This window comes from Bradyrhizobium sp. B117 (assembly GCF_038969555.1).
In the GTDB taxonomy this organism is placed as follows: Bacteria; Pseudomonadota; Alphaproteobacteria; order Rhizobiales; family Xanthobacteraceae; genus Bradyrhizobium.
Window position 1 is genome coordinate 9,229,783 of sequence record NZ_CP152414.1, and the last position, 57,671, is coordinate 9,287,453.

Here is a 57,671-nt window from a genome sequence, read left to right on the forward strand (position 1 = left end):
TATGTATCAAGGCGGGGTGGCTTTGGAAAGGGCCGCCGGGACGTTTTTTTCGACTTTATGACAACGCGGTGAGCCGGTTTTCGACCGGTTTGGCGCGCTCTTGCCAGAAGTTCCACAACGGGCGAGCTTGCGGCAACAAGATAACGGGGCGAATGCCGTAGACCACCCGCTGACCTGCCCCCGCCCGATGGGACCAGGATCGGGCGGCTGGAGAGGCTGCCGTCATTCCGGGGCGCGCGCAGCGCGAGCCCCGGAATGACGGCCAACAACAAAGACTCGCAAGGGGGAAGCACAATTGACCGACACATTCGATTTCGTCGTCGTGGGCGCGGGCTCCGGCGGCTGCACCGTGGCAGGACGGCTGTCGGAGGATGCGGCGACATCCGTGGCGCTGCTCGATGCCGGCGGGCGCAACGACACTTGGCGGATCACCACGCCGTTCGGGCTCGCTCTGCCCTACCGCGCGGCCAACTGGGCCTTCGATACCGTGCCGCAGAAGGGATTGAACGGCCGTATCGGCTATCAGCCGCGCGGCAAGGGCCTCGGCGGGTCCTCGGCAATCAATGCCATGGTCTACATCCGCGGCCACAAATGGGACTACGACCACTGGGCCTCGCTCGGCAATGCCGGCTGGTCGTACGCGGACGTGCTGCCCTACTTCAAGCGCGCGGAGAACAACCGCGATTTCGACGGCGAGTATCACGGCAAGGGCGGCCCGCTGCATGTCAACAGGCTGCGCTCGGACAATCCGATCCATCAGGTCTTCCATCAGGCCGCGCGCGAGGCGCAGTTCCGCATCCGCGACGACTTCAATGAAGCGGACCATGAAGGGCTCGGCAGCTATCAGGTGACGCAGCACAATGGCGAGCGCTGGAGCGCGGCCCGCGCCTATCTGCAGCCCCACATCGACAAGCGCACGAATTTGCGGGTCGAGACGGCGGCGCATGCCACGCGCATTTTGTTCGAGGGCAAGCGCGCGGTCGGCGTCGAATATGTGCAGGGCAAGCAAAAGAAGCAGCTGCGCGCCCGCCGCGAGGTGATCCTCGCCGCCGGCGCCTTCCAGTCGCCGCAGCTGTTGATGCTGTCGGGCATCGGCGATGGCGAGGCGCTCCGCGCGCACGGCATCGGCGTCACCCATCACCTGCCGGGTGTCGGGCGCAATCTGCAGGACCATCCGGATTTCGTATTCGTCTACGCCTCAGATTATCCGCACTTCGTTCACTCGTCGCTCGGCCGGCTGCCGTCCCTGCTCCGCGCCATCCAGCGCTATCGCCGCGAGCGGCGCGGCCTGATGACCACGAATTTCGCCGAATGCGGCGGCTTCCTGAAGACGCAGGGCCACCTCGACGTGCCAGACATCCAGTTGCACTTCGTCATCGCGATGCTCGACGATCACGGCCGCAAGAAGCACAAGGAGGCAGGGTTCTCATGCCATGTCTGCCTGCTCAGGCCGAAAAGCCGCGGCAGCGTATGGCTGAAGAACGCCGATCCGCTGGCTGCTCCAATGATCGATCCGAATTTCCTCGGCGAGGACTGGGATCTCGAAGCGATGGTCGCCGGCTTCAAGACCACGCGACGGCTGATGGAGACGCCGGCGCTGCGCGCCTTGCAGAAGAAGGACATGTTCACGTCCGACGTGCGAACCGACGACGACATCCGCGCCATCCTGCGCAATCGCGTCGACACCGTCTATCACCCGGTCGGCACCTGCAAGATGGGCGCGGACGCGATGGCCGTGGTCGATCCGACGCTGAAGGTGCACGGTGTGCAAGGCTTGCGCGTCGTCGATGCCTCGATCATGCCGACGCTGATCGGCGGCAACACCAATGCGCCGACCATCATGATCGGGGAGAAGGCGGCGGATATGATAGGTGCGGAGAGGCGGTAGCATCGCCTCCTCTTCGTCATTGCGAGCGCAGCGAAGCAATCCAGAATCCCGACTCTGGATTGCTTCGCTGCGCTCGCAATGACGATGTGGATAGAGCGGTGCTTGTCTCAACCAGCTGCACTCGCGGAGACTCCCCCTCACCCGGAATTTGCTCTCGCAAATTCCGGCCTCTCCCCGCACGCGGGGAGAGGCGAAGACAAGCTCAATTCAACAAGAACCCGCCATCCACCGTCACCACACTCCCCGTCATGTACCGCGACGCCTGCGAGGCCAGCAGCAGGATGGCGCCGTCGAGATCGGACTCGGCGCCGACGCGGCGCTGGGGGATGCGTTTGGCGAGGCGCTCGCCCGCCGGCGTCGACCAGAAGGCGTGGTTCATCTCGGTGTCGATGTAGCCGGGCGCGAGCGCGTTGATGCGGATGTTCTGGCCGGCGAGTTCCAGCGCCATCGCTTTCGTCGCCTGGATGATGCCGGCCTTGGAGATCGCGTAGGGCGAGACCGCCTTGAGCACGCCGGTGCCGAGCACGGAGGCGATGTTGACGATGTTACCTGACTGCTTGCGCGCGATCATGCGGCGCGCGATCTCGGTCGCGAGAAAATAGGCGCCCTTGAGATTGGCGCCGATCACCGCGTCCCAATCGGATTCGGTCTGCTCGGTCGCGAGCTTCTCGATGGCGATGCCGGCATTGTTGATCAGCACCGTGACCGGGCCGAGCGCCGCTTCTGCGGCATCCACCGCTTTCGCGATCGATGCGGTGTCGGTGACGTCGAGCGCGACCGCGGCGGCGCGGCCGCCCTTGCCGCGGATCTCGTCCTCCAGGCTCTTCAGCTTGTCGGCCTGTCGCGCCGCGAGCGCGACCGCGGCGCCATGCGCCGCCAGCACCCGGGCAAACTGCCGCCCCAGCCCCTGGCTCGCGCCTGTTACGAGGATGATTTCCTTACTGACGTCGAATAGGTCTGACATGCTGTCCTCGAGCGATTTCCCTGAGCTTTGGAGCCATCAATACCGACGATTTTAACGATCTGAAACCGGAATGATCGGCTCGGCGTTCATTCGTTCCACCTGAGACAGGGGCTCGCAGTGATGAACAGTTTCGATCTCGCGGTCTATGCGGCGCTTGCCATCGCCGTCGGCCTCGGCTTTCGGACCGGCCTGCTGCGCAGCGCCATGACCATCCTCGCCTATCTCCTCGCCGCGCCCATGGCGGTGGCGCTGATGCCGATGATCGCGCCGCAAATCGCCGGCAATCCCAACGCGCCGCTGCTCCAGAACTGGATCTGGTTTTTCGCCATCTTCGTGGTGATTGGCATGCTGCTCGGCCATATCGGCCGCGTCGCGCTGAACGACACACTCGGCGAGACCGGCATCGGCGACCGCGTCGGCGGCGCCGCGCTCGGCGCGGTCCGGGTCGGCCTCGTCGCCACCACGCTGGTTCTCGTGTTCGACCAGATCGTGCCGGCCAACCGCCAGCCGCCCTTCCTCGCCGGCTCGCATCTGCGGCCGCTGTTCTCGGCGGCCGGACAGATGGGATTCAAATCACTGCCGCCCGAGGCCGCCGCGGCGATCGACCGCCTCAAGCAGGAGCGTCGCATCTAGTGCATCGCCGCAGCCCGCGCCATGCATTTTGACGCGGGCCTCTCCCTTATCAGGGGCGCCGCAGTTGGCTAGAGTGCGCCGTCCAAAACCTGCCTGCTATTTTCGGGAGTGAAACAGTGGATCTTGGGATCAAAGGTCGCCGCGCCATCGTCTGCGCATCCAGCAAGGGCCTCGGCCGCGCTTGCGCCATCTCGCTGGCGGACGCCGGCGTTCACGTCACGCTGACCGCGCGCGGCGCCGAAGCGCTGAAGAAGACGGCCGACGAGATCCGCAAGGCCTATCCCGACGTGACCGTCACCGAGATCGTCGGCGACATCACGACGCCGGCGGGCCGCGAGGCCGTGCTGAAGGCCTGCCCCGAGCCCGATATCCTCATCAACAATGCCGGCGGCCCGCCGCCCGGCGATTTCCGCAACTGGACCCGCGACGACTGGATCAAGGCGATCGACGCCAACATGCTGACGCCGATCGAGCTGATCAAGGCGACCGTCGACGGCATGATGGCGCGCAAGTTCGGCCGCATCGTCAACATCACCTCGGCCGCGGTGAAGGCGCCGATCGACATTCTCGGCCTTTCCAACGGCGCGCGCGCCGGCCTCACCGGCTTCATCGCCGGCCTGTCGCGCAAGACGGTGATCAACAACGTCACCATCAACGGCCTGTTGCCAGGCCCGTTCGAAACCGATCGCCTGACCGGCACCGCCAAGGCCGAAGCCGACAAGCGCGGCACGACGCCGGAGCAGATCCTGGCCGAGCGCGCCAAGCTCAATCCCGCGGGCCGCTTCGGCCAGCCCGACGAGTTCGGCTATGCCTGCGCCTTCCTGTGCGGCGCCAAGGCGGGCTTCATCACGGGGCAGAACATTCTGCTCGACGGTGGCGCATTCCCGGGAACGCTGTAGGCCTTCGTGCCTTAACCGCGCAATCCGCGAAAAACCGTCATGCCCGGGCCTTGTCCCGGGCATCCACGTTCTTGGTGCGGCCAAGTGAGACGTGGATGGCCGGGGCAAGCCCGGCCATGACGATGCGGCGGCGTCGGATCTCAATCATTCCCCTCACCGCGAGGCCGGACTAGCCACCGCTGCTTGGTCGGCTCGTCCTCGTCCCGCTCGCTGGGATCGGAGGAATCGGCGGTGAGGCGCTCATCGGTCCAGTCGATGCCGAAGGCATCGAGGCCGTCCGCGAGCAGATCGCCCAGCATCGGCTCGCCGAGCAGATATTGCACGGTCTCGTGCCGGGGCTTGCGATACTCGCCCCGCGCTTCGACGGCGCGCGCGCGTAAATCGTCCCAATCATCGATCGTGCCGTCGCCGCGGCCGAGCCAAGTCAGCGCGACGAGATCGACCTGCTCGTCCTCGTTCAGGGCAACGATGAAGCCGCCGAGCTCGCTGCCGACGGGATCGGAGCCGTCGTCCTCGAGCACATCGACCGCATCGTCATCGCTCGGATTCGAACCCGAATCCGGATCGGTATCCTCTTCCTTGACGTCGAATTCGCGCGCCTTCTCGATGATGAAGGCGACCTTGTCGGCGGAAATGGCAAGCTCTGGCATGGGCTACCTCGGGCGCATCGTCTGTGGTTCCAAGTTCCCTCGATAACGCAACATCACGACAGATGATCCATTGCGCTCGGAGAGGGAAAATGTGCATCTTTCGGCAGCAAACCAAGAACATGGGGCCAACGCATGCACTGGACGATCGGCAGGGTCAAAATCACTGAGGTCGTGGAAATGGAGACGGTCGGCTCGACGCGCTTCATCCTGCCGGCCGCGACCAATGACGAGATCCGGAAGCTGCCCTGGCTGATCCCGCATTTCGCCACTGACGAGGGCCGGCTGAAGATGTCGATCCATTCGCTGGTGGTGGAAACGCCGACGCGCCGCATCGTGGTCGACACCGGGCTTGGCAACGACAAGCAGGGCCGTGGCTTTCCGACCTGGAACAACCGCAGCACGCCGTTCCTTCAGACGATGACGGCGGCGGGCTTTGCGCCCGAGACCATCGACACCGTGCTGTGCACGCATCTTCATGTCGATCATGTCGGCTGGAATACGAAGCTGGTCGACGGCAAATGGGTGCCGACATTCCCAAAGGCGCGCTACCTGTTCGGCAAGACCGAATACGAGTACTGGCGCGATCATTCCACCGAGCCGGACAAGGCGGTGGTGTTTGGCGATTCCGTGCAGCCGATCGTCGATGCGGATCGGGCCGAGCTGATCCCGGGCGACCATCGCCTGTCCGACGAGATCAGCGTGATCCCGACCCCCGGTCACAGCCCCGGGCACATGAGCGTCCTGATCGAGTCCGGCGGCGAACAGGCGTTGCTCGGCGGCGACGTCGCCCATCATCCCTGCCAGATGGCGCATCTCGACTGGTGTTCGGTCGTCGACAGCGACCCCGCCCAATCGGCGGCGACGCGCCGCAACCTGTTCAGCCGGTTCGCCGACACCCCAACGCTGGTGATCGGCGGGCATTTTTCGGCCGGGCACATCAAGCGCGACGGCGACGCGTTCAGATTTGTGGCGCTGCAATCGTAGGGTGGGCAAAGCCACCGGGGCGCGCGAACGATGACAGGCTCCGCGCGCCCACCATTCCGCGCTCCTGGAAACAGCTCGTGGGCACGGCGCTTTGCGGCTTGCCCACCCTACGATCGCCCGAATTGAGAAGGCTGCAATGCACCGCTGTTTGAGCGGTTGAATTTCCCGCCGCCCTGTTCCATGAAGCTATTTAACCGATCAGTCCATCCCAAGGGAGAAACGAGAATGAAGCTTGTTCGTTATGGCGAAAAGGGTGCGGAAAAGCCCGGCCTGATCGACAAATCCGGCCAGTTGCGCGACCTGTCGGCGCATCTGAAGGACCTCACGGGCGACGCCTATTCGCCGGAGAGCCTGAAGAAACTGGCAGGCCTCGACCCCGCCTCGCTGCCCGCCGTTTCCGGCAAGCCGCGCTTCGGCTCGCCCGTCACCGGCATCTCGAAATTCGTCGCCATCGGCCTCAACTACAGCGACCACGCCAAGGAAACCGGCGCTGCGATCCCGACCGAGCCGATCATCTTCATGAAGGCCAACACCTCGCTGTCCGGCCCGAACGACGCGGTCGAAAAGCCGCGCGGTTCGACCAAGCTCGACTGGGAGGTCGAGATCGCCGCCATCATCGGCACTCGCGCCAAATACGTCTCGGAAGCCGATGCGCTGAACTACGTCGCCGGCTATTGCGTCTGCAACGACGTCTCCGAGCGCAACTTCCAGACCGAGCGCCTGGGACAGTGGACCAAGGGCAAGTCGCACGACACGTTCGGCCCGCTCGGGCCGTGGCTCGCCACCAAGGACGAGATCAAGGACGTGCAGAACCTGTCGATGTGGCTCGACGTCAACGGCCAGCGCCGCCAGACCGGCTCGACCGCGACCATGATCTTCTCGATGGCCAAGTGCGTGTCCTATGTCTCGCAGTTCATGACGCTGCTGCCGGGCGACATCATCACCACGGGCACCCCGCCCGGCGTCGGCCTCGGCATGAAGCCGCCGACCTTCCTCAATGTCGGCGACGTCGTCACGCTCGGCATCGAAGGCCTCGGCGAGCAACGCCAGGAGATCATCGCGGCGTAAGGTCGCGATCCACACCGTCGCCACACCGTCATTGCGAGCAAAGCGAAGCAATCCAGAGATCGTCCTTCAGAGACAGCCTGGATTGCTTCGTCGCTTCGCTCCTCGCGATGACAAGCCAAACCGGTTCATTTGACGGATATCTGAAATGAAACTCTCCTTCTCCGCCGCCTCGCCCTTCGCCCGCAAGGTGCGCATCGCCGCGATCGAGCTTGGCCTGATCGACAAGATCGAGCTGATGCCCGCAACCGTGGCGCCGGGCACGGCCAATGAGGACTATTCGCGCATCACGCCGTTGAAGAAGCTGCCGGTGCTGATCACCAATGACGGCGACGTCATCCTGGATTCCTACGTCATCGTCGAATATCTCAACGAGATGGCCGGCGGCAGCCTGATCCCGGATTACGGCCCGCGGCGCTGGAAGGCCAAGACCAATCACTCGCTGATCAACGGCATGCTCGATTCCATGCTGCTGTGCCGCTACGAGAAGATGGTGCGGCCGCAGGGCCTGCAATGGCAGGCCTGGTCGGATGACCACTGGAACCGGGCCTGGACCGGCATGGCGCGCTTCGAGAACATGCCCGAGGTTTTGAACGGCCCGTTCGACATCTCGCAGATCGGCCTCGTCTGCGTGCTTGGCTATGCCGATTTCCGCTTCGCCGATTGCGGCTGGCGCAAGGCCTATCCGAAACTCGACGCTTTCCACCAGAAGATGCTGGAGCGGCCCTCCGTGAAGATCTCGGTGCCGCCGGCGGCATAGCGGGATAGACGGGAGAATGACGATGCGCGATCATCTCTCCCGTCTCACAAGTCTCGGTGCGAGCCTCGTGCTCGCGCTGTCAGTCTCAGCCACCCATCTGCGGGCCGAGAGCATGTCGCCTGGACAAACCCATCAGGCCTGCGGATCGCCATTATCGATCGACGATGGCTGGGAGATTGCATCGCTTGACAGCGTCGGCATGGACGGCGCTCAGCTTTGTGCCATCGCCGCACGGCTCGAGCAGCGAGCAACCGCCGTCCATTCGGTCGTCGTCGTCAGGCACGGCAAGCTCGTCTTCGAGCAGTATTTTCCCGGCTACGACGAGCCTTGGGGACAGTCCCACAGCCAGTACGAATTCACTGCAACGACGAAGCACGATATGCGTTCGGCATCCAAGAGCGTGACTTCGCTGCTGGTTGGAATCGCGATCGACCGCAAGCTCATCGCAGGCGTCGACGAGCCCGTTCTGAAATTCTTCCCCGACTCCGCAGCGGTAAAGCAGGCGGGATGGGACGCCATCACGCTGCGCCATCTGCTGACGATGTCATCCGGCATCAAATGGGACGAGGCGCGGGCCTGGACCGATCCGAAAAACGACGAACCGCATCTCACCTTCGAAGCCGATCCGATCGGCTATGTGCTCGCAAAACCAGTCGCTGAGCCGCCGGATGCGCTATGGACCTATAATGGCGGCGGGACTGAACTGCTCGGCAACATCCTCGAACGCGTCTCGGGCAAGCCGTTGGAGGCATTTGCTCGCGAGATGCTGTTCCAGCCGCTCGGGATCAGCGATTTCGAGTGGAAGGCCTATAAGAACGGCAAGATCGCGGCGGCCGCGGGCCTGCGCTTGCGACCGCGCGATGCCGCGAAGATCGGCCAGCTCGTGCTCAATCATGGCCGGTGGAACGGCCAGCAAATCGTCTCGGCCGACTGGATCGCACAATCGATCACGCCGCGCTTCCAGGCGGTCGGCTATTTCGGCGGCACGCTGTTCTACGGCTATCAATGGTGGATGGGCCGCTCGCTTGCCAATGGCAAGGAAATCAAATGGGTTGGAGCTTTTGGCTGGGGCGGGCAACGCATTTTCATCGTGCCCGAGCTTGATCTCGTCATGATGACTTCAGCCGCGCAATACGGCCAGCCGAAGGAAGGCTTGGCCGCGATCGACATCCTCACCAATATCGTCATTCCATCCGCGCACTGATCACGAGGGAAACGAGCATGAGCCTCAAATATGCGGTCGGCGATCTCACCATTCATCGCATCATCGAGCAGGAGTCTCCGTTCTTTCCGGCGCTGGAGTTCATCCCCGGGCTGACGGCGGAGATACTCGCCGAGAACCGGGCGTGGATGCGGCAGGCCAAGGCGCTGGACGATGCGGACACCCTGATCCTGTGCTTCCAGTCCTACGTGGTGAAGACGCCGCACCACACCATCCTGATCGACAGCTGCATCGGCAACGACAAGTCGCGGCCGCAGCGGCCGAAATGGCACATGAAGACCGACGACACCTATATGCGCGGCCTCAGCGCCGCCGGCATCGCGGTCGAGGACATCGACTTCGTGATGTGCACGCATCTGCATGTCGATCACGTCGGCTGGAACACGCGGATGGAGAACGGCCGCTGGGTGCCTACCTTCCCCAAAGCGCGCTACGTCTTCGCCAAACAGGAGTTCGATTACTGGACCGAGCAGAACGCGAAGGCCGAGGTGCCGCCCTTCGCCGACAGCGTGCTGCCGGTGGTCGAGGCGGGCCGCCACGAGCTCGTCGGCAGCGACCATCAGATCGGCGATCATGTCCGCATCGTGCCGACGCCCGGCCACACACCGGGCCATGTCGCATTCGCGATGGGGCGCGGCAAGGACGATGCGGTTTTCACCGGTGACCTCATCCACTCGCCGCTGCAGACGCTCTATCCGGAGCTGTCGATGAAGTTCGACGTCGATCAGGCCAAGGCGGCAACGACGCGCCGCAGCGTCCTGGAGCGCTATTGCGACACCGACACGCTGTGCTGCACCGCGCATTTCCCCTCGCCGTCGGTGGGGAAGATCAAGCGCAAGGGCAGCGCGTTCGTCTGCGCGGCGGTTTAACGCGCCGCGATCGCCTTTCGCTGATCGTCATGCCCGGGCTTGTCCCGGGCATCCACGCTCTTACAATCGACCGCAACAAGAACGTGGATGGCCGGGACAAGCCCGGCCATGACGAGGAAACACCATGCCTGATCTCCCCGACATCGCTCTCCCCGCCGGAATCCGCTCGCGCTACGTCGATGGCATCAACGGCCTGCGGATGCATGTGCTGGAAGCCGGGTTCGAGACCAAGGGGCGGCCCTGCATCCTCTTGCTGCACGGCTTTCCGGAGCTTGCCTTCTCCTGGCGCAAGGTGATGTCGGCACTCGCGGCCAACGGCTATCACGTGCTCGCGCCGGATCAGCGCGGCTACGGGCGCACGACCGGGTGGACCGCGGATTACGACGGCGATCTCACCCCGTTCTCGCTGCTCAACCTCGTGCGCGATGTGCTCGCCCTGGTGTCGGCGTTCGGCTACAGGCAGGTCGATCTCGCCGGACATGATTTCGGCAGCCCGGTCGCGGCGTGGTGCGCGCTGATCCGGCCCGACGTGTTTCGATCGGTGACGCTGATGAGCGCGCCGTTCGGCGGCGCGCCGACATTGCCGTTCGATACGGTCGATGGTCCGGGAAAGCCTGCCGTGGAAGATCCCGTGCATCGCGAGCTCGCCGCATTGCCCCGCCCGCGCAAGCATTATCAATGGTACTATTCGACACGGCCCGCGAACGACGACATGCTGCACGCGCCGCAAGGTGTGCACGATTTCCTGCGCGCCTACTATCATCACAAGAGCGCGGACTGGACCGACAACAAGCCCTACCCGCTGCAATCGTGGTCGGCGAATGAACTGGCGAAACTGCCGACCTACTATGTGATGGACCTGAACGAGACCATGGCCGAGACGGTCGCGAAAGAGATGCCCTCGCCGGCCGTGATCGCCGCCAATCGATGGCTGCCGGACAGCGACCTTGCTTATTACAGCGCCGAGTACGGCCGCACCGGATTCCAGGGCGGGCTGCAATGGTACCGCTATGGCACGTCGGGCATACTCAACAAGGAGATGCAGCTGTTCTCCGGCCGCAGCATCGACGTGCCCTCGTGCTTCATCTCCGGCAAGCAGGACTGGGGCACCTATCAGCGCCCCGGCGTGTTCGAGGCGATGCAGGGTCGCGGCTGCACCAGGATGCTCGGCTGCCATCTCATCGACGGCGCCGGCCATTGGGTGCAGCAGGAGCAGCCGACCGAGGTCAGCCGGTTGCTGCTCGACTTCCTCGCAAAGGCCCGCACGGCCTGATTTGACCGGCGAACCGCGGCGCCCTATATAGTTTAGAATTATTCTAAACTAGTGAAATGGGCCCCCGTGAAGAATTTTTCCGACCTGACCGAGCGCGAGGTACTTGCGGTCGCGATCTCCTCCGAGGAGGAGGATAGCCGCATCTACATGACCTTCGCCGAGGATTTGCGCGAGCGTTATCCGGACACGGCAAAAATCTTCGAGGAGATGGCCGAGGAGGAGCGCGGTCACCGGCACCGGCTGCTCAAGCTCTACGAGGAGCGGTTCGGCCCGCATCTGCCGCCGATCCGCCGGGAAGACGTCAAAGGATTCCTGCGCCGCCGCCCGATCTGGCTGACTAAAAACCTGCCGCTCGACACGATCCGCAAGGAGGTCGAGACCATGGAGCTCGAGGCCGAGCGCTTCTACGCGCGCGCCGCCGAGCAGGCCGAGGATGTGGGCGTGCGCCGCCTGCTCGGCGATCTCGCCGAGGAGGAGAAGCACCACGAGAACCGCGCGGTGGCGCTGACCGACGAGATCCTGAAGCCCGACGTGCGCGCCGAGGAAGACCGCACCCGGCGGCGGATGTTCGTGCTGCAATATGTGCAGCCCGGCCTCGCCGGCCTGATGGACGGCTCGGTCTCGACCCTGGCGCCGCTGTTTGCGGCCGCCTTCGCCACGCACCAGAACTGGCAGACTTTCCTGGTCGGCCTTGCCGCCTCGATCGGCGCCGGCATCAGCATGGGCTTTGCCGAGGCGCTGTCGGACGACGGCTCGCTGACGGGGCGTGGCTCGCCCTGGCTGCGCGGCGTCACCTGCGGCGCGATGACGACGCTCGGCGGGCTCGGCCACACCGCGCCCTATCTCGTACCCGACAGCTGGCCCAATGCATTCTGGATCGCGACCGCGATCGCCTGCGTCGTCGTGTTCTTCGAGCTATGGGCGATCGCCTTCATCCGCTCGCGCTACATGGACACGCCGTTCCTCCAGGCCGTATTCCAGATCGTGCTCGGCGGCGCCATCGTGCTCGCGGTGGGGATCCTGATCGGGGCGGCGTAGGTCGCCAGCCTCACACTCGCTGTCATCGCCCGCGAAGGCGGGCGATCCAGTACGCCGCGGCGGATATGGTGAAAGCGAGATCTTAAACGCGGGTCTCTGGAATACTGGATCGCCCGGTCGAGCCGGGCGATGACAGCTGCTGACATATCAATCGCCATCAAACGGCGGTTGCAGCCTTCCGCCAAACTGCGCATCATCCCGTCAGTGAAATGCAGGAGCATGCCGTGGCCAAATCGGAATGGAGCTACAAGAGTGCGGTCGAGCTGTCGGCCGCGTTGACCGCAAAGAAGGTCTCAGCGGTCGAGCTCACGCAGGATGCGATCGATCGCATCGAACGGCATGACGGCAAGATCAATGCGATCTGCGTGCGAGATTTCGACCGTGCGCTGAGCGCCGCGCGCGAGGCAGACGCCGCATTGGCCCGCGGCGAGCGCAAGCCGTTGCTGGGCCTACCCATGACGGTGAAGGAATCCTACAATATCGCCGGCCTGCCGACGACCTGGGGCATTCCCGCGCACGAGGATTTCATCGCCAAGGAAGACGCGCTGCCGGTCACGCGCGTAAAGGACGCCGGCACCATCGTCCTCGGCAAGACCAACGTGCCGGTCGTGCTCAGCGACTGGCAGAGCTACAACGACATCTACGGCACCACCAACAACCCCTACGATCTCGGCCGCACACCCGGCGGCTCCTCCGGCGGTTCGTCGGCCGCGCTCGCCGCGGGCTATGGCCCGCTGTCGATCGGCTCCGACATCGGCGGCTCGCTGCGCGTGCCGGCGTTCCATTGCGGCATCTATGCGCACAAACCGACCTTCAACCTTCTTGCAGTGCGCGGGCATGTCGCGCCGCCGGCGCCGCCACTGCCGTTCGAGCGCGATCTCTCGGTGATTGGCCCGATGGCACGCAGTGCCGCCGATCTGTCACTTGTGCTCGACGTCATGGCCGGCCCCGACCCGATCGAAGCCGGCATCGCCTACAAGCTCGATCTTCCCGCAGCGCGCCACGCCGCATTCAGGGATTTTCGCGTGCTGGTGATCGACAGCGATCCGGTGCTGCCGACCGACACGGCGGTGCGCGGCATGATCAACACGCTTGCCGACAAGCTCGCCAAGGCGGGTGTGAAGGTCGAGCGCAGCAGTCCGCTGCTGCCGGACTTCGCGGCGTCATCGCGACTCTATATGCGGATGCTGATGTCGTTCCTTGCCGCGAGTTTTGCGCCCGATGTCTATGCCGGCGCCAAGGCGGCCGCGGCGGCGCTGCCCGAGGGCGACAACAGCCTCGCCGCCGAACGGCTGCGCGGCATCGCGCTCAGCCATCGCGACTGGGTGGCGGCAAATGCCGGCCGCACCCGGCTGCGCGCGCAATGGCGCGAGCTTTTCAAGACCTTCGACGCGGTGATCTGCCCGGTGATGCCGACGGCCGCCTATCCGCACGACCATTCGCCGGACCAGGAACAGCGCCGGATCAAGATCGACGGCAAGGAGCACGTCTATACCGACCAGCTCGCCTGGCCCGGCATCGCGACGCTGCCCGGCCTGCCCTCGACCGCAATCCCCACGGGCTTTGCGCCGGATGGGCTGCCGATCGGCGTCCAGATCGTCGGCCCGTGGCTGGAGGATCGCACGCCCCTGAAGCTGGCCGAGCTGATCGAGCGCGAGTTCGGCGGGTTCGTGCCGCCGAAGATGTTTGATGATTGATGCCTCCTCGTCATTGCGAGCGCAGCGAAGCAATCAAGAGTCTTTCGACGGCAACAGCCTGGATTGCTTCGTCGCTTCGCTCCTCGCAATGGCGGAGTAAAACAATATCGAGATTCCGGGTTCGCGCTTCGCGCGCCCCGGAATGACGGGGAGAGAAATGCAATGAGCCAGGACCTCGAGCAGCTCACAGCGCTCAACCGCGACTACGTCGCCTCCGTGCAAAACTGCGACGTCGAACGTTTCGACGAGATCCTGGCGCCGGAATTCTACTGCTCCAATCCCGACAAGACGCTGGTCGACCGCGCCGCCTTCCTGGAGCAGACCGCGCGGCCGATCGCGATCCGCAATCTGCACGCGTACGACGTCGTCATCCGCATCATGGGCGACTTCGCCATCATCCACGCGGCGACGAGCTACACCACCGCGGACGGCCAGCAGGCGACCGGGCGATACACCGATTGCTGGGCAAAGCAGAACGGCAAGTGGCTGGCGCTGTCCGCGCACGTGTCGCGGTGAGCGAGGACATATCGGCCGCGCACTCTCCACTGTCATGCCCCGGCTTGACCGGGCATCCAGTACTCCGTGGCGGTAGTTCATTCACACCACTGGCGCCGCGGAGTACTGGATCGCCCGGTCGAGCCGGGCGATGACACCTGTGTTGCGGCTCAGCTATCAAACACAATCACGCTGCGCAGCGTTTTGCCGGCTTTCATGTTGGCAAAGCCCTCGTTGATCTCGGAGAGCTTCAGCTTGGCCGAGATCCAGTCCTCCAGGTGCAGCCGGCCGCGCAGGTAGAAATCGACCAGGCGCGGCATGTCGACGCGAAAATGGTTGGAGCCCATCGAGGAGCCCTGGATCCTGCGCTCGCGCAAGAAGTCGAAACCATGCAGCTCGATCTTCTGGCCGAACGGGATCATGCCGACGATGGTGGCGGTGCCGCCCGCGGCGAGCATGGCGAAGGCCTGCTCGGCGGTTTCCTTGCGGCCGAGCACCTCGAAGGCGTGCTGCACGCCGCCATTGGTGAGGTCGCGCACCTGTTTCACGACGTCGCCGTCGGCGGGATTGATGATGTCGGTCGCGCCCAGCTTGGTCGCGAGCTGGAGCTTTGCCGGATTGGTATCGATGGCGATGATGCGACCGGCACCGGCGATCTGTGCGCCGTTGATCGCGGCCATGCCGACGCCGCCGCAGCCGATCACGGCCACGGTCTCGCCGGCCGTCACCTTCGCCGTGTTCACCACCGCGCCGTAGCCGGTGATGACGCCGCAGCCGATCAGCGCGGCGAGGTCGAGCGGCATCTCTTTCCTGATTTTGACGATCGCGTTCTCGTGCACCAGCATCTGCTCGGCAAAGGACGAGAGGTTGAGAAACTGGTTCAGCTTCTCGGCCCTGTTCCACTGCATCCGGTTCGACGCGCCCGGCAGCATCTTCACCGTGGTGTCGGTGCAGAGCACGGTGCGGCCCGTGGTGCAATTGTCGCAGGTGCCGCAGAACACGGACAGGCACGTGACGACGTGGTCGCCCGGCTTCACATAGGTGACGTCGGAGCCGACCTGATCGACGATGCCGGCGGATTCGTGACCGAGCACCGCGGGCAGCGGATGCGGATAGAGGCCTTCCATGAAGTGCAGGTCGGAATGGCAGAGGCCGGCGACCGCGGTGCGGATCAGCACCTCGCGCGGGCCGGGCTTCGGCAGGCTGACATCCTCGATGACCAGGGGCGTGTTGACTTCATAGAGGACGGCGGCCTTCATCGGTGTTTCCTCGTTGTTGTGATTCTCGTTGAGCGGTCGTTTCCACCTCTCCCATAGGGAGAGGTCGGAAGCGCATCGACAGATGCGATTCCGGGTGAGGGGTTCAGGTCTCTCGTTGGAGCGCAACCCCTCACCCGGATCGCACTGGACGATGCTTCGCATCGCCAGGAGCGATCCGACCTCTCCCTTCGGGAGAGGTGAGAAGAGAGTCTACGCTGCCAGAACCAGTTCGCCAACCTCGCTCATGCCGGCATCGCGATCACCCAGCAGCAGTGCTGCGATCTTCGCCTGCACGGCATTTTCCGTCAGCCGGAACGGATCGCTCGGCGTCACGCGATGGTCGATGACGAGGCGCGACAGCAGCAGCCGGCGCGCATCGCCGCGCATTGCGTGGATGCGATGCGCTTCCCAGGCGAGCGCGACGGCGCTGGCGACATGATAGAGCAGGCTGGTGGCGCGGCGCGCGTCGGCCTCATTCTCGGGTTTGCCCGCGACCTCGCGCGCGAAGCCGACGGCACGACCGGTGAGCCCGCGCAAATTGTCGCGCCAGGCCTGCGGCACGGAGGCACTGTCATCGAGCCGCGCGTGCAGGTCGGCGGCGAGTGCGGATTCGGCGCCGTGACGGCCGACGGCGCGACGGAGCGCATCAATGGCGACGATATTGCCGGTGCCTTCCCAGACCGAGCCGAGATGGGCATCGCGCAGCAGGCGCGGCGTGGCGAATTCCTCGATATAGCCGATGCCGCCGCGCATCTCGAGCGCATCGCCGCAGACCTTTCGCGCATCGCGCGTCGCGCGGAACTTCAGTGTCGGCGTCAGGATGCGCAGCAGCGCCGCCGCATCCTGGCTGCCGGCCTCGGCACGATCCAGCGCGTCAGCGGTGAGAAAGCTCATCGACAGCGCTTGCTCGACCGGCAGCATGATCTTCAGCATCTGGCGGCGGCCGAGCGGCAGGTCGATGATGCGGCTGCCGAACACGACGCGGTTCTTCGCCACTGTCATCGCATCGTGATAGGCGCGGCGCATCAGCGCGGTGGACTTGACGCCGTTGGAGAGCCGCGACGAGTTCACCATCTCGGCCATCTGCACGAAGCCGCGGTCGAGCTTGCCGACTGCGTACGCGATCGCGCCTTCCAGCTTGATCTCCCCTGAGGCCATCGAGCGGGTGCCGAGCTTGTCCTTCAGACGCACGATCCGGTAGTGGTTCTGCGCGCCGTCGTCGAGGAAGCGCGGCATCAGGAACAGGCCGACGCCGCGCGTGCCGGGGCCAGCGCCCTCAGGGCGCGCGAGCAGCATCACCACCTTGGCGTCGGCATTCGAGCAGAACCATTTCTCGCCATAGAGCCGCCAATGGTCACCCTCCTGCACGGCGCGCGTCGTCAGCGTGCCGACATCGGAGCCGCCCTCCTTCTCGGTCATGAACTGGCCGCCTTGCGTCAGCTTGCTCATGTCGGTCGAGGTCAGGCCGTCCAGATATTTCGCTTTCAGCGCCTCGTCCCCGAAAGTTGCGAGCAGCTTGGCGCAGCCGTCGGTGACGTTGATCGGGCAGCCCATGCCGAATTCGGTCTGGTTGAACAGGAAGGTGAAGGCGTGTTTTGCAACGACCGGATATTTGTCCGGCCAGCCCATGATGCCCTTGCGGATCGAGAGCGCGTGGATGCCGAACTCGCCGAACGCGGCGTTCTCCAGCTCGCGATAGGCCGGGTGATATTCGATCGACTGCACGTCGCGGCCGAACTTGTCGCGCTGGTGCAGCACCGGCGTGTGCCGGTCGGCCAGCCGTGCGCATTCGTCGAGGTGGCCACCGGCGAGCTCGCCGAGACGATCGAGATGCGGCTCGATGTGGCGGAACAGATTGTCCGGCAGATGGATGCGCAAGAGATCCATCAACGCGGGATCGGCGCGGTAGAAATTCATGCCCGTGGTATCGGGCGCCAGCAGGCCCGATGGCTCGGCCGCGACATGTTTCGGCTGCGCTGTGACCGGCTTGTGCATGATCGTCCTCTTCGTTTCCGCCCGGCGGCAATTCTTATCGCTTGCCGCTTTGGATGATGTCGATCATGCTCCCATCGCAAAGGCGGATAAAGCCGCAAATTGTCGGGGAGGCATGATCGCCGCGAAGGAGCAATTCGCTCTGCGGAATTGTGATCGACCCGTCTGGTCGTCCGCGCAGGCCATGCATAGATCAGCGGCGTCTCGTCCCCGAGAGATCACGCCAGAGATCACATCATGGAACACCCGAAATACAAGATCGCCCTCATCGTCGGTGCCGGCGAAGGCCTAAGCGCCTCGCTGGCGCGGCTGCTGTCTAAGCAAGGCATCCGCGTCGCGCTGGCCGCGCGCAAGGTCGAGAAGCTGGGCGCGCTCTGCACCGAGACCGGCGCGAAAGCCTATGCCTGCAACGCGACCGAACCTGACGAGGTCGAGCGTCTGTTTGGCCTCGTCGAACGCGAGATCGGCACGCCCGACCTCGTCGTCTACAATGCCTCTGGCCGCTCGCGCGGCCCATTCGTCGACCTCGTTCCGGCCGAGGTCGCGAACGCGATCGCGGTCAGCGCCTATGGCGGTTTCCTGGTGGCGCAGCAGGCGGCAAAACGGATGCTGCCGAACAAGCACGGCGCGATCCTGTTCACCGGCGCGTCCGCCAGCGTCAAAGGCTATGCGCAATCGGCATCCTTCGCGATGGGCAAGTTCGCGCTGCGCGGTCTCGCGCAGAGCCTGGCGCGCGAATTGTCGCCGCAAGGCATCCACATCGCGCATTTCGTCATCGACGGCGGCATCCGCAGCACGGCGTACACCGAACCGGCCGACAAACCGGATTCGATGCTCGATCCCGATGCGATCGCGGAAAGCTATTGGAACGTGCTGCAGCAGCCGCGCAGCGCCTGGAGCTGGGAGATCGAGCTGCGGCCCTGGGTGGAGAAGTTTTGAAGAAGCTGCCGTAGGGTGGGCAAAGGCGCAACGCGCCGTGCCCACGATCTCGAACTTAAGAACCAATGGTGGGCACGCTCCGCTTTGCCCACCCTACGAGAGCAGGGAGGAACAATGAGCAGCGAAACCACCATCGACACCGGCACCAACGAACTCCTCTGCACCATCCGCGACCGCGTCGCCGTGATCACGCTGAACCGGCCGGAGGCGCGCAATTCGCTGTCGGACACGCTGACGCCGGCACTGCGGACGATGATCCGCACCTGCGGCGAAAGCCCTGATGTCGGCGCGCTGCTGCTCACCGGGGCGGACGAGGCGTTCTGCGCCGGCGGTAACGTCAAGGGCATGGGCGCGCATCGCGATCCGAAGAAGCTCGAAATGTCGTTCGACGACAAGGTCGCCGATCTCCAGGAGCGGCAGCGGCTGCTCACCGGCGCGCTGGTGTCGGTGCGCAAGCCGACCATCGCCGCCCTGCCCGGCCCCGCGGTTGGCGCGGGGCTCGCCATCGCGATGGCTTGCGACATCCGCATCGCCGCGCAATCGGCGTTTGTCACCACCGGCTATGCCCGGGTCGCGCTGTCCGGTGACTACGGCATCGCCTGGCTGCTGACACGGCTGGTCGGTACCTCGCGTGCGCGCGAATTGATGTTCACCGGCGACCGCGTCGATGCCGCGCGGGCCGAGGCGATCGGCCTCGTCAACCGCGTCGTGCCCGACGACCAGCTGCAGGCCGAGGCCTTCGCGCTGGCAAAGTCGCTCGCCGAAGGCCCGCGCCTCGCGCTGCGCTACATGAAGGACAATCTCGACGAGGCCCTGCTGTTCGACTTCGAGACCGCCAGGGATCATGAGGCCGAACGGCTGATCCGCCTCACCACGACCGCCGATCACAAGGAGGCGGTGCAGGCGTTCATCGAGAAGCGCAAGGCGGTGTTCACGGGAAAGTAGCGCGTTATCCGTAGCCCGGATGAAGCGCAGCGTAATCCGGGACGGTCCGCGATGGCGGCACGAATCCCGGATTGCGCTTCGCTCCATCCGGGCTACCCCGCAGGCGCCCGCGCGAAATCCACGAACGCGCGCAGCGCGGCCGGCAATTGGCGGCGGCTGGGGTAGTACAGGAAGAAGCCCGGATAGGCCGGGCACCAGTCGGCGAGCACGCGCACCAGCTTGCGTTTCGCCAGCAACGCTTCGACCTGCTGCTCGAAGACGTAAGCGAGGCCGACGCCGTCGAGCGCGGCATCGACCATCAGGTCCTGGTCGTTCATCGTCAGCGGGCCGGTGACGTCGATGGCGAGCTCGATGCCGCCGCGCTCGAACTCCCAGTGATAGAGCGCGCCTGACGTGAAGCGGTAGCGGATGCAGGGCAGGTTTTTCAGGTCGTGCGGCGTGCTTGGCGCCTTGTGCGATTTGAAGAAGGCGGGCGAGCCGACCACGGCGAAGCGGTGCCGCGGGCCGATCGGCGCCGCGATCATGTCGGCGGCGATCGTCTCGCCGAAGCGCACGCCGGCATCGAAGCCGGCCGCGACCATGTCGATCAGGGCATCGTTGATGACGAGCTCGACGCTGACGTCAGGGAACTCCTTCAGGAAGCGCGTCACGATCGGCAGCAGCACGAGCTGCGCCGACTGGCGCGCAGCGGTGAAGCGCAGCGTCCCGGCGGGCTTGCCGCGGAAATTGTTGAGGTCCTCCAGCGCGTCGTCGATGTCGCGGAAGGCCGGCGTGATGCGGGCGAACAGACGCTCGCCGGCCTCGGTCAGCGCGACGCTGCGGGTGGTGCGGTTGACCAGCCCCAGGCCGAGCCGCCCCTCGATATTGCGCAAGCCGTGCGACAGCGCCGATGGCGTGACGCCGAGCTCGGTCGCCGCCGCGCGAAAACTGCGGTGGCGGGCAATGGCGAGGAAGGTCGCGAGGTCGGACGGGTCGATCCGCATTGATGAATTTCACTCAACAACTCGCAAAATATATAGCGGATTATCTCAGCTATGGCGAGCCGCTACACCTTGCCCATCGGCTTCGGCAATCGCCGGGCCCAAATGGAAAGAGCAACACCATGCGTGTCTGGTTCATCACAGGAGCATCCCGCGGATTTGGCGCACTGATCGCCGAGGCAGCCTTGAAGGCCGGCGATGCCGTGGTCGCGACCGCGCGCGATCCGTCGACCGTCACCGCACGGCTCGGCAGCCACGAGCGGCTGCTCGCCACCCGGCTCGACGTCACCAGCGAGGCCGAAGCGCATGAGGCCGCCGGCCAGGCCGTGGAGAAGTTCGGCCGCATCGACATCCTCGTCAACAATGCCGGCTACGGCCTGCTCGGCGCGATCGAGGAGGCCAGCAACGCGGAAACGCAAAAGGTGTTCAGCACGAACGTGTTCGGCCTGCTCGGTGTCACCCGCGCGGTGCTGCCGCATATGCGCCGCCAGCGCGCGGGCCACGTCATCAACATCTCGTCGGTCGGCGGCTACGCCGGCTATCCCGGCTGGGGCGTTTATGGCGCGACCAAGTTCGCGGTCGAAGGCATCAGCGAAGCGCTGGCCGGCGAAGTCGCGCCGCTCGGCATCAAGGTCACCGTGGTCGAGCCCGGCTTTTTCCGCACCGACTTCCTCGACGAGACCTCGCTGTCGCGCACCGCGCAGGTGATCGACGATTATCATGAGAGCGTCGGCAAGACCCGCACGCACGCGGCCGACGTCAATGGCGGCCAGCGCGGCGACCCGCGCAAGCTGGCGCAGGCCTTCCTGAAGCTGGTCGATGCGAAGAATCCGCCGCTGCGGCTGCCGCTCGGCAGCGACACCGTGGAGCGGATCGAAGCCAAGAACACGTTCGTGGCGCGGGAGCTGGCAGGATGGCGATCGGTCGCGACCTCGACCGATTTCACCGACGACGCTGCAAAGTAAAGGCAAAAAAACGCCCGGCGCTGGCTTGGCCAGGCCGGGCTCGGAGTGGTGTCAGGCCGAGGCTGAGGGGTTATCGGCCTGACGGGAAAGAGCAGCGAGGCGCCAGCTCGCGCAGGGAATGTCCTTCGGCGCGACGTTGATCTCCTTGTCGAAGCGCACCAGCTTCCAGTCGTCGGGATGGTTGACGAAGGCAAAGCCGGATTTGCGCGCGAGCGCGATCATACTCTCGTTGGAGCGCAGCGTGTCGCCGAACATGTGCTCGGCGCCGAGCGCGGCGGCACGGCATTCGAGATTCTTCATCAGCGCAGTGGCGATGCCATGGCCCTGCCAGCGATCGTCGACCGACAGGCCGAACTCGAGCGTCGAGGTCTCGGCATGAAAGGCGTAGCGCGCCTCGGCGACGATGGTCTCGAAACCGTCGACCATCTTGGTCGCGACCACAGTGAATCGTTCGCGCGCTCCGACGTCGAGGAATTCGTTCAGCAGGCCCTTCGGCAATTCGCTGATCGCGCCGAAGAAGCGGTTGTAGCGCGAGCGGGTCGTGAGCGAGCGGAAATAGTGCTGGAGCTCCTCGGTGTCGCCCGGCTCGACGAAGCGTACATTGACCATCTCGCCGTTACGCGTGCGCAGCGTGTCCGAATATTGGTTCAGGTCTTCCAGGCGAAGGGTGCTCATGACAGACGCCCCCAAAGGGACCAGAGGAAGAAGGGACCGCCGGCGCCCCCACAGTCAGGCGGCGCCGGCCTGGCGGCCTCTCAGGCCCGCCAGAAGGGTTTGTCAGCCTCGTAGGCAATGTCGGACCACGACAGCCCGACATCGTGGAGGTCGCGGGCGGTCCAGTTGGTGAGCTCGCGCCGGGTCCGATAGCGCTCGTGCCAGACGTGAAGCGTCTCGCCGATCTGCTGGATCAGGCCGGGTGCATGATGATTTGTCATCGAATTGTCGGTCAGCGTAGACATTTTCAGCTCCTCGAGCTAACTTGACCGCTAATATCTGCCTCCCGACGCGCTGCGACAAACGACAATTTGTACCTTTTCGCATGAAATAAGCTCATGTATCCTGCTGCCAAATGACTGCCAGATTGCCTTCCCTGAACGGATTGCGGGCGTTTGAGGCCGCTGCGCGCCATCTCAGCTTCACGCTGGCGGCGTCGGAGCTGAACGTGACCCAGACCGCGATCAGCCATCAGATCCGGCGGCTCGAGGAGGAGCTCGGCATCCGCCTGTTCATCCGGCAGAACCGCGCGCTGGCGCTGACGCCGGAGGCGCGCGACTACCTCCCGGGCGTCCGCGCCGCCTTCAACGACCTGCGTCTTGCCACCGACCGCCTGCTGCGCAAGGACGACGACAAGGTGCTGACGGTCTCGACCCTGGCATCGCTCGCCGCCAAATGGCTGCTGCCGCGGCTGACCGATTTCCAGGAGCAGCATCCCGGCATCGACGTCCGAATCACGACATCGACGAGCCTCGTCGACTTCCAGCGCGACAATGTCGATGCCGCGATCCGCTACGGCCGCGGGCAATGGCCGGGCCTACGCGCCGACTGGCTGATGGCCGACGAGTTGTTTCCGGTGTGTAGCCCATCACTGCTGCGCGGCGACAAGCCGCTGCGCCAGCCCGAGGATCTGCGCGGCTATCCGCTGCTGCACACCTCCAACGCCAACAGCGACGATTGGCGGCTGTGGCTGACCGCGGCGGGTCTGCCGTCCGACATCGCGCGGCAGCCCGGCATCACCTTCGACATGATCTTCATGACCATCCAGGCCGCGATCGACGGCATCGGCGTCGCGATGGGGCGGACCTCCTACGTCCAGGACGACATCGCCAAGGGCCGGCTGGTCGTCCCCTTCAAGATCGCGCTGCCAGCCGATGCCGGCTTCTACCTGGTTGCGCCGGAGGGCCGCCGCGAGGCGCCGAAGCTTGCCGCCTTCCGCCAATGGCTGGTCGCTGCAACGCAAAATAAAGCCTGAAAAATCATCGGCTTCCGCGGCAAATTCAATTGACTTGCAGCGCCCCGCGCGGGAAGGGGTAAGACAGATTGTCGCAGCATCAATCTGTCGCCTTGCCGTGAAATGAGTTCCGGTCCGGCCACGTCTTCAAGGGGAGCAACGCCATGGCTGGACCAGCAACCAATCCGCCCGCAATCAAGTCGCGCATCGGCGCGATCCTGCGCGCCACGTCGGGTAATTTCCTCGAGCAGTTCGACTTCTTCCTGTTCGGCTTCTATGCCGCCGCGATCGGCAAGGCGTTCTTCCCCTCGACCAACGAGACCGCGTCCTTGCTCAATACGTTCGGCGTGTTCTGGCTCGGCGCGTTGATGCGCCCTGTCGGTGCGATCGTGCTGGGGGCCTATATCGACCGCATCGGCCGCCGCCAGGGGCTGATCGTCACGCTGGGAATCATGGCGTTCGGCACCGTCGTGATTGCGTTCTGCCCGAGCTATGCGACGATCGGCATCGCGGCGCCGGTCATCGTGCTGATCGGCCGCTTGTTGCAGGGCTTTTCGGCCGGCGTCGAGCTCGGCGGCGTGTCGGTCTATCTCGCGGAGATCTCGACACCGGGCAATCGCGGCTTCTACACCTCATTCCAGTCGTCGAGCCAGCAGGTCGCGATCTTCGTCGCCTCGATCCTCGGCTACATCCTCTCCGAACTGATGCCGGCCGACACCGTCGCGTCCTGGGGCTGGCGCATTCCCTTCTTCGTCGGCTGCCTGATCATTCCCCTGATCTTCTTCCTGCGGCGGACGCTGGAGGAAACGCCCGCATTCCTCGCGATGAAGAAGCATCCGACCGCGAGCGAGGTGTTCGCCTCTGCGCTCGCCAACTGGCGCATCGTCATCCTCGGCATGATGATCGCGATCCTGACCACGACGACGTTCTACTTCGTCACCGTGTACACCCCGACCTTCGGCAAGACCGTGCTGAAACTGTCGACGCAGGACGCGCTGCTGGTGACGCTGCTGGTCGCCGTCACCAATTTCATCTGGAATCCGGTCGGTGGCGCGCTGTCCGATCGCATCGGCCGCAAGCCGGTGCTGATCGCCATCGCGACCCTGGCACTGCTCACGGCCTATCCGGCGCTGTCCTGGCTGGTGGCGGCGCCGACCTTCGGCAAGCTGCTTGCGGTCGAGATGATGTTCTCGTTCTATTTCGGCATGTACAGCGGCACCATGCTCGGCGCCCTCGTCGAGATCGTGCCGGCGCATGTGCGCACCACCTGCTTTTCGCTGGCCTTCGCGCTCGCCGCCGCGCTGTTCGGCACCTTCACGCCGTTCGCCTCGACCTGGTTGATCGAGCAGACCGGCAACAAGGCCGCACCCGGCGCCTGGCTGATGTTCGCGGCCGTGCTCGGCATCATCGCAGCGCTGATCGTCTATCGCGGCGGCGGCAAGACGGTGCCGACGTATGATCCGGTGGCGGAGCCGGTTGCTGGGCATTGATGGTCTGCCTTCACCTCTCCCCGCTTGCGGGGAGAGGTCGAATTCGATCGCAGATCGAATTCGGGTGAGGGGGTACAGGTCCTTCAGCGATCTCACGTGTGGAGAGAAGCCCCTCACCCCAACCCTCTCCCCGTAAGAACGGGGCGAGGGGGCGCACCGTCGGTGCCGCCTACAGCTCCACCACCACGTAGTCGCTCTCGACCTTCACCGGGATCGTCTCCGCAACATACGGCCCCTTCACCACGCTCGCGCCCGGCTCGACATGGGCCGGATAGGCCTTCACGCGGAAGCGGCGGGGGTCGCAATAGGACTGGCCGGTGCGGATGTCGAACTCCCAGCCGTGCCACGGGCAGCGAATGATCTCACCCAGCTTGGTATATTCGATCTCGCCGGGATTGCTCGACTGCGCGAGGCCGATCAGCGGACCCTCGCACAGCGCCGCGCCCTGATGCGGGCAGCGGTTCATCAGGCCGAAATATTCGCCCTTGATGTTGAAGACTGCGATCGGCCGGCCGTCGATCTCCAGAAATTTTCGCGTGCCCGGCGGAAGCTCATCGACCGCGGCAATCACATGCCGCGCCATTATCTCCTCCGCATGATCTCCGCGCAAACGCGTTCCGCGTTTGTCGCGGGGAAAAATCGCTTCACACTTTTTCGGATCATGCGGCGATCCCGTACAGCTTCTTCGCATTACCGAGATAGAACGCCTCGCGATTGGCTTCGCTGACGCCCGCCGGCAGCACGCGCGACGGCTCGTCATAATCCCAATGCGGATAATCGGTCGCGAACAAGAGCCGATCCCAGCCGATCCATTTGATGACGTCGAACAGATCTTCGCGCCGTTCAGGATCTTCCATCGGCTGCGTCGTCCACCACACCTGCTCGCGGATATATTCGGACGGCGGCCGCTTCACATGCGGCACCTCGCTGCGCAGCCGCTGCCAGGCCTTGTCGAGCCGCCACGCCAGTGACGGTGCCCAGCCGAAGCCGGCTTCGATCATCACCATCTTCAATTTTGGGAAGCGCTCGAACACGCCCTCGAGTACGAGGCTCGCCAACGCCGATTGCTGGCACTGCGAGTGGCCGACCATTTCCTCGATGTAGTAGGACGGCCAGCCCGACGGCGTGATCGGGTTGCCGCCGAAGCCAAACGCGTGCACGCCGACAGGAAGGCCGGCCTCTTCCGCGGCCTGATAGATCGGCCAGTAGCGACGCTGACCGAGCGGCTCGACATTGCGACTGAGTAAGAGAACCTGCACAAAATTCTTGTCGCCGGCCCGTTCGCGGATCTCGGCTGCGGCCGACAGGCCGTCCTCATTGCCGACGACGATCGACGCCTTCAGCCGCTTGTCCTTGCTGGTCCATTTGTCAATCTGCCAGTCGTTGATCGCCGAGCACAGCGCAGCCGAAAGCTCGTGATTGCGGATGCCCTGCCCGGTGTTGAGCGGATTGAGCACGCCAAGCTGGACATTGTTGGGATCAAGCAGCTGCTCCTGCATGAAGGAAAGCGAGGAGCCCTGCGGCCCACCCTCCGGCGGATAGGCGTCGCGACGCGAGGCGTTGGGCTGGGCTTTCGGATAGGGCGGGCCTTCCATCATGCCCTGATAGGCATGGACGCCGTAGATTTCGAGATGATGCTGCCAGCGCTTGGCGAGATACGGATAGAGCTCGGTGCGGGTGGCGCGCGCCGGATGGATGTCGCAGTCCGCAATCGCGGTTTTCGTCGTCAGGGGGGAAGCGGCTTCTTGGCTCTCGCGGAACTGGATATTCATCGCCTTGCCTCCTTTGGCAGCGGGCTCACGTCAGGCGGGGATAGGTTGCATGCGGATTGTCGATCATGATCTTGCGCACGAGATCGGGGGACAGACCTTCGGGCAGCGCGTCCTGGGCGTCGAACTGCCAGTGCGGATAGTCCGTGGAGAATAGGACCAATTCGTCTGACTGCATATGATCAAACAGGCGAATTAATGTCTCAGGTTCCGGCGGCACATCAAAAGGCTGTAACGACAAGCGGATGTTGCTGCGCACAATCTCCAGCGGCGCGCGATCGACCCACGGCGTTTCCATCCGCACCCCACGCCAGAACTTGTGCAGACGCCAGAGATAGGGCGCAATCCAGGAGACGCCGGATTCCAGCATCACCATTTTCAGCCGCGGATATTTTGCGAACACCCCCTCGACGATGAGACTGGTGAGCTGGGTCTGGAACGCCTGGGCCTGACCGACATAATCCTCGATGTGGTAGGAACCCCACCCCACAGCGGTCGGCGGATTGTGGTAGGCGGAACCTGCGTGGATGCCGACAGCAAGTTCCAGCCGTTCCGCGGCCTCGTAGATCGGCCACAGCGTGCGTTTGCCGAGCGGGGTGTCGCCCATCACGAGCATCAGCACCTGCACGAAGCGCTTGTCCGCCGCGCAGCGCTCGATCTCGGCGACTGATTTCTCGACGCTCTGCGTCGGGATCACGATCGAGCCCCGCAGCCGCGAATCACGATCGAGCCATTCCTTGACGAGCCAATCGTTCAGCGCGCGGCAGAAGGCTGCCTGCATGTCCTCGGAAAATACCATCTGCACGCCGTAGAGCGGATTGCAGATGGCAAGCTCGAGCTGGAAGGGATCGAGCACATGGCGCTGCATGTCCTCAAGGCTTTCGCCCGGCTTGCCAGTCTCGGGACGCCAGTCAGGGCGCGCCACGATTGGCGAGTTCTTCGGGTAGGATTGCGAGACGAGATCGACCATGCCGCGCGTCGTCACCTGATCGCGCCAATAGTCGCTCAGGTACGGCAGCAAGCTGGTCAGATGCGGCACGGCCGGATGCACATCGCAATCCACCCCGCCGGCGATCAGGGACGCCATGACGTCTCCTTCACGTTTCCTCGTCTTGTCTTGTTCTCTCCGCCATTGAAGCAGGCCTGCCCCTCGCCCGCAACTCGGCCAAGGCTTCTGTCATATGCTAGGAAGGCTGAGCTCAGTTGCGAAGGCATAAGGGGTCAAAGGGATGAAAGAGCTCGTCGGCATTGCGGAACAGGTCGCGGCCAAACTGATCGCGCGCAAACAGACCATTGCTGTCGCCGAATCCTCCGCCGGCGGCCTGATCGCGGCGAGCCTGCTCGCGGTGCCCGGCGCCTCCGCCTATTTCCTCGGTGGCGCTGTGGTCTACACCCGCGATGCCAGGCGCGTGCTGATGGATATTTCGGATGAAGGAATGAAGGGCTTTCGTTCCTCATCCGAGCCCTACGCGAAACTCCTCGCCGAACGGATGCGCAGCCGCTTCAGCTCCGACTGGGGCCTCTCGGAGACCGGCGCCGCCGGCCCCACCGGCAACCGCTACGGCGACGCCGCTGGCCACAGCTGCATGGCGGTCGCAGGGTCCGCGGCGGAGGTGATGACGCTGGAAACCGATAGCAACGACCGGTTTGCGAACATGCAGGTGTTTGCGGCAACCGCGCTGAGGTTGTTGCTGAGGAAGCTTGAGCAGTGAGGCTGCCGCGCCGGTGAGCGAGTCGGGACCGTCTCGCCACCAACACTTCTGTCATCGCCCGCCTTCGCGCGATCCAGTACTCCGCGGTGGCTGTGATTGAATCGATAGGCCTCGGAGTGCTGGATGCCCCGGTCAAGCCGGGGCATGACAGCGGTGGGCGGGCAGACATCACCTTCCCAGATGCCGCATGAAAATCCGCACCACATAGCCCTGCACCCTCGGCGCCTCGTCGTAAATGTCCGACGCGATGCGCTCGATGGTTTCGCGCAGCGACAGGAACTGCGCCTGGCGCGCGCTGCCTTCGGTGCCTTGCATGCCCGCGAGCTCGTCCATCGCGGCATCAGAGATCTGGCACTGCACGACCTCGTCGTCACGCATCATCGTGAAGCGAAAGGCCAGCCGTTCGAGATCATGGCCGATGATTCTGTCGCGCAAGAGTGGCATCAAGTCGTCCCTGTCGCGCCCCGCGCCGGACAATGCTGAAATTTTGACGACTTGTCACCATGTCTGGAGTGGCTTGGCTGCGCGGCCAACCCACCCCGCGCGTTCAGTACACGAGCGCCGTGCCGGTCGGCTTCTCCAGCGCCGCAGCCAGGGATTTGTACTCATCGCAAGCGGTCCCGCAAATGGCGGCAATCCGGTTCAGATGATACATCGCCTGCTCGCGATTGCCCTGCTCGAGCTGCCAGAGCCCATAATACTGCCAGGTCAGCACGTGGTTCGGATCAGCCTTGAGCGCACGCTGGTACCAGACCTGCGACTGCTCGTAATCGCCGAGCTTGCGATAGGAATAGCCGATGAGGTTGGCGACGTTCGGATGGTCGTCATGGCCGAGCGACTTCAGTTGCGCGATCGCGGCCGCATAGTCGTTGCGCTCGTAGATCGTGTCATAGGCGACGCGATAGCCGGCCGCGAATGCGGGATCGCCGATGCTGGACTGGTTGTTCGGCTTCTTGCCCTTCTGCGTTGCCCTGCTTCCCGGGCGCTTCGGATAGGCCGGTTGCGGTTTCTGATCCGAATAGGCGCCGGCATAGGGATCAGTGCCACCGCCGCCTCCGCCACCCCCGCCTCCGCCGGCGGCCAACGCCGGCGCGTTCAACAAGGCTGCCGCAAACGTACCCAGCGCGACGAGCCTGATCATCGTCGTGAGCATCTCGGTCTCCTGTCCTGTTTCAAGCGGCCCCGGACGAGGTGATAACCCTGTCGTGGCAAAGATATTCCAGGACGCTGTGTTCACGGAGACGTCAGCGTTCATGCGGCAGGTCTGTTGTCCCTTACTGGAATGCGACTTCGGCAAAGCTTCGGAGTTTTCGCGAGTGCAGCCGCTCCGATTCCTGCTGCTTGAGCCGCTCCAGCGCCTTCAGGCCGATCTCGAGATGCTGGCCGACGCGGCGGCGGTAGAATTCGCTGGCCATGCCCGCGAGCTTGATCTCGCCATGCAACGGCTTGTCGGAGACGCAGAGCAGTGTGCCGTAGGGGACGCGGAAGCGATAACCGTTGGCGGCGATCGCGGCCGATTCCATGTCGAGCGCGACCGCGCGCGATTGCGACATGCGGCGGATCACGTCGGGGCCGGAGATCTCCCAATTGCGGTTGTCGACGCTCGCCACCGTGCCGGTGCGCATCAGGCGTTTGAGCTCGAACCCCTCAAGCCCGGTGACATCCTCGACCGCTTGTTCGAGCGCGACCTGCATCTCGGCCAGCGCCGGGATCGGCACCCAGAGCGGCAGCTCGCGGTCGAGCACATGGTCCTCGCGCACATAGCCATGCGCGAGCACGTAATCACCGAGCCGCTGCGTGTTGCGTAAGCCCGCGCAATGGCCGAGCATCAGCCAGGCGTGCGGCCGAAGCACGGCGACGTGGTCGGTGACGTTGCGGGCGTTGGACGGGCCGGTGCCGATGTTGATCAGGCTGATACCGCGATAGCCCGGCGTGACAAGATGGAAGGCTGGCATCTGCGGCGCACGCACGGGCGCCGTCCCGCTGGTCGCACCGCCATTCTGCATGATCACATTGCCGGGCGCGACGAAGGAGTCGAGACCGGCCTCGCCCGACTGAAGCCGCTGCTGGCAGAGCTGCGCGAAAGCATCGACATAGAACTGGTAGTTGGTGAAGATGACAAAGTTCTGGAAATGCTCGGGATCGGTGCCGGTGTAGTGATAGAGTCGGCGCAGCGAATAATCGACGCGCGCCGCGCGGAACAGCGACAGCGGCTCGGGCGCGCCGGGCTGGAGCTCGAAGGTGCCGTCGGCGATGGAATCGTCCATGGTGGCGAGATCGGGCACGTCGAACGCATCGCGCAGCGATCGCGCCACGGGCGAGTTCTCGCTGGTGGTGATGGCGGCCTCGATATTGATGTCGCGGCGATAGGCGAAGTGGATCGGGATCGGCTCGGCGGACTCGCCGATCTCGACGGGCACGCCGTGGTTCTGGATCAGGAGACCGATCTGCTCGGTCAGGTAGGCGCGAAACAGATCCGGCCGCGTCACGCTGGTCTCGTGCACGCCGGGTCCGGCGACGAAGCCATAGGCGAGCCGCGAATCCAGCCGGGCATGCGTCGCGGTGGTGACGCGGACGAAGGGATAATAGGCCCGCACCCGCGTCGTGACGGCTTCGCCGCCAACGTAAGCCTCAAACCGCTCGCGCAGGAATTTCGTGTTGCGCTCGTAGATCTCCTCGAGCCGGGCGACGGCGAGGTCAGCATCGGTGAAGGATTTGGTGGCGATGGAGGGGGGAGATTGCATGGTTCGACCGCCGGGTTGTGGGCTTGAGTCGAACTATAGCAAAGAAGGCGGTGCCATAGGGTGGGCAAAGCGAAAGCGTGCCCACCACATGCGCGACGTGTGAAAGATGGTGGGCACGGCGCGTTGCGCCTTTGCCCGCCCTACGAGATCACACCGCTGTCATGCCCCGGCTTGAGCCGGGCGATGACAGCGAGCACGGAGCTCCGGGATGACGCGCTGTCGCGCGTCACTTCTCGCGGAAGGCCCGCATCAGCTGGTCGTGCAGCGGCTTCATCAGATAGGACAGCATGGTGCGGTCGCCGGTCTGGACGAAGGCTTCGACGGGCATGCCGGGGATCAGCTTGACGTCGCCGAGGCGGGCGACCTCTTCGGCCGGCATCGAGACGCGAATGGTGTAGTAGCTCTGGCCGGTGCGCTGGTCGGTGGTGACGTCGGGCGAAACGCGGCTGACGACGCCGTTGAGCTCGGGCGTGGTGCGCTGGTTGAAGGCGGACAGGCGCAGCAGCGTCTTCTGGCCGATCTGGAGCTTGTCGATGTCGACCGGATTGACCTTGGCCTCGACCTGGAGATCGTCGGCCTGCGGCACGATCAGCATCAGCGTGTCGCCGGCGGTGACGACGCCGCCGACGGTATGCACGGTCGATTGCAGCACCATGCCGTCCTGCGGCGCGCGGATGTCGACGCGGCGGAGCTGGTCCTCGGCGGCGACCTTGCGCTCGATCAATTCGCCGATCTTGTCGTTGGTCTCGCGCAGATCCTTGGAGACCTCGCTGACCATGTCCTTGTCGACCTGGATGATCTGGAGCTCGGTCTCGGTGATCTTGCCCTTGGCCTGAGCGCGCGAGGCGATGTATTGCGCGCGCTCGCCATTGAGGCGGGCCGCGTCGCGCTCGAGCTGGGTCAGACGCGAAATCTGCACCAGACGCTTGTCGTAGAGGTCGCGGACGCCGGTGAGCTCGTTCTGGACCAGCGCGATCTCCTTGTCCTTGGCCGTCTCCTGCGCGGACAGACCCTCGATCTCCTCGTTGAGCTGCAGGACGCGCTCGCGCAGCTGCGCCTTCTGGCCTGCGCGACCGTTGACGCGGACGTCAAACAGCTTGGTCTCAGCGGAGAGCAGCGCCTTGACATCGGGGTCATCCGCGCGATCAAGCAGGGACTTCGGAAACTCGATTCTGTCGATGCCGCGCTGCTCGGCCTGCAGTCGCGCCGTGCGTGCCTGCGCGGCGTCGAGATTCTTGACGACGATGGCGAGGTTCGCCTTGGTGACAGTGTCGTCGAGCCGCACCACGATGTCGCCGGCCTTGACCACGTCGCCGTCGTGGGCGCGCAGCTCGCCGACCACGCCGCCGGTCGGGTGCTGCACCTTCTTGACGTTGGATTCGACCACGATCTGACCGGGCGCGATCAGCGCGCCCGAGATCAGCACGGTGGATGCCCAGCCGCCGAGGCCGACGGCCAGCACCAGCACGATGCCAAGCCCGAGCATCAGGTGGAACCTGATCGACTGCCGCACCGTCTTCGTCGCCGCGGGTTTTGGCCCGCCAATGGCCACCGTGCTCATGCCTTGGCTCCGCCTTCGCTGACGACCTTGATCGGTGCCGCCGGCACCGCGCGCGGCTGGAGCACCTGGGCGAGCACCTGCTCCTTCGGACCGAAGGCCTGCATGCGGCCGTCGCGCAGCACCAGGATCTGGTCGACCGCCTCGACGCCGATCGGGCGGTGCGCCACCACGACGACGATCGCGCCGCGCTCACGCGCGGAGCGGATGGCGCGGGTCAGCGCCTCGTCGCCTTCGGTGTCGAGATTGGAATTGGGCTCGTCGAGCACGACCAGGAACGGATTGCCGTAGAGCGCGCGCGCCAGCGCCACGCGCTGCGCCTGGCCGGCGGACAGCGCAGCGCCCTGCTCGCCGACTTGCGTGTTGTAGCCCTCGCGCATCTTGATGATCATCTCGTGCACGCCGGCCTCTTTCGCCGCGGCGATGATGGCGTCGGACGTCGCCTCGGGATCGAACCGGCAGATGTTCTGCGCGATGGTGCCGCCGAACAGCTCGACGTCCTGCGGCAGATAGCCGATGTGGCGGCCGAGCGCGTCGGACGACCATTGGTCGAGCGCCGCGCCGTCGAGCCGCACCTTGCCGCGCACCGGCTGCCAGACGCCGACCAGGGCGCGGATCAGCGAGGACTTGCCGGAGCCGCTCGGCCCGATCACGCCGAGGCCGTTACCGGCCTGGAGTGCGAAGGTGACGTCCTGCACGATCAGGCGCTGGTCGCCCGGCGGCACCATGGCGACGCCTTCGACCGACAGGCGGCTGGTGGGCGCCTGCAACTGGGTCGGCATCGCTTGCGCCGGCATCTGTTCCAGGAGGCGCGTGAGGCGCTGCCAGCTCTGGCGCGCCGCCACGAAGGATTTCCAGTGCGCAATGGCGAGATCGACCGGCGCCAGCGCGCGGGCCGACAGGATCGAGCCGGCGATGATGATGCCGGCGGTCGCCTCCTGGTGGATGACGAGATAGGCGCCGACCGCGAGCACGGCCGATTGCAGCATCATGCGCAGCACCTTCGCGACCGCGCCGAGGCCGCCGGCGACGTCGCTCGCGCGCTGATTGCCGGCGAGATATTTTTCGTTGGCCTCGCTCCAGCGCTGGTTCATGCGACCAGCCATGCCCATCGACACCATGACCTCGGCGTTGCGGCGGCTTGCGGCGGCGAGATCGTTGCGCTGGGCGGCAAGGCCCATCGCCTCCTTCGCCGGCTGGCGGGACAGGAATTCGGTGACCAGCGTCAACCCGACCAGGATGATGGCACCGACCAGGGCGGTGACGCCGATCATGACGTGGAAGGCGAAGCAGATGGCGAGGTAGAGCGGCAGCCAAGGCAGGTCGAAGAACGCGCTCGGGCCCATGCTGCCGAGGAAGGAGCGGACATTGTCGAGGTCGCGCAGCGGCTGCAGGCCCTCGTTGCGGCCGCCGACCAGCAACGGCAGGCGGACGATGGTGTCGAACACGCGCTTGTTGAGGGCGTCGTCCAGCGCGGTGCCGACCCGCCCGAGGATGCGGTTGCGGATCATGTCGAGCACGCCCTGCGCCATATAGAGGAAGCTGGCGAGGATGATCAGGCCGACCAGGGTCGGGATGCTGCGGCTCGGCAGCACCCGGTCATAGACCTCCAGCATGAAGATCGACCCGGTCAGATAGAGCAGGTTGATCATGCAGCTCATCAAGCCGACGCCGAGGAACGCCGTGCGACACGCGCGCAAGGCGTCACCGAGCTCTGAACGGCGGACGCCAGGTACGGCTGCCATCAGTCTGATCTCTTTCGGGTAAGGGGCAAAGCCCCTGATTTCACAGCTTCAGGGGGTACTCGACCGGGATTAACATCGTGTTCTCTCCTGCGATGAAACGCAGCCGAATTAAACCAGGACCCCGATAAGCCACATCTACCCCTGGTGGCGCCGCGCGCAAGTCCGGTGTTTCACAGGCTTTGCGGCTTTTTATAGCAGAGGTTTCCGCCTCGCCCCAGCGCGGAGAGAGGCGGAAGGTTCCGAACGGGGGGCGGCTAGAACCTGCCGCCGCCGCGCACCAGCCGAACCACCAGCAGCAGGATCACCGCGCCGATGGCGGAATAGACAATCTCGGACACGAGGCCCGTCCCGAGACGAATGCCGAGCTTGGGAAACAGGAAGCTCGCCACCAGCGCGCCGGCGATGCCGACCACGATGTCGCCGATGATGCCGAACCCGGTTCCGCGCACCACCTTGCCGGCGAGCCAGCCGGCCACCAGGCCGACGAACAGGATGACAAGCAGGCCTTCGTTGGAAATGTACATCAGTTAAGTCCCTCTAAGTGAACGGCCCGCATGGAACGGGAACCGGGATGAATGGGGTCTGAATGCAGTTCCCCACGCCCCGGTTGCGACTGCGAAAACAAAAAACGTCGAAAACAACCCCATGCACAGTAGGAGCTGCGCCGGCGGTCGGTGCGAGGTGGAGTGTGACAACTGCGTGTTGTCGTGGAGGAATTTCGAGGAAGCGCGCGGTTCGACGTCAGGGGCGCGGTGCGCGCTGATTTCGTCCGGAGTGAGGGGCGCACTTCTCTCTCATTCCCTCCCCCCTTGCGGGGGAGGGGCAGGGAGAGGGGTACCACACGGGGACTCTCTCCGTGGCGCCGCTCCGCTCACCCCGACAACGAATGCCTTTTGCTGGGCTACCCCTCTCCCCGCCCTCCCCCGCAAGGGGGGAGGGAGCGCAGTTGTGCGCTTGGTTGAAGCTCGGCTCACATTGACAAAACACGCTCGCCACGGAGCGCACCGCCTACGTCGCGACCATCGCCTCCGCCAGCACGCACCGCGCCGTCCGGCCCGGGCCCACCTCCACATCCGCGGGCAGCCGCTCCAGGCAGCGCGGCTCGGCGAGCTTGCAGCGGGGGGCGAAGGAGCAGTTGTGGGGCTTTTCGGCCAGCGACGGCGGGGTGCCGGGGATGGTTTCAAGGCGTGCGCCTCGCTTGGCGCCGTGGATGGTGGAGGCGAGCAGGCCCTTCGCATAGGGGTGCACGGGGCTGCGGACGATATCGCGCAGCGTCCCCTGCTCCACGATCTGGCCGGCATACATCACCGCCACGCGGTCGCAGATTTCGATGGCGACGCCGATATCGTGGGTCACGAAGATCACGGACATGCCGAACTCGCGCTGCAACTCGCGCAGCAGCAGCAGGATCTGGATCTGCACGGTGGCATCGAGCGCGGTGGTCGGCTCGTCCGCGAGCAAGATCTTGGGCCGGCAGGCCAGCGCAAGCGCGATCATCGCGCGCTGGCGCATGCCGCCCGACATCTCGTGCGGATAGGCATCCAGCCGGCGTTTTGCCGAGGGAATGCGGACGACATCGAGCATTTCGAGCGCACGCGCGCGCCCTTCTGCATAAGACTTGCCTTCATGGCGCACCACGCTTTCGGCGATCTGCGCGCCGATGGTGTAGACCGGATCGAGCGCCAGTGCCGGCTCCTGGAAGATCATCGAGACGGTCTGCCCGCGGAACGACGACAGCTCCTCGTCGTTCATGGCGAGCACGTCGCGGCCCATGACGTTCACGGTGCCAGTGATCTGCGTGCGCTTCTTCGGCAATAGCCGCATTAGGGCACGCAGGGTCACGCTCTTGCCCGAACCGGACTCGCCGAGCAGGCCCAGCACCTCACTATTGCCAAGCGAGAGATTGAGATCGTTCACGGCATAGACCGTGCGCTCGCCGGTGAAGCGGATGTTGAGGCCTGAGATCTCGACGAGCTTTGTCATGACGGCAGTTTCGGCAATCGATCGTGATAGTCGGTGACGCGCTGGAAGGCGGCGCCGATGGTGAGTAGGGTCGCCTCGTCGAAGGAGCGGCCGATCAGCTGCATGCCGACAGGAAGGCCGCTCTTGGTGAAGCCGGACGGGATGGTAAGCGACGGTAGGCCCAAAAAATTCACCGGGCGCGTGAACAGCGTCAGGCGCTGCACCATGGCCGGCGCGCTCGGCCCGCCGCCGACATCGCTCTCCTCGATCGTCGGCGCCGGGATCGGGGAAGCCGGTGCGATGATCGCATCGACGCCCGATGTCGCCGCGTTGTGCGCGGCAAGCGCCGGCCCACGCCAGCGCATCGCTTCGAGATAGGTGATGGCGGGAACGGCGAGACCATTCTGAAGCCGCATCAACACTTGCGCGCCGTAATCCTGCGGACGCTCGATCATCCAGCGCTTGTGGAAGGCGGCCGCTTCCGCCGCGAGCACGAGCTGGCTCGCCGAGGACAATTGCCGCTGATCCGGCAGCTCGACCGTGACGATGTCGGCGCCTTCGCGCTTGAGCATCGCGATGGTCTCGTCCAGCACGCGCGCGACCTCGCTGTCGAGATCATCGACATAGAACGACGCGGGGACGCCGATCTTGAGGCCCTTCAGCGAGCCCTTGGTCGCGCCGACATAGTCGGACAGCGGCTCGTGGCTGCAGGTGGAATCCGCGGGGTCCGCGCCGGCCATCAGCGCCAGCAGCAGCGCGCAATCTTCCGCGGTGCGGGCGAGCGGCCCGACGGTGTCGAGCGATTGCGACAGCGGCATCGCGCCGGCGCGGCTGATGCGGCCGACCGTCGTCTTCAGCCCGGTGACGCCGCAGAAATGCGCGGGCATGCGGATCGAGCCGCCGGTGTCCGAGCCGAGTGCGGCATAGGTCAGGCGCGCTGCGACGGCCGAGCCCGAGCCCGAGGACGAGCCGCCGGTGATATGGGCGACATTCCAGGGATTGCGCACCGGGCCGTAATGGGCGTTGTGGCCGGTCGGGCCATAGGCGAACTCGGCAAGATGCAGCGTGCCGAGGCGGACCTGCCCCGCATCCTTCAGCCGCTGCAAGGCGGTGGACGTCACGGTCGGCACGAAATCGCGGCGGATCAGCGAGCCGCAGGTCGCGACATGGCCGGCGTCGTAATACATGTCCTTGTGCGCGAGCGGCACGCCATGTAGCGGACCGCGGGAATTGCCCCTGGCGAGCTCGGCATCGGCGGCCTCAGCCGCCTTCAATGCGGATTCGGCTTCAACCGACATGAAGGCATTGAGATGCGGCTGCCACTGCGCGATGCGGTGCAACAGCGCGCGCGTCACCTCATGCGAGGACACCTGCTTCATCGCGATCGCACGCGCGACCTCGGTGAGCGTCATCAAGGCAGGCTCCGTGCTCATTTCGACACCTTCTGCGTCTGCGCGATCGGATAGAGCGCGGGCTCGAGGTCGAACGGCAGCGTGCCGGCGATGGCCTCAAACCCCTCGAAGGCAGGCCCGATGGAATTGGAGATGCGCGCCGCGATCTCGTCGTCCACGGGGATGCCTGCGATCTGCGCGATCGGCTTGATCTCTTTCGGTGTCGGTCTCGTCATGCGTTTCCCTCTCTGGGCGCGCGGCTATGGCCTGAACCCGGAATCGCCATGTAGCACGCGGCCTCGTGGCCCATCTTATCCAGCGCAGTGAGCTTTGGTGTCGCATTTGCGCAGAGCGGCTCCGCAAACGGACAACGGGTGTGGAAGCGGCAGCCGGAGGGCGGGTCGATCGGATTGGGCGGATCGCCCGTGATCGGCGGCTTCTCGGTGCGCTTGTCGGGATCGGAGGACGGCATCGCAGCAAGCAGCGCACGCGTATAGGGATGCGCGGGGCTATCCCAGACCTGATCGACCGGGCCGAGCTCGACCACCTCGCCGAGATACATCACCAGCACGCGATCCGAGATGTAGCGGACGACATTGAGGTCGTGGCTGATGAAGAGATAGGTCAGGCCGAACTCGCGCTTGAGATCGGCGAGCAGGTTGAGCACCTGCGCCTCGACCGATTTGTCGAGCGCGGAGACGGCTTCGTCCAGGATCACCAGCCGCGGCGACAGCGCCAGCGCACGGGCAATGTTGACGCGCTGGCGCTGGCCGCCGGAGATCTCGTGCGGATAGCGGTTGGCGAAGTTTTCGGGGCGCAAGCCAACCTTGCCGAGCAGTTCTCGCGCCAGGGTGCGCGCCGCGCCGTCGGCCATGCCGTGCACCTTGGGGCCGAACGCGATGGATTCCTCGATGGTGAGGCGCGGATTGAGCGAAGCATAGGAATCCTGGAACACCATCTGCATGCCGCGGCGCAGCTCGCGCAGGCTCAGCGACTGGCCCACGGTCATGCCGTCATAGATGATGTCGCCGGTATCGCGCGGCATCAGATGCATCAGCAGGCGCGCGGTGGTGGACTTCCCGCAGCCGGACTCACCGACGATGCCGACGGTCTCGCCCTTGGCGACCGCGAAGGAGACGTTGTCGACGGCGCGCACGGTGCGCTTGGCTGCGAACAGCCCGCCACGGACGGGAAAATGTTTTGTCAGGCCGTTGACCTGAAGCAACGGCTGCGCGACGCCGCCGCGGTCCTCGACTTGCTCCAGCATGGCGACGGAAGTGTTGCTCTCGCTCATGGCCGCGCTCCCTCACCTTTGGCCTGCGCCAAGGCCTCGCCGCCGTCATGGCCGGGCTTGTCCCGGCCATCCACGCCTAGCCACAGGAAACAAAGAACGTGGATGCCCGGGACAAGCCCGGGCATGACGACCTTCTGTGCCGCGCCAGTGTGCATCCGCATCATCATCGTTAGTTCCTGATGTCCATGGCGCTGCGCAGGCCGTCCGAGAGCAGGTTGAAGCAGATCGAGACCGCGAAGATCATTGCGCCCGGCAATGCCGCAACCCACGGGTTGACGTAGATCGCGGTGCGCAGCGTGTTGAGCATCAGGCCCCATTCCGGCTCCGGCGGCTTTGTGCCGAGGCCGAGGAAGGAGAGACCGGCTGCCAGGATCATCGAGACCGAAATGAGGCTGGTGGCATAGACGAAGATCGCGCCCAGCACGTTGCCGAGGATGTGCACGCGCATGATGGTGAAGGCGCCGGCGCCGGAGGCGCGCGCCGCCTCGACGAAATCCATGTTGCGCACGCCGGTGGTGACGCTTTCGGCGACGCGGGTGATTTGCGGGACAAAGACGATGGTCAGCGCGACGATAGAGTTGAGGATGCCTGCGCCCAGTGCACCGGAGATCGCGATCGCCAGCAGCACCGAGGGGAAAGCATAGAACACGTCGACCGTGCGCATGATCGCGGTGTTGAGCTTGCCGCCGACATAGCCGGCAATGATGCCGAGCGAGGTGCCGAAGCAGAACGCGAGGATCACCGGCAGGATGCCGATGACCAGCGACAGCCGCCCGCCATAGATCAGCCGCGCCAGCATGTCGCGGCCGAGCTCGTCAGTGCCGAGCGGGTAGCCAACGGTGCCGATGTGGCGGAGGCGGCGGATCATCGAGCCCTTGTAGGGGTCTTCGAGACCGAGCCATGGGGCGAGGATCGCCGAGAGGAAGATCAGCAGCAGCACCAGCGCGCAGGCCATGCTGACCTTGTCGCGCCTGATGCGGCGGCCGACGGTCGCCCAATAGCCCCGCGCCTTGGTCGCGGGCGCAGCCTGCAGCGCGGCGTCGGCAGTGGCGGACAGCGGAAGCTCACTCATCGGCTGGCTCCCGGAAGTTGGTACGATCGATGCGAGCCAAGGAGGTGGTTCACCTCTCCCGCTTGCGGGAGAGGTCGGCGCAACGCGCCGGGTGAGGGCTTTCTCCTCTGGGGGGTCCTCGATTGGGGAGACACCCTCTCCCCAGCCCTCCCCCGCAGGCGGGGGAGGGAGCGCACCTTTTGCGTGGTCACAGATGGGCTCGATCTCATCTCGCTAGCTCCGCTTGATGCGCGGGTCGATCGCGGCTTGCGCGATGTCGACCAGGAGATTGAGGACGACGAAGAACAGCGCCAGGATCAGGATCGTGCCTTGCAGCAGCGGCAGGTCGCGCTGGAAGATCGCTGAGTTGAGCAGGAAGCCCGAGCCCGGCCAGGAGAATACGGTCTCGATCAGGATCGAGCCGCCGAGCATGTAACCGAGCTGAAGCCCCATCACCGCGAGCGCGGTGGGCGCTGCGTTCTTGATGACGTGGCGGAATACGCCGCGCTCGTGCAGGCCCTTTGCGCGCAGGGCCTCGACGAAATCCTGCGAGAGGATGTCGCCGGTCAGCGCACGCACGGTGCGCGTGACGATGCCCATGGGAATCACCGAGGTCGTGATCGCGGGCAGCACGAGATATTGCAGATGCGCCCAGTCCCAGGCCCAGGAGTTGGAGCCGTTGGGACCGGCGCCGACCGCGGGCAGCCAGTTCAGCTGCACCGAGAAGATGATGACGAGCAGCATGCCAAGCCAGTAATGCGGCACCGAGACGCCGGCGATGGCAAAGGAGGTCGCGACCTTGTCGATCCAGGTCTCGCGGAAATAACCGGCGATCAGGCCAAGCAGGATGCCCATGGTAAAGCCGATGATGGCGGCGGCAATCGCCAGCGTGACGGTGTTGCCGACCGCGCGCATGACTTCGGCGAGCACGGGACGCCCGGTGGCGATGGAATTGCCGAGATCGCCGTGAAGGGCGCGCATCAACCACAACCCGAACTGCACCGGCAGCGGGCGGTCGAAACCATAGGCGGCGCGCAGCTGTGCCGCGAGCTCCTGCGAGGCGTCCGCAGGGAGCACCGCAACGAGCGGATCGCCCGGGGTGATGTGCACGAGCAGAAAGCACACCAGCGCGACGCTGATGACGATCGGAATGACATAGACGATGCGTCTGGCGGTATAGGCGAGCACGTTGTTTCTTTTTCTTCCCTTCTCCCCTTGTGGGAGAAGGTGGCGCGAAGCGCCGGATGAGGGGTTGCTTCCGCGGATGATATTGCAGCGGTCGAGGGGTCAGCTCCCGCGGAGAGAGACCCCTCACCCGGCTTCGCTGTCGCGAAGCCACCCTCTCCCACAAGGGGAGAGGGTGCACCGAGTCCGTGATTAGCGCCTCGCTAATTCATCGACACCAGCGAGAAGTCGATGAACCAGCTCTTCGGCTGCACGACGCCGGTCACCTTCGGGCTCATCGCACGCGGGCCGACGTCGTGGGCGACGTAGAGGAAGGCGGCATCGTCGACGGAGGCGGCGTGCAGCTCGGCGAGCGCGGCATCGCGCGCGGCGGGATCGAAGGTCTGGCGGGCCTTCTTCACCAGCTCGTCGAACTTGGGCTCGTTGATGAAGCCCCAATTGTTCGAGACCGGCGGCGCCATGCCCGACTGCAGGAAGCGCACCAGCGCGAAGAACGGGTCCATCGCCGCATAGGTGACGTTGGTGGCGTTCGAGCCGTTGGCGCTGGGATCCTTGGCGCCGCGGCGCCAGTTGGTGAACAACGTGTTCCACTCGATGACGTCAAGCTTCACGTCGAAATAGCATTCGGCGAGCGCCTGTTGGAGATATTCGTTCATCGGCAACGGCTGCATCTGGCCCGAGCCCGACGCCGAGGTCTGGATCTTCACCGTCAGCTTCTTGGACGGACCAAAGCCGGCCTCCTGCATCAGCTTTTGCGCAGCCGCCTTGTCGTACTTGATCTCGAAGGTAGGCTTGCCACGCCAGGGATGGCCGGGCTCGAAGGTCCCGGTCGCCGGCACCATCAGGCCGGCGAGCAGGCCGTCCTTGAGGCCTTCGCGGTCGACGCAGAGGTTTGCGGCCTTGCGCACGCGGATATCGTTCCAGGGCGAGCCCTCGATGCGCGAGAACTGCCAGGGCCAGACGTGCGGCTGCTCGTTGGCGTAGAGCTTGAAGCCGCGCTGCTTGAGCTCGGGCAATGCGTCGGGCGCGGGCGCCTCGACCCAATCGACCTGTCCGGAGAGCAGCGCCGCGGTGCGCGCATTCGCTTCCGGCATCGGCAAGAGCACCATCTTGTCGACCTTGGGTACGCGCGCCTTGTCCCAATAATTCGCGTTCTTCACCAGCTCGAGCCGCTCGCGCGGGGTGAAGCTCGCCATCTTCCACGGGCCGGTGCCGGCGGCGTCCTTGGCGAACGCGGTCCAGGCGGCCTGCGACTTCGCCTTGGCGTCTGCGCCTTCGGCCTTGTCGTAGAAATGCTGCCACTTCGACGGGCTCGCCATGAACAGATTGGTGAGATTGATCGGCAGGAAGCTGTCAGGCTCCTTGGTAGTGAGCTCGACGGTCATGTCGTCGATCTTCTTCGCCGAGGCCAGCGTCGGCATGCGCGATGCGGTGACGCCGACCTGGCTGGCGTCGAATTGCGGCGCATCCTGCTTCAGAACCTTCTCGACGTTCCACACCACGGCATCGGCGTTGAACGGCGTGCCGTCATGGAAGGTGACGCCGGGGCGCAGCTTGAAGATCCATTTGGTCTTGTCGGCGTCGTCGACCTTCCACTCGGTGGCAAGGCCGGGGATCACCACGCTCGGCTTGTCGGCGGAGGACAGGTCCCAGCCGGTGAGCGCGTCATACATGGTGAGGCCGGTGAAGCGATTGCCTTCGAAACCTTGGTCGGGCTGACCCAGTGTGCGCGGAATATCGGCAGCCGTCATGCCGATGCGCAGCACGGTTTCCGCAGCTGCCATGCGCGGCCATGCGGCCGCGCTGCCCAGCGCCAAGAGCGCGATCAGCGCCGCCCGTGTCTTGTTGTTCTTGATAAGCATCGCCTCGATCCTTCTTCGGCTTTCGATGATTAATTTTGATGCAATCGTATGCAATGGCTATGCCAAGGAGAAACTTATTCTGCAAATTGCCCCTGCGACGACAAGTCCTTGTGATCAGGCATGGGCGAAAGCGGCGCCCTGCCTATTCTGGCATCAAGATTGCACGTTTGGCCCCAGATCCTCCCTGGAGCCCTGGGCCATGCGTATTCGTCTATCGACCTGTCTCGCCGTGCTTGCGCTGGCGTTATCCGCAATCCCGGTGCGCGCCGAGACGGTGGTGCGCTACGGTATCTCGATGGCGGATATTCCGCTGACGACCGGCCAGCCCGATCGTGGCGCCGGCGCCTACCAGTTCACGGCCTACACGATCTACGATCCGCTGGTGGCGTGGGAGATGGATGTCGCCGACAGGCCGGGCAAGCTGGTGCCGGGCCTCGCCACCGAATGGAAGGTGGATGACAACGACAAGACCAAGTGGCGCTTCAGCTTACGCAAGGACGTGAAGTTTCACGACGGCAGCGATTTCAACGCCGACGCGGTGATCTGGAATCTGGACAAGGTGCTCAACGACAAGGCGCCGCAATTCGACAAGCGGCAGAGCGCGCAGGTGAAGACCCGCCTGCCCTCGGTCGCGAGCTACGCCAAGATCGACGATTTCACGGTGGAGATCACGACCAAGACGGTCGATTCCTTCTTCCCGTATCAGATGCTGTGGTTCCTGGTGTCGAGCCCGGCGCAGTACGAGAAGCTTGGCAAGGACTGGGACAAGTTCGCGAGCCAGCCCTCCGGCACCGGCCCGTTCAAGCTGACGAAACTGGTGCCGCGCGAGCTCGCCGAGCTCACCAAGAATCCAGACTATTGGAACAAGAAGCGCATTCCCAAGGTCGACAAGATCGTGCTGGTGCCGATGCCGGAAGCGCTGACGCGCACCAATGCGCTGCTTGCCGGCCAGGTGGATCTGATCGAGACGCCGGCGCCGGATGCCGTGCCGCAGCTGAAAGCGGCCGGCATGAAGATCGTCGACAACGTCACGCCCCATGTCTGGAATTATCATCTCAGCGTGCTGCCGGGCTCGCCCTGGACCGACATCCGCCTGCGCAAGGCGCTGAATCTCGCGATCAACCGCGACGAAGTCGTTGGGCTGATGAATGGCCTCGCCAAGCCCGCCAAGGGCCAGGTCGATCCGTCGAGCCCGTGGTTCGGCAAGCCGACCTTCGAGCTGAAATATGATCTCGCCGCTGCAAAGAAGCTGGTGGAGGAAGCCGGCTATTCAAAAGCAAAGCCGCTGAAGACCACCTTCATCATCGCGCAGGGCGGCACCGGGCAGATGCTGTCGCTGCCGATGAACGAATTCCTGCAGCAAAGCTTTAAAGAGATCGGCATCGACATCGACTTCAAGGTGGTCGAGCTCGAGACATTATATACGCATTGGCGCAAGGGCGCGGCGGACGAGATGAATGCCGGCATCACCGCCAACAACATCGCCTATGTCACCTCCGATCCCCTCTACGCCATCGTCCGCTTCTTCGCCTCCGACCAGATCGCGCCGGTCGGCGTCAACTGGGGCGGCTACAAGAACCCGAAGGTCGACGCCCTGATCAACGAGGCCAAGCAGACGTTCGACACCGCCAAGCAGGACGATTTGATCGCGCAGGCGCATGCGCTGATCGTGGACGATGCCGTGCTGGTCTGGGTCGTCCACGACACCAACCCGCACGCGCTGTCGCCCAAGATCAAGCAGTTCGTGCAGGCGCAGCACTGGTTTCAGGATCTGACGACGATCGGGATGGAGTGAGCGTCAAGCGCTGCTCTCGTAGGGTGGGCAAAGCGCAAGCGTGCCCACCAATGATGCGGTGAGAAAGACGTGGGCACGGCGCGTTGCGCCTTTGCCCACCCTACGGGAGCCGTGGGCGGCGCTGGCAGTCGAAGCCAAACTGCCGCGCCAAACACAATTGTCGTCCCGGGCAAGCGCAGCGCAGACCCGGGACCCATAACCACAGGGAAGCGTTTGGCGAGGACTCGGAGTTACGAGCTCCTACCAAACTCCTCCCTGTGGCTATGGGTCCCCGCCTTCGCGGGGACGACACCTTTAATGAGGCGCCAGCGAAGCCCCGCCCCTACTTCGTCAGCAGCGCATATGCCCCGGTCCAACCTTCCGCCGGCGGATTGACCTGGAAATCCTTGATGCGCGCCTCGTAGAGCTTGAACAGCTTTTCCAACGTGTCGGCGTCCTCGCTCTTGCGGCCGCGCGCGATCGCGTCCAGCGCGCCCTGCCAGTTCCGGCTGCGGTAGCATCCGAGCATCTCGATGGTGATGTTGCGCAGGCGCTGGAAGGCGGCCGAATGCATCACGTCCTCGCGGCCGGCGATGGCGTAGATCACCTCCGGCTCGGTCTTGCCCTTGACCATGATGAAGTCGAGCTCGAGGATCGCGAACTTGTCCTTGGCGGCGAGCGCCGTCCGCGAGCCGACGATGATCGGGAAGCCGTATTCCTTGGACTGCCCTTCCAGCCGCGAGGCCAGATTCACGCTGTCGCCCAGCACCGAATAGTTGAACTTGCGGTCCGATCCCATGTTGCCGACAACGCCGATGCCGGTGTTGAGGCCGATGCCGACATTGAGCGGGATGTAGACGTGGCCGCCGTCGGCCGCTTCTTCCTCGCGCTCCTTGTTGACCACGTCGATCTGCTCGAGCATCTGGATCGCAGCCTCGCAGGCGTTGATCTCGTGCTGGGGATCATCGAGCGGCGCATTCCAGAACGCCATGATGGCGTCGCCCATGTATTTGTCGATATAGCCCTTCTGCTCGATGATCACGTTGGTCAGCGGCGTCAGGAAGCGGTTCATCAGCGCCGTCAGGCCTTGCGGATCGTGCTTGTAGCTCTCCGAGATCGAGGTGAAGCCGCGCACGTCGGAGAACATGATCGTCATCTCGCGCTCCTCGCCGCCGAGCTTCAGCTTCTCCGGCGACTGCGCGAGCTGCTCGACCAGCACGGGCGACATGTACTGCGCGAATTGCCCGCGGATCTGCACGCGCTGGCGCTGCTCGCGCACGAAGCTGGAGAAGATGAACGTGATGTAGATCGCGGTCGTCGAGAGCAGCGGATAGGTGAAGTCGATGAGGTAGCGGTACTGCGCGTAGAAGAACCAGGACGTGCCGACGAGGCTCGCTGCGAACATCGCGCCCGCGAGTACCAGCCGGACCGGTCCGAGATTCGGCGTGAAGACGATGACGAGCAGGCCGATGATCATCGCGACGAGCAATTCGACGCCGAGCGCGTAGTTCGGGCGGGAGATCGCGGCGCCGGTCAGTATGCTTTCGAGCACCTGGGCGTGAATCTCAACACCCGGCATGGCCCGCGACACCGGCGTGGTCTTGATGTCGTTCAAGCCGACCGCGGAGGTACCGATCAGCACCAGCTTGCCATTGACCTTGCTCGGCGACACCGTGTTGTCGAGGACGTCGGCCGCCGAGACGTAGATCGAGGGATCGTGGCGGGCATAGTGCACCCAGAGCTGGCCGTTCTCGTCGGTCGGGATCTCGACACCCTTGAGGCGGACGGCCCTGATGCCGGTCTTGTCGGTCCGCACCAGCAGCGTCGGCGTGCCCGTGACGACGCGCAGGATCTCCAGGCTGAGCGAGGGCATGATGTTGCCTTGGGCGCGCATGATCATCGGCACGCGCCGGATCAGGCCGTCGCGCTCGGTCCTGATCGTGAACAGGCCGCGGCCGGCGGCGACCTTCTCGATGGCGGGCACGTTGCGCAAGAGGCCCGGGAATTCGAACAGGAAGCGCTCGGCCCCCGCTTCACCGACCGTTGCCACGCCGGTGAAGGGAAGCGCCTTGTCGATCTCCGACGTGATCACCGACTGCCCCGTTTCGCCCAGCACTACGCGCGAGCGCTTGATTGCTTCGGACAGGATCAGGTCGTTGCTCGGCAGCTCGCGCAGCTTGGCGCGAGTGGCATCGTCCAGATAGCGCATCTGGTCCGCGACGATGTCCGGATTGAGCCGGTCGGCTTCCGAGAACACCACGTCGAAGCCGATTGCGACCGCGCCGTTGCTGGTGAGGCTCTGGATCATGTCCGCGATCCGCGTGCGGGGCCACGGCCACTGGCCAAGCTGGGCGAGGCTCTTGTCGTCGATGTCGACGATGGTGACCGGCCGCACCGCCTTGTGGCGCGGATCGAGCAGCTGGAACATGTCGAAGGTGCGCAGCCGCAATTCCTGGACCGGCGGCGGGTCCCACAGGCGCAGTCCGGCAAACACGGCCAGCAGCACGAGACACATCACCCGCGCAAGGCCGAGCTTGCGCGCAAACCACCGCCGCAGGATCTTGAGACGTTTCATTTCAGTCGGACTTCCTGCCGTGCTGGCCCGATCATGGCGCGCCGGAGTGCGATTGGCTATTCCCCGGATGGGAAGGATTACGGATTTTTTTGCTGGGGGCGAGCTGCGCCGGCCACCGGGAGGCCGGGGCGGCGATCAGGTCACGTGGAAAATGAAATCGCTGGCCTTGAGATTTGCGGCGATCACATTCTTGAGCAGCAGCGACTCGTGCTCCGTGATCGGCGCGCCCTCGGCCTGCATGACCTGCTGCTGCCAGCTGACCAGCGTGTCGCCGGATTCGCCCTGTTGGACGATGGTGAGATTGCCGATGGAGCCGACGCCCGAGAACTGCCGCAGGTCGATCTTGTCGAGGCCTTCCGTGAAATCGGTGATGGTGTGCGTGAATTCGGTGACGGCATGCCCGGGGTACAGGACCCCCGGCGCGAACACGAACTGATCCTTGGCGCCACCGCCGGTCAGCGTGTCGTTGGTATCGGTCGCGAAGATCACGTCCTTGCCGTCGGTGCCTTGCAGGGTGATGCCCTGGCTGGTGTTGCCGGCCTCGTGGAAGATGAAATTGACGGTGTCGGACAGGTGCGTGGTCTTGTCCGTCACCGTCAGCGTGATCTGGTCGGTCGCAGGCGCCGAGGCTTCCGGATCGGTGCTGGCCCCGGTCGGATTGTAGGTCAGGCCGGTCTCGAAACCCAGATTGATGGCGTCGAGCGAGCCGGAGACCGGAGCGAAATCGACGCTGCTGAGACCCGGATGCGCGGTCGACAACGTGACGGTGAAATCGTGGGTCGCGGCGCCGGCATCGGTGTCTGTGACCACGAGATCCGTGATGATGTCGCTGTTGTTCTCGATGAGATGCTCGACGTGGAAGTTCTCGGTGTTGATGACCGGGCCGCTGCCTGCGGGCGCCGTCACGCTGGTGCCGATGCTGGTCGGCCCGTTCGAGACCGGCGTGGTGCCGCCGGTGCCCGTGGCGGTGAGGTCGATCGTCTCCGTCGCGCAGTGGGTGGTGATCGCGCCGGTATAGGTATCGTCGAGGGCATGGACGCCGAGGCTGCCCGGCGTGCCACTGAAACCTTCAGCCGGGACGAAGCGGATCAGCGTATCGGTGCTCAGCACCAGCGCGCTGGCGTCGCTGACGCCGGAAATATCGACCCAATGGTGGGTGCCGGCAATCTCGTACTGCCAGACGCCCTGGTCCGAGGTGGCGCTGTCGGCGCTCACCGCGACGGCCTTGAAGCTCGCGCCGGTGTCGGCGTCTTGGAACTTGCTCGCGAACAGATCGCTGATGGTGCTTCCGCTCGGATCGCTGTCGTTGCCGGCGACGGACGCCAGCGTGGCGTTGTCCAGCGTCGGCGCGTCGTTGCTGCCGGCGATGTTGATGGTGATGGTCTGGCTTGCGCCGGTCGTGTGACCGTCATTGGGCGCGATGGTGTATTGCAGCGACAGCGTCTGGCCGGCGGTAAGGAAGTCGAAGGCCTGGCTGCCGGAATTGAATTCCCAGGTGAACTGGGCGTGCGTGGCGGTGCCGTTGAGGATGTCGCCGGACGGCAAGACGAGATAGTGCATCAGATTCGAGGCCGACAATCCCTCGAACCCGTCCGCCTGGAGATGGCCGTCGAGATAGATCCCGACGCCAGTGGCGGAGACCATCACGTGATCGGCCGTGTCGGCATCCGACAGGGTCAGCGTGCGGTGAAGGTCCAGGCCCGCATTGGTCTCGTCCGTGGCCGCGCTGGCGCTGTCACCGCTCTCGACCGTGATCACCGGCGCATCGTTGGCGCCGGTCACGTTCACCGTGAACGAGGCCGTGCCGGTGGCGCCATGCGCGTCCTTGGTCTGGACGGTGAACGTATCGGCATAGTTGCCTTCCGACAGCGCGTTGATCGCCGCCGCATTGGGGACGTAGGTGTAGCTGCCGTCGGCGTTGACCGTCAGCGCGCCATAGTGACCTGCGACCGTCGTCACGGCGTGGCTGGTCGCATCCAGCACGGCATAGGTCAGTCCCGCCGTCTCGCCATGATCAGCATCGGTCCCGACCAGCGTTCCCGTGATGTCCGAGAAGCTGTCGGTCGCGGCGGTGTCCACGAGCGGGCCCGTGGTCACCGCAGCCAGCGTCGGCGCGTCGTTCTCGCCGGTGATCGTGACGGTGACGTCGGCCGCAACCTTCTGGCCGGCGCCGTCATCGAGCGTGATGGTGGAGACGACCTTCACCTTCTGGTCCGGCCCGAGGAAGTCGAGCTTGTTGTCGGCGATCGAATAGTTCCAGGTGACGGTGCCGTTGTTCTTGCCGGTCTGCTGATAGGTCAGCGCGCTCTTCAGCGCGGCGATCTCGTCGGCCGTGAGCGAGGCGGTGAGATCGGCGATGCCATCCGCGGCGAGCAGCGTGACGGTCTGCTCGGTGACGCTCGCGGTCGGCCGGTCGGTCAGATCGATGTCGGTGAAATGGATCGCGCCAGTCGCGGCGGGCGCCGGATCGGGCGTGGTGTCGTCGGTCTTGTTCTCGCGCTCGGAGAAGTCCGCGCTCAGCGTCGCCGTGGCGGCGTCGTGCGCCGGCGCATCGTCGTTCGCATGGATCGTGATCCGCGTGTGGCCGGTGCCGTCATCGCTGCCGGCGAAGTGCGCGTGGCTGTAGTCGGCGCCGGTCAGGGTCAGGCTGATGCTCTTGCCGTCCGCGTCGGTGACGGTCAGCACGCCGGTCGAGGGATCGGCATTGGCGACATAGACCGCGCTGGTGCCGAGCCCGTATTTGATCGTCGACAGGTCGATCGTGTCGGTCGCCGACAATTCCGCGATCGATCCGCCGAAGCTCGCCGTATCGATCTGAAGCTCGGCGCCGTCGCCGGCGAGCGTGATCGTCTGCGAGACCGTGCCCTCGAGCTTCAGCAACGCGCCGGCGTCGACGGTGACCGAGCCCGTGCCGGACAGTGAGCCGAACAGGGTCAGGACGCCATCATGAACCTCGATGGTGCCGGTATTGGTGATGCTGCCCGAGATCGACGCGGTGCCCCAGCTGTCGATCTCATGGGCGTTGGTGATGCCGAGGCCAGTTCCGGAAATCGAGGCGCCGTTGAGCAGATCGATGACGCCGTCGTTGACGATCGAGGACAGGTTGCCGAACACGCTGGTGCCGGAGACGGTCCAGGTGCCGGCCGCCTCATTGTTGAAGGTCGCGTGCGCGACCGAGATGTTGCCGTTGATCTCGTGGGAGTTGTTGATGGTGATGGCGCCGCCGGTCTCGACGATCGCATAAGTCGTCGAGGTCACCGAGCCGGCGCCGGGGCCGATCGCGCCGGAATTGTCGATCGTCGCCGAGCCCGTGGCATTTTCCTGGATGAAGATCGCCGCATGACCGGTCGGGGCCACGATCGACCCGGAATTGGTGATGTGGGTGGAGCCGGTCGCGCCGGTTTCGTTCTGCGTGACGCTGATGCCGGCGAGGCTGGTGCTGGTGATGTGGCCGTGGTTGACGATGGTGACGTCGCCCGCGCCGTTGGCGATGGCGGCGAGACCAACCGCGCCCGTGGCGGAGCCGTCATTGGTGACGCTGACGTCGCCGCCGCCATGATCGAACGCGCCGATCGCCGTGCCTGCGGCGGTGATCTCTGAATTCTGGCCGGTCGTGACCGTGATGTCGCCGACGCCCCAGGTGAACGCCTCGATGCCGTAGCCCGCATCGGCGGTGATCTTCGCATCGCTATTGACGGTGACGTCGCCGTTGACCGCATTGGAGAAGGCGCCGGTCCCGCCGGGCTTGTAGCCGGCGATGATGCCGCCCGGCGTGGTGCCGTCGTTGTTCAGCGTCGTGCCGGAATGAATGGTGCCATGCGCCTCGACGGAGATCGTGCTGTCCACGCCGCCCGCGATCGCGGTCGCGTAGTTGACGGCAACGATGCCGGAGCTGTCCGAGGTGATGCTGTCGCCCTTCGCCAGGGTGACGCTGATGTCGCCCTGGTCGACGCTGAAGGCCCGGATGCCGTAGCTCGTCGCGCCCGAGATCGTGACGTTCTCGCCGAGCGTGACCGTCACGTCGCCGGTGCCGCCACTCAACGCCGAGGCGTTGATGCCGATGCTCTGGGTGCCGGCGACGGAGATCGTGGTGCCGGCAAAGCTTTTCACCGTGACGTCGCCATTGCCATAGTTGTAGGCGTTGATGCCGTAACCGGCCGCGGCGGTGATGCTGCCATGGTTGTTGACGACGACCGTGCCGTTGACGTCGGTGTTGGCGCCGGAGCCGCTCGTGGCGCCGGTGTAGCCGGCTTCGATGCCACCCGGCGAATTGCCGGCGAGGTTCGGGCTGCTGCCGGAATTGATCGTGCCGTAATTATTGACGGTGATGGTGCTGTCGTCAGCCCCATCGAGCGAGATCGCGCGATTGACGACGACGAGGCCCGCGCTGCCCGAAGTGATGATGCTGCCAGCCGCGGTCGTGACGGTCTGGCTGCCGCTGCCATAGCTGCGCGACCGGATGCCGTAGATCGAGCTGCCCGTGATCGCACCGCCGGCGTCGATGGTGATGTCGCCGCCCCCCTGCGTGACAGCGTCGATGCCGTAGGCGCCGCCGACGGCGCCACCGAGCTGGGTGATCGAGATGTCGCCGCCATTGGCGCTGTTCAGATTCTCGACGAGAACGCCGACCGAATTCGCGCCGGTGCCGGTCGCCTTCCCGGAGACGTTGTCGACGGTGATGTCGCCGACGCCGGTGGCGCTGTCGCGCAGCGTGATGCCGTTGCCGGCGAGCCCCTTGATGTCCCCGGTCGCGGTCAGCGAGATGTCGCCGCTGCCGTTCTGCGTCACGACGACGCCACCCATGGCGCCGGTCAGCGTTCCCGTGGGCGTGAGGACGATGTCGGCAGGGTTGGCCAGCGTGCCGCCCGACGCCGTGAAGGCGAGCGCGTTGCCGCTCGATGTCGTGATGTCGGCCGTGCCCGTGATGGTGAACGTGCCACCCGTCGACGACTCTCCGGCGATGGTGCCGGTAAAGCTCTGGCCCGCGACCTTGTCGAGCTGAAGCGTGCCGGTGCCGCCGGCGAAGGTGATGGTTTGCGCCGTCGCCCCCGCGAGCTCCAGCGTCGCGCCGTCGTCGATGATCACCTCGCCGGCGCCGCTGAGACCGCCGGACAAATTGAGCGTGCCGGCCTGCACCTCGATGGTGCCGGTGTTGGCGACGGCAGCCGAGATCGTGCTGGACCCGGACACCCCGTAGAGGTTGCCGGCATTGCCGAGGCTGCCACCATTGATCGAGACGTCGGTGAGATAGAGCTTCGAGTGGTTGTCGACGGTGATCGTTCCGGTGCTGCTGTTGCTGACGGTGAGATTTGTCAGCTTCAGCGCGCCATAGTTGATCGCCGCGAGAGACGCGGTGTTGGAGATATCTTCGCCGGAGATATCGAGCACACCGCCGTCCGCCTGAACGAGACCGTGATTGGTGATGGCGTGGATCGTGGCGGGATCGATCGTCAGCGTGCCACTGGTGACGGTGATCGTGCCCGTATTGGTGATGTCGGCATTGTCGATGGCGCTCGTGCCGGTCGATTCCAGCGTGCCCGCGATCGTGACGGTGCCGCCGTTGATGCTCGCGCCGCTGACCGTCAGCTTGCCGTTCGCATCGACCGTGACGTGGCCGGCGTTGGTGACACTGGTGCCCTGGTCGATGGTCAGCCAGCCATTCGCCAGCACCTTGATCGTGCCGGTGGCGGTGTTCGAGACCGTCTCGTGGGCGAACTCGGCCGTGCCCTTGACGTTGACGTTGCCGGAATTGTTCAGCGTGCCGCTCTCGATCAGGCTGGTGCCGTCGAGCTCCAGCGTGCCGAGAATGGCGACGGTGCCGCCATCGACGGTCGTGCCGTCGACGATCAGCGTCGTGCCGCCGTCGGCCTTCAGCGTGCCGCCGGCATTGTGGATCGCAGCCAGCGTCTTCAGCGTGCCGCCGGACAGCTCGATCGTGCCGGAATTGGTGATCGTGGTACCGGCAGCGAAATCGCCGCCACCTGCAAGCGTCAGATGGCCGGCATTGGTGAGCACGCTGGTGCCGAGGATCTCGGCCTTGCCGCCGACCGACATCGTGCCGGTCGCGGCGTTGGTGAGGATCGAGTCCGCGCTCATGTTGAGCGCGCCCGCGATCGTCAGCGAACTCTGGTTGATCAGCTTCGGCGGCGGGCCGCCGAAATCGTTCATCGTCACCGACTTGGAAAAGGCCGCGGTGTCGATCGTCACCGGATAGGACGGGGTCAGGCCGTGCAGCTGGTCGGTGATGACGATGACGTCGTCATTGATGGTCGGGACCGTGCCAGTTTCCCAGTTGGCCGCGTCCTTCCAGAACCCGCCCGAGGGAGCGCCCACCTTGTCGGTCGCGATCCACACCACAGCAGGTGCGTCAGTGCCCTTGATGGTGACGGTGATGGTCTGCTGCGAGGTCGCGCCTTGCGAATCCGTGAGTGTCACGGTGTAGACGAGCGTCAGCACCTCACCCTTCGGGATGAAGTCGGCGAGATAGACGGGCAGATCGGCCAGCGACCAGTTGATGGTGCCGGTGCCGTTGCCGGTGCTGTCGGCGCCCGACGCGATCGAGACCGACATCGCTTTCGCAAACGCCGCGAGCGGGCCCGGCGGCACGGTGCCCTCGGGCAGGGTCGCGCTGGTAAGCTTCACCGACACCGTGTGCGTGTCGGTGAGGTCGACATCGTCGAAGCTCAGCGTGCCCGAGGTCGGAACGTCGCCGGCGAGCGGACCGCCCGGCACGCTGGTGCCCCCTTCGAAGGTGATGGTCGGCACGCTCGTGGTGATCACCGGCTTGTCGTTGGTGCCGGTGATGGTAATCGTGATCGGGATGAGGGCGGATTCAGGGTTGACGGCGAAATTGTTGTTGATGCGGACCATGTAGGTCAGCGTCAGCGTTTCGCCGGCCGCGAGGAAGTCGAAGACGTGGTCGGGGACCGTGTAGGTCCAGACCGCCGAGCCGTTGTTGTTGTTGGCTGCGTCGGGGATGACCTGGATAGCGATCTGGGTCGCCGCGATGTCCTGCTTCTGAAGCGCGGAGAGCGTGCCGGTGACATCCTGCTGACCGGCGCTCTTGTAGACATAGTTCGGCGCATCGCCGAGGCTGATCGACACCGTTGGCCGATCGCCGAGATTTTGATCGACGAAGGTGATCCGGCCCGAGATCGTGTCGAGACCCACGCTGTCACCGGACCCGTCCGCACGGTCGCCGGTCGCATTCGTGTGCTCGGTCAGCGTGAATACCGTCTTCACACTGCCGTTGGCATCGAGGCTGCGCGCATCCGGCGGACCGGGAATGCGGGTGCTGGTCGCCGGTGAGTTGCCGGGCCCCACCGACGTCTGCGGATTGAGGTTCGTGAAGATCGGGATCGCGGTGGCGCCGGACGGCGTCTTGATCAGGATGCCGTCGCTGGTCTGCGTGATCGTGTCGGTGAAGTTCTGGGTAAGCTTGGTGTTGGTGTTGTTGTCGGTGAACTTCAGCGTGAATACGTCCGTGATCAGCTTCTGCACGTCCGGCGACAGCAGCCCGTTGGTGATCGAGACGTTGCCGCCGCTGATCTGGATCATCTGGCCGGCCTGATTGACAGTCGCGATCGGCAGCAGCGTGACCTTGTCGAACAGGATGTAGGAGCCCGTCGTGCCGTTCGGCTCGACCAGCACCTGGAAGCTCGCCTGCGGCTGCGGATCGCCGCCGCCGGCGGGAACGACGAAGTTGATCTGGGTCAGCACCGCCGTGCCGCGGATGCCCATGGTGGCGACCGGCGTGTCGATCTTCATGTCGCCGTGCTTGGCGGTCTCGCCGGCGACGAAGGTGATGGTGCCGGCGACGAGGCTCAGCAGCGAGGAGTTGCTCGACCCGTTGGGGTCGTAGACCATCTCGTTTAGCACCATCCGCGCATTGGAGGACAGGCCGAACACGGTGCCGTCGATGAAGGTGATGCCGAGCGTCGAATCGGCGCCGGTCGAGCACACGTCGCCCTTCTCGACGTTGTCGCCGTTGTTGAGGATGACCGAGACGCCGTTGCGGATCGCGGTCGCGCTGCCCGATAGCTTGGTGACGTGGCCGATGACCTGGGCCGCAGCAACGCCGGACGCGGCCTGCGCATATTGCACATGGCCCGTGAGCGCGTTGACGACGTCGCCGGTGAGGTGGGCGCCGTCGGGCGAGGCGACTGCCGCGCGCTTGTCGCCCCTGAAATAATCGTGGACGACGAACTCGTGCCCGTCATGGGAGAGCACGAGGTCGAGGCCGGCGCGCTTGAACTCGCCGTTGAAGATCAGGTTGGCATCGGGAACAACCACCGCGCCGTCAGGCAGCTGGCCATGCGCCTTGGCAATGAACGGCTTGCCGGTCAACGAATCGACATGAAGGTCGGCGGGCGAGCGGGAACTCGGACCGTCCATGGCGATCGCGGCGTCAAATTTGCCAGCGTAGTTCAACCGGGCACCGTAAAAAGGGGTTAATATTTATGTAAGTATCGACCGACTAAGCTTGCTTAGCATTACCAAGTCGTTAGCGAAACCATCTATTGCTTGTGTGATTTCGCGTCACTTGGCCATAGGAGCCTGCGCCGGGCGGCGCCGAACAGAGAAGCTGAAGTAGTTTTCGAAGCATTCCAAAGTCGAATTGGGCTTATCTGCGTGCATTTCCAGTCATCCAAAGTAATCCGTCGCATAGGTCAAACGGCAGATACTTTTGTCATCTTTCCTTCGTGATGCCCTGCAGCATCCTGTGGCAAATACGGGACTGAATCTGTGACCTAACTAACAGAACCCGTGAAATAGCGGGCTGTTAGCCATAGGAACCAGAATCGCCCGCCTCACAACTTGTGCCTGCAATTGGTCCCATTTCGCGGCAGCGAGCGCTCTCCTAGCCGGCGAATCGTAAAATTTTACGCAATTTGGGCAGGCCCGTTTCAGCCTGTCCTCCGGTTTTGGGACCCTGGCCGTGCGCGTTAAGCAGAACAAAACGGCCCGCCTCGCACTATCTCCGCGAAAGCAACAAAGCCCGGTGCGTCGAGGTCGAGGGGACCCGGCGAAGCCGGAAGGGGATGTCAGATGGAGACCGCTGCTCGCTCGCGCGCCTGGCGCGCAATCCTTGTCATGTGCGGCTTGATCCTGCTCGGATCGGCGGCCGAAATTCGCGCCGGCACGCTGCTGTCGCCCGGAGCGGGCGTCCTCGTGCGCAAATCCGCCGAGCCGTTCGGTGTGTTCGCCTTCGCGATCTCCGGCGGCACCCTGCGGGAGAAATGGTCCGCGCTGAGGGCCAGGCTCGACGACGACATGGTGCAGCTCGCGCTGTGCGACGGCGACCGCGACAATTGTGCTTCGCCCGCAGCCTTGAGGCTGCTCGCCATCGTCGACCAGGCCCGCGCCCGCGAAGGCCGCGCACGGCTGGGCGAGACCAACCGCGCCATCAACCTGGCCATCCGCCCCGCCAATGACGGCATCGACGACGTCTGGAGCTCGCCGCTTGCGACCTTCGCGCGCGGCGCCGGCGATTGCGAAGACTATGCCATCGCCAAGCTCGCCGCGCTGCGACTTGCCGGCGTTGCCGCCGACGATCTCCGCATCGTCGTGGTGCGCGACGTCAGGGCCGGCGAAGAGCATGCGGTGGTCGCCGCAAAGCTCGACGGCCACTGGCTGATGCTCGACAACCGCCGCATGGCGATGGTCGAGGACGACGCCGCGCGGAGCTACCAGCCGCTGTTCGTGCTCTACCAGGCGGCGGTGATGAAATATGTCGACGAGCCGGTGCGGTTCTCGATGGTCGCCGCCGAGGGGCGGTGATCTAGGGGCGTGTACTCATAAAGGCGCAGATGTCGTCTTTTGGGGTCTAAGCAGACATGTTCTGCTTAATCAGAGTATTGCTGTTTTTGACCCAAACCGGTCCTCACGCCGGATCGCGTTTGATCGCTAATTTCGGCGTAATGGGCCCGCCGCAAGCCTGAAGTAGACCGGGCGCTCTAGCACCCGTCGTCTCCTTCCACGACGGTCGACAGGAAGCTGGAACGAGCCAGATCACATGCAATCGGTTTCGAGAACGAGGTGCCAAACCATCTACTCGTCAACGAACCATCGTTGGTGACCCAAGGGATTGGCGG

General features: G+C 64.8%; 46 protein-coding genes (1 of these 46 running past the window's edge). 20 read left to right on the plus strand and 26 right to left on the minus strand.

The window, feature by feature from the left end; translation table 11 throughout:
• Positions 1-295: 295 nt before the first annotated feature.
• Positions 296-1,888, plus strand: a complete 1,593-nt coding sequence (locus AAFG16_RS43895) for a choline dehydrogenase (protein WP_283082379.1) — start codon at positions 296-298, stop codon at positions 1,886-1,888.
• A 202-nt stretch (positions 1,889-2,090) separates the two neighbouring features.
• On the opposite strand, the gene AAFG16_RS43900 is transcribed toward AAFG16_RS43895, so the two are convergent.
• Positions 2,091-2,852 (minus strand): SDR family NAD(P)-dependent oxidoreductase, encoded by a 762-nt coding sequence (locus tag AAFG16_RS43900; RefSeq protein ID WP_283082380.1) that lies wholly within the window; start codon positions 2,850-2,852, stop codon positions 2,091-2,093.
• 120 nt (positions 2,853-2,972) lie between these two features.
• Between AAFG16_RS43900 and AAFG16_RS43905 the strand changes: the two genes are divergently transcribed.
• Positions 2,973-3,485 (plus strand): CvpA family protein, encoded by a 513-nt coding sequence (locus AAFG16_RS43905; RefSeq protein ID WP_283082381.1) that lies wholly within the window; start codon positions 2,973-2,975, stop codon positions 3,483-3,485.
• A 116-nt stretch (positions 3,486-3,601) separates the two neighbouring features.
• On the plus strand, positions 3,602-4,384 hold the full coding sequence (locus tag AAFG16_RS43910; RefSeq protein WP_200496429.1) for an SDR family oxidoreductase: 783 nt from the start codon (positions 3,602-3,604) through the stop codon (positions 4,382-4,384).
• A gap of 140 nt (positions 4,385-4,524) precedes the next feature.
• Here the strand turns inward: AAFG16_RS43910 and AAFG16_RS43915 are convergent, their stop codons facing one another.
• Positions 4,525-5,034: a DUF3775 domain-containing protein gene (locus AAFG16_RS43915; RefSeq protein ID WP_342735275.1), complete on the minus strand. Its 510-nt coding sequence runs from the start codon at positions 5,032-5,034 to the stop codon at positions 4,525-4,527.
• Positions 5,035-5,166: 132 nt separating this feature from the next.
• Between AAFG16_RS43915 and AAFG16_RS43920 the strand changes: the two genes are divergently transcribed.
• The 9 genes from AAFG16_RS43920 to AAFG16_RS43960 all read left to right on the plus strand — a co-directional run bounded on the left by AAFG16_RS43920 (position 5,167) and on the right by AAFG16_RS43960 (position 14,458).
• Positions 5,167-6,018 (plus strand): MBL fold metallo-hydrolase, encoded by an 852-nt coding sequence (locus AAFG16_RS43920; RefSeq protein WP_283082383.1) that lies wholly within the window; start codon positions 5,167-5,169, stop codon positions 6,016-6,018.
• Between the two features lie 225 nt (positions 6,019-6,243).
• Positions 6,244-7,086, plus strand: coding sequence for a fumarylacetoacetate hydrolase family protein (locus AAFG16_RS43925; RefSeq protein ID WP_342735277.1), 843 nt, complete (start codon positions 6,244-6,246; stop codon positions 7,084-7,086).
• Between the two features lie 145 nt (positions 7,087-7,231).
• Positions 7,232-7,843 (plus strand): glutathione S-transferase family protein, encoded by a 612-nt coding sequence (locus AAFG16_RS43930; protein ID WP_283082385.1) that lies wholly within the window; start codon positions 7,232-7,234, stop codon positions 7,841-7,843.
• Between the two features lie 22 nt (positions 7,844-7,865).
• Positions 7,866-9,047 (plus strand): serine hydrolase, encoded by a 1,182-nt coding sequence (locus AAFG16_RS43935; protein ID WP_342735279.1) that lies wholly within the window; start codon positions 7,866-7,868, stop codon positions 9,045-9,047.
• Between the two features lie 17 nt (positions 9,048-9,064).
• Positions 9,065-9,934 (plus strand): MBL fold metallo-hydrolase, encoded by an 870-nt coding sequence (locus AAFG16_RS43940; RefSeq protein ID WP_342735281.1) that lies wholly within the window; start codon positions 9,065-9,067, stop codon positions 9,932-9,934.
• A 124-nt stretch (positions 9,935-10,058) separates the two neighbouring features.
• Positions 10,059-11,207 carry an alpha/beta hydrolase gene (locus tag AAFG16_RS43945; protein ID WP_342735283.1) on the plus strand — a complete coding sequence of 383 codons (1,149 nt, stop codon included), beginning with the start codon at positions 10,059-10,061 and terminating at the stop codon, positions 11,205-11,207.
• Positions 11,208-11,273: 66 nt separating this feature from the next.
• Positions 11,274-12,245, plus strand: coding sequence for an iron exporter MbfA (gene mbfA, locus AAFG16_RS43950; RefSeq protein WP_283082389.1), 972 nt, complete (start codon positions 11,274-11,276; stop codon positions 12,243-12,245).
• 224 nt (positions 12,246-12,469) lie between these two features.
• Complete coding sequence (locus tag AAFG16_RS43955; protein WP_283082391.1) at positions 12,470-13,942, plus strand: amidase; 1,473 nt, start codon at positions 12,470-12,472, stop codon at positions 13,940-13,942.
• A gap of 162 nt (positions 13,943-14,104) precedes the next feature.
• On the plus strand, positions 14,105-14,458 hold the full coding sequence (locus AAFG16_RS43960; RefSeq protein ID WP_342735286.1) for a nuclear transport factor 2 family protein: 354 nt from the start codon (positions 14,105-14,107) through the stop codon (positions 14,456-14,458).
• Positions 14,459-14,607: 149 nt separating this feature from the next.
• Here the strand turns inward: AAFG16_RS43960 and AAFG16_RS43965 are convergent, their stop codons facing one another.
• Both AAFG16_RS43965 and AAFG16_RS43970 read right to left on the minus strand, forming a co-directional pair.
• Positions 14,608-15,696, minus strand: coding sequence for a Zn-dependent alcohol dehydrogenase (locus AAFG16_RS43965; RefSeq protein ID WP_342735288.1), 1,089 nt, complete (start codon positions 15,694-15,696; stop codon positions 14,608-14,610).
• Between the two features lie 210 nt (positions 15,697-15,906).
• A complete protein-coding gene (locus AAFG16_RS43970) occupies positions 15,907-17,691 on the minus strand; it encodes an acyl-CoA dehydrogenase family protein (RefSeq protein WP_342735290.1) in 1,785 nt (594 codons plus the stop codon).
• Positions 17,692-17,925: 234 nt separating this feature from the next.
• Between AAFG16_RS43970 and AAFG16_RS43975 the strand changes: the two genes are divergently transcribed.
• Positions 17,926-18,627: an SDR family NAD(P)-dependent oxidoreductase gene (locus AAFG16_RS43975; RefSeq protein WP_342735292.1), complete on the plus strand. Its 702-nt coding sequence runs from the start codon at positions 17,926-17,928 to the stop codon at positions 18,625-18,627.
• A 114-nt stretch (positions 18,628-18,741) separates the two neighbouring features.
• The gene (locus AAFG16_RS43980) at positions 18,742-19,572 is read left to right on the plus strand and encodes an enoyl-CoA hydratase (RefSeq protein WP_342735294.1); all 831 of its coding nucleotides are present in this window, start codon (positions 18,742-18,744) and stop codon (positions 19,570-19,572) included.
• A gap of 92 nt (positions 19,573-19,664) precedes the next feature.
• Here AAFG16_RS43980 and AAFG16_RS43985 read toward each other — a convergent pair whose 3' ends face one another.
• Complete coding sequence (locus AAFG16_RS43985) at positions 19,665-20,555, minus strand: LysR family transcriptional regulator (protein WP_342735296.1); 891 nt, start codon at positions 20,553-20,555, stop codon at positions 19,665-19,667.
• Between the two features lie 119 nt (positions 20,556-20,674).
• Here AAFG16_RS43985 and AAFG16_RS43990 point away from each other — a divergent pair, with 119 nt between their 5' ends.
• Positions 20,675-21,517 (plus strand): oxidoreductase, encoded by an 843-nt coding sequence (locus AAFG16_RS43990; protein WP_342735298.1) that lies wholly within the window; start codon positions 20,675-20,677, stop codon positions 21,515-21,517.
• 51 nt (positions 21,518-21,568) lie between these two features.
• Here AAFG16_RS43990 and AAFG16_RS43995 read toward each other — a convergent pair whose 3' ends face one another.
• Together AAFG16_RS43995 and AAFG16_RS44000 are read right to left on the minus strand one after the other, a co-directional pair.
• A complete protein-coding gene (locus AAFG16_RS43995) occupies positions 21,569-22,192 on the minus strand; it encodes a GNAT family N-acetyltransferase (protein WP_342735300.1) in 624 nt (207 codons plus the stop codon).
• Between the two features lie 80 nt (positions 22,193-22,272).
• Positions 22,273-22,476, minus strand: a complete 204-nt coding sequence (locus tag AAFG16_RS44000; protein ID WP_124159348.1) for a DUF1127 domain-containing protein — start codon at positions 22,474-22,476, stop codon at positions 22,273-22,275.
• Positions 22,477-22,586: 110 nt separating this feature from the next.
• Here AAFG16_RS44000 and AAFG16_RS44005 point away from each other — a divergent pair, with 110 nt between their 5' ends.
• On the plus strand, positions 22,587-23,486 hold the full coding sequence (locus AAFG16_RS44005) for a transcriptional regulator GcvA (protein WP_342735305.1): 900 nt from the start codon (positions 22,587-22,589) through the stop codon (positions 23,484-23,486).
• Positions 23,487-23,629: 143 nt separating this feature from the next.
• Positions 23,630-24,955, plus strand: coding sequence for an MFS transporter (locus tag AAFG16_RS44010; protein ID WP_342735307.1), 1,326 nt, complete (start codon positions 23,630-23,632; stop codon positions 24,953-24,955).
• 169 nt (positions 24,956-25,124) lie between these two features.
• Here AAFG16_RS44010 and AAFG16_RS44015 read toward each other — a convergent pair whose 3' ends face one another.
• The 3 genes from AAFG16_RS44015 to AAFG16_RS44025 all read right to left on the minus strand — a co-directional run bounded on the left by AAFG16_RS44015 (position 25,125) and on the right by AAFG16_RS44025 (position 27,811).
• Positions 25,125-25,538 carry a Rieske (2Fe-2S) protein gene (locus AAFG16_RS44015; protein WP_036040510.1) on the minus strand — a complete coding sequence of 138 codons (414 nt, stop codon included), beginning with the start codon at positions 25,536-25,538 and terminating at the stop codon, positions 25,125-25,127.
• Positions 25,539-25,614: 76 nt separating this feature from the next.
• On the minus strand, positions 25,615-26,727 hold the full coding sequence (locus AAFG16_RS44020; protein WP_342735311.1) for an amidohydrolase family protein: 1,113 nt from the start codon (positions 26,725-26,727) through the stop codon (positions 25,615-25,617).
• A 25-nt stretch (positions 26,728-26,752) separates the two neighbouring features.
• On the minus strand, positions 26,753-27,811 hold the full coding sequence (locus AAFG16_RS44025) for an amidohydrolase family protein (protein ID WP_342735313.1): 1,059 nt from the start codon (positions 27,809-27,811) through the stop codon (positions 26,753-26,755).
• A 142-nt stretch (positions 27,812-27,953) separates the two neighbouring features.
• Here AAFG16_RS44025 and AAFG16_RS44030 point away from each other — a divergent pair, with 142 nt between their 5' ends.
• Positions 27,954-28,436, plus strand: a complete 483-nt coding sequence (locus AAFG16_RS44030; RefSeq protein WP_342735315.1) for a CinA family protein — start codon at positions 27,954-27,956, stop codon at positions 28,434-28,436.
• A gap of 168 nt (positions 28,437-28,604) precedes the next feature.
• On the opposite strand, the gene AAFG16_RS44035 is transcribed toward AAFG16_RS44030, so the two are convergent.
• The 13 genes from AAFG16_RS44035 to AAFG16_RS44095 all read right to left on the minus strand — a co-directional run bounded on the left by AAFG16_RS44035 (position 28,605) and on the right by AAFG16_RS44095 (position 43,228).
• Entirely contained in the window at positions 28,605-28,880 is a 276-nt protein-coding gene (locus tag AAFG16_RS44035) for a DUF1488 family protein (protein ID WP_283082405.1), read from the minus strand.
• A 103-nt stretch (positions 28,881-28,983) separates the two neighbouring features.
• The gene (locus tag AAFG16_RS44040) at positions 28,984-29,589 is read right to left on the minus strand and encodes a tetratricopeptide repeat protein (protein WP_342735318.1); all 606 of its coding nucleotides are present in this window, start codon (positions 29,587-29,589) and stop codon (positions 28,984-28,986) included.
• A gap of 121 nt (positions 29,590-29,710) precedes the next feature.
• A complete protein-coding gene (locus tag AAFG16_RS44045; protein WP_342735321.1) occupies positions 29,711-31,180 on the minus strand; it encodes an AMP nucleosidase in 1,470 nt (489 codons plus the stop codon).
• Positions 31,181-31,406: 226 nt separating this feature from the next.
• Entirely contained in the window at positions 31,407-32,741 is a 1,335-nt protein-coding gene (locus AAFG16_RS44050) for an HlyD family type I secretion periplasmic adaptor subunit (protein ID WP_342735323.1), read from the minus strand.
• The gene (locus AAFG16_RS44055) at positions 32,738-34,483 is read right to left on the minus strand and encodes a type I secretion system permease/ATPase (protein ID WP_342735325.1); all 1,746 of its coding nucleotides are present in this window, start codon (positions 34,481-34,483) and stop codon (positions 32,738-32,740) included. Before AAFG16_RS44055 ends, AAFG16_RS44050 begins: the two co-directional genes overlap by 4 nt.
• Before the next feature lie 254 nt (positions 34,484-34,737).
• Complete coding sequence (locus AAFG16_RS44060) at positions 34,738-35,007, minus strand: GlsB/YeaQ/YmgE family stress response membrane protein (protein ID WP_018321362.1); 270 nt, start codon at positions 35,005-35,007, stop codon at positions 34,738-34,740.
• A gap of 484 nt (positions 35,008-35,491) precedes the next feature.
• Entirely contained in the window at positions 35,492-36,466 is a 975-nt protein-coding gene (locus tag AAFG16_RS44065; RefSeq protein ID WP_342735329.1) for an ABC transporter ATP-binding protein, read from the minus strand.
• Positions 36,463-37,878, minus strand: coding sequence for an amidase (locus AAFG16_RS44070; protein WP_342735331.1), 1,416 nt, complete (start codon positions 37,876-37,878; stop codon positions 36,463-36,465). The genes AAFG16_RS44065 and AAFG16_RS44070 overlap by 4 nt, the downstream gene beginning before the upstream one ends.
• On the minus strand, positions 37,875-38,072 hold the full coding sequence (locus tag AAFG16_RS44075; RefSeq protein ID WP_342735333.1) for a hypothetical protein: 198 nt from the start codon (positions 38,070-38,072) through the stop codon (positions 37,875-37,877). The genes AAFG16_RS44070 and AAFG16_RS44075 overlap by 4 nt, the downstream gene beginning before the upstream one ends.
• Positions 38,069-39,130 (minus strand): oligopeptide/dipeptide ABC transporter ATP-binding protein, encoded by a 1,062-nt coding sequence (locus AAFG16_RS44080; RefSeq protein ID WP_342735335.1) that lies wholly within the window; start codon positions 39,128-39,130, stop codon positions 38,069-38,071. Before AAFG16_RS44080 ends, AAFG16_RS44075 begins: the two co-directional genes overlap by 4 nt.
• Positions 39,131-39,299: 169 nt before the next feature.
• Positions 39,300-40,202, minus strand: coding sequence for an ABC transporter permease (locus tag AAFG16_RS44085; RefSeq protein WP_342735337.1), 903 nt, complete (start codon positions 40,200-40,202; stop codon positions 39,300-39,302).
• A gap of 213 nt (positions 40,203-40,415) precedes the next feature.
• Complete coding sequence (locus AAFG16_RS44090) at positions 40,416-41,369, minus strand: ABC transporter permease (RefSeq protein WP_342735339.1); 954 nt, start codon at positions 41,367-41,369, stop codon at positions 40,416-40,418.
• A gap of 200 nt (positions 41,370-41,569) precedes the next feature.
• The gene (locus AAFG16_RS44095) at positions 41,570-43,228 is read right to left on the minus strand and encodes an ABC transporter substrate-binding protein (protein ID WP_342735341.1); all 1,659 of its coding nucleotides are present in this window, start codon (positions 43,226-43,228) and stop codon (positions 41,570-41,572) included.
• Positions 43,229-43,427: 199 nt separating this feature from the next.
• Here AAFG16_RS44095 and AAFG16_RS44100 point away from each other — a divergent pair, with 199 nt between their 5' ends.
• A complete protein-coding gene (locus tag AAFG16_RS44100) occupies positions 43,428-45,023 on the plus strand; it encodes an ABC transporter substrate-binding protein (protein WP_283082417.1) in 1,596 nt (531 codons plus the stop codon).
• A 322-nt stretch (positions 45,024-45,345) separates the two neighbouring features.
• Here AAFG16_RS44100 and AAFG16_RS44105 read toward each other — a convergent pair whose 3' ends face one another.
• Positions 45,346-47,577, minus strand: a complete 2,232-nt coding sequence (locus AAFG16_RS44105; protein ID WP_283082418.1) for an adenylate/guanylate cyclase domain-containing protein — start codon at positions 47,575-47,577, stop codon at positions 45,346-45,348.
• Between the two features lie 135 nt (positions 47,578-47,712).
• Entirely contained in the window at positions 47,713-56,007 is an 8,295-nt protein-coding gene (locus tag AAFG16_RS44110) for a VCBS domain-containing protein (RefSeq protein WP_342735344.1), read from the minus strand.
• A 618-nt stretch (positions 56,008-56,625) separates the two neighbouring features.
• On the opposite strand from AAFG16_RS44110, the gene AAFG16_RS44115 reads away from it, so the two are divergent.
• Positions 56,626-57,357: a transglutaminase-like cysteine peptidase gene (locus AAFG16_RS44115; RefSeq protein ID WP_342735346.1), complete on the plus strand. Its 732-nt coding sequence runs from the start codon at positions 56,626-56,628 to the stop codon at positions 57,355-57,357.
• 176 nt (positions 57,358-57,533) lie between these two features.
• Here AAFG16_RS44115 and AAFG16_RS44120 read toward each other — a convergent pair whose 3' ends face one another.
• Positions 57,534-57,671 carry the final stretch of a murein L,D-transpeptidase family protein gene (locus AAFG16_RS44120; protein ID WP_342735348.1) on the minus strand. It continues 996 nt past the right edge of the window, so 138 of the gene's 1,134 nt are visible here — the last part of the coding sequence; the start codon falls outside the window, past its right edge; the stop codon is at positions 57,534-57,536.

Bases quoted from the DNA above. Each gene is read 5' to 3' on its own strand.
- AAFG16_RS44035 (WP_283082405.1), bottom strand. From the start codon at position 28,880: ATGCCACTCTTGCGCGACAGAATCATCGGCCATGATCTCGAACGGCTG.
- AAFG16_RS43985 (WP_342735296.1), bottom strand. From the start codon at position 20,555: ATGCGGATCGACCCGTCCGACCTCGCGACCTTCCTCGCCATTGCCCGC.
- AAFG16_RS44005 (WP_342735305.1), top strand. From the start codon at position 22,587: ATGACTGCCAGATTGCCTTCCCTGAACGGATTGCGGGCGTTTGAGGCC.
- AAFG16_RS44095 (WP_342735341.1), bottom strand. From the start codon at position 43,228: ATGCTTATCAAGAACAACAAGACACGGGCGGCGCTGATCGCGCTCTTG.
- AAFG16_RS43990 (WP_342735298.1), top strand. From the start codon at position 20,675: ATGCGTGTCTGGTTCATCACAGGAGCATCCCGCGGATTTGGCGCACTG.
- AAFG16_RS44010 (WP_342735307.1), top strand. From the start codon at position 23,630: ATGGCTGGACCAGCAACCAATCCGCCCGCAATCAAGTCGCGCATCGGC.
- AAFG16_RS43925 (WP_342735277.1), top strand. From the start codon at position 6,244: ATGAAGCTTGTTCGTTATGGCGAAAAGGGTGCGGAAAAGCCCGGCCTG.
- AAFG16_RS44080 (WP_342735335.1), bottom strand. From the start codon at position 39,130: ATGAGCGAGAGCAACACTTCCGTCGCCATGCTGGAGCAAGTCGAGGAC.
- AAFG16_RS43970 (WP_342735290.1), bottom strand. From the start codon at position 17,691: ATGCACAAGCCGGTCACAGCGCAGCCGAAACATGTCGCGGCCGAGCCA.
- AAFG16_RS43905 (WP_283082381.1), top strand. From the start codon at position 2,973: ATGAACAGTTTCGATCTCGCGGTCTATGCGGCGCTTGCCATCGCCGTC.
- AAFG16_RS43920 (WP_283082383.1), top strand. From the start codon at position 5,167: ATGCACTGGACGATCGGCAGGGTCAAAATCACTGAGGTCGTGGAAATG.
- AAFG16_RS43960 (WP_342735286.1), top strand. From the start codon at position 14,105: ATGAGCCAGGACCTCGAGCAGCTCACAGCGCTCAACCGCGACTACGTC.
- AAFG16_RS44115 (WP_342735346.1), top strand. From the start codon at position 56,626: ATGGAGACCGCTGCTCGCTCGCGCGCCTGGCGCGCAATCCTTGTCATG.
- AAFG16_RS44060 (WP_018321362.1), bottom strand. From the start codon at position 35,007: ATGTACATTTCCAACGAAGGCCTGCTTGTCATCCTGTTCGTCGGCCTG.
- AAFG16_RS44085 (WP_342735337.1), bottom strand. From the start codon at position 40,202: ATGAGTGAGCTTCCGCTGTCCGCCACTGCCGACGCCGCGCTGCAGGCT.
- AAFG16_RS44065 (WP_342735329.1), bottom strand. From the start codon at position 36,466: ATGACAAAGCTCGTCGAGATCTCAGGCCTCAACATCCGCTTCACCGGC.
- AAFG16_RS43915 (WP_342735275.1), bottom strand. From the start codon at position 5,034: ATGCCAGAGCTTGCCATTTCCGCCGACAAGGTCGCCTTCATCATCGAG.
- AAFG16_RS44075 (WP_342735333.1), bottom strand. From the start codon at position 38,072: ATGACGAGACCGACACCGAAAGAGATCAAGCCGATCGCGCAGATCGCA.
- AAFG16_RS44030 (WP_342735315.1), top strand. From the start codon at position 27,954: ATGAAAGAGCTCGTCGGCATTGCGGAACAGGTCGCGGCCAAACTGATC.
- AAFG16_RS43945 (WP_342735283.1), top strand. From the start codon at position 10,059: ATGCCTGATCTCCCCGACATCGCTCTCCCCGCCGGAATCCGCTCGCGC.
- AAFG16_RS44000 (WP_124159348.1), bottom strand. From the start codon at position 22,476: ATGTCTACGCTGACCGACAATTCGATGACAAATCATCATGCACCCGGC.
- AAFG16_RS44070 (WP_342735331.1), bottom strand. From the start codon at position 37,878: ATGAGCACGGAGCCTGCCTTGATGACGCTCACCGAGGTCGCGCGTGCG.
- AAFG16_RS44020 (WP_342735311.1), bottom strand. From the start codon at position 26,727: ATGAATATCCAGTTCCGCGAGAGCCAAGAAGCCGCTTCCCCCCTGACG.
- AAFG16_RS43980 (WP_342735294.1), top strand. From the start codon at position 18,742: ATGAGCAGCGAAACCACCATCGACACCGGCACCAACGAACTCCTCTGC.
- AAFG16_RS44100 (WP_283082417.1), top strand. From the start codon at position 43,428: ATGCGTATTCGTCTATCGACCTGTCTCGCCGTGCTTGCGCTGGCGTTA.
- AAFG16_RS44045 (WP_342735321.1), bottom strand. From the start codon at position 31,180: ATGCAATCTCCCCCCTCCATCGCCACCAAATCCTTCACCGATGCTGAC.
- AAFG16_RS44055 (WP_342735325.1), bottom strand. From the start codon at position 34,483: ATGGCAGCCGTACCTGGCGTCCGCCGTTCAGAGCTCGGTGACGCCTTG.
- AAFG16_RS43965 (WP_342735288.1), bottom strand. From the start codon at position 15,696: ATGAAGGCCGCCGTCCTCTATGAAGTCAACACGCCCCTGGTCATCGAG.
- AAFG16_RS43940 (WP_342735281.1), top strand. From the start codon at position 9,065: ATGAGCCTCAAATATGCGGTCGGCGATCTCACCATTCATCGCATCATC.
- AAFG16_RS43900 (WP_283082380.1), bottom strand. From the start codon at position 2,852: ATGTCAGACCTATTCGACGTCAGTAAGGAAATCATCCTCGTAACAGGC.
- AAFG16_RS44105 (WP_283082418.1), bottom strand. From the start codon at position 47,577: ATGAAACGTCTCAAGATCCTGCGGCGGTGGTTTGCGCGCAAGCTCGGC.
- AAFG16_RS44025 (WP_342735313.1), bottom strand. From the start codon at position 27,811: ATGGCGTCCCTGATCGCCGGCGGGGTGGATTGCGATGTGCATCCGGCC.
- AAFG16_RS43975 (WP_342735292.1), top strand. From the start codon at position 17,926: ATGGAACACCCGAAATACAAGATCGCCCTCATCGTCGGTGCCGGCGAA.
- AAFG16_RS43930 (WP_283082385.1), top strand. From the start codon at position 7,232: ATGAAACTCTCCTTCTCCGCCGCCTCGCCCTTCGCCCGCAAGGTGCGC.
- AAFG16_RS44050 (WP_342735323.1), bottom strand. From the start codon at position 32,741: ATGAGCACGGTGGCCATTGGCGGGCCAAAACCCGCGGCGACGAAGACG.
- AAFG16_RS44015 (WP_036040510.1), bottom strand. From the start codon at position 25,538: ATGGCGCGGCATGTGATTGCCGCGGTCGATGAGCTTCCGCCGGGCACG.
- AAFG16_RS44040 (WP_342735318.1), bottom strand. From the start codon at position 29,589: ATGCTCACGACGATGATCAGGCTCGTCGCGCTGGGTACGTTTGCGGCA.
- AAFG16_RS43995 (WP_342735300.1), bottom strand. From the start codon at position 22,192: ATGAGCACCCTTCGCCTGGAAGACCTGAACCAATATTCGGACACGCTG.
- AAFG16_RS43935 (WP_342735279.1), top strand. From the start codon at position 7,866: ATGCGCGATCATCTCTCCCGTCTCACAAGTCTCGGTGCGAGCCTCGTG.